The sequence below is a fragment of the Altererythrobacter lutimaris genome (assembly GCF_013371495.1).
Lineage (GTDB): Bacteria > Pseudomonadota > Alphaproteobacteria > Sphingomonadales > Sphingomonadaceae > Erythrobacter > Erythrobacter lutimaris_A.
The window spans coordinates 1720001-1777493 of sequence record NZ_JABWTA010000001.1; the positions used below are offsets into that span (position 1 = coordinate 1720001).

A 57493-nucleotide genomic window follows, 5' to 3' on the forward strand; every position below is an offset into this window, starting at 1 on the left:
CTGATCAGTTAGATGGTACAAGGCTTCAGTAATCCCTCAAATACAAGGCCGACATGAATAACCAGCTTGTCCCTCAGCCCTTCGGTCATTTCATGCTCGCTTCGACGCTGGCTCTCGTGTCGTCTAGCGTCGCGCAAACACCGGTCGCCGATCAAGCGATAGCGCCCAACCTCTCCGATCCGGAGACTGAGCTGCTGCAACTGGAGGAAGAGCGCAACAAGCGGCTTACCCTCCCCGTCAATATAGAAGGTGTCGGTCCGTTCGACTTCATGATCGACACTGGCAGCCAGGCGACGGTCGTAACGCACGAGATCAATGAACGCTTGGCATTGCCGGATGCTGGCACTGCTATTGTCGTTGGTATGGCGAGCAGGCGCGAAGTGAATCTCGTTGAACTCGATGGCCTTCAGTTCGGCAGTCGCACGATTGACGGACTTACTGCACCGGTGCTGGAGCGTGCGCATATCGGCGCTGACGGGATCATCGGCCTTGATAGCCTCCAAGACATGCGCGTCCTGTTTGACTTCCGCAAGAAAACCATTGCGGTGGCTGATGCGACGGAGAAGCTTTCGAGCCGCGGCTTTGAGATCATCGTGCGCGCTCGCCCGAGAGAAGGTCAGCTGCTTATCACGCAAGCAACTGTCGAAGGGGTGAAAGCCACCGTCATTATTGACACCGGCGCACAAGCGACGCTCGGGAACCTTGCTCTGCGCGAACGGATTCGCAAACGCCGTGAACAGCAGCAGGTTGTAACGACAGATGTGAATGGGGTCTCGATCACAACTCCGCTGACCTTCGCTCGCAGCCTGCGTATTCAAGGACTGGAGCTTAAGAACCTGCCGATCACCTATGCTGATGCACCCGCATTTGAAGCGTTGGGATTGAAGGATGAGCCGGTCCTGTCGCTTGGCATGCAACACTTGAAGGCGTTTGACCGCGTCGCGATTGACTTCAATAAGCGCCGGGTGCTGTTCGATCTGCCAAACAATGCGCGTTCTTCCAGAGGAAGCATCTGAAGCAAGGCTTTACCGGCTGCTACCAAGTCTAGCCTTGTTCTAAAGCAGGGGCAGGCCCACATGGTTGCGCACGATGCCACCTGATCCCGCCACACCTGCCCCGTCTGATGCTGAAAGCTGGGCGACGCTCAAGCGGTTTCTCCCTTATCTCTGGCCGAAGGATAATCCGGCGCTGCGGTGGCGGATCGTCATTGCCTTGGGGTTTGTGCTTGCCGCCAAAGGCGTCATCCTTGCCTTGCCCTATGCATACAAGAATGCCGTCGACGCCATGTCGGAAAGCAAGGCGGCGAGCGAGGCGGTTTCCGTCGCAATGGCGCTGGTCCTTGCATACGGGCTTGGGCGCTTTACCGGCGTGGCCTTCGACAATCTGCGCAATATCGCCTTCGAGCGCGTGGGCCAAGTCGCAACCCTGAACCTAGCGCAGGATGTGTTCCACAGGTTGCACAAGCTTTCGCTGAGGTTCCACTTGTCGCGCCGTACTGGCGAAGTCACGAAGATCATAGAACGCGGAACGAAGAGCATCGACACCATGCTCTATTTCCTGCTGTTCAACATTGCTCCAACTGCCATTGAGCTGATCGCAGTTGGCGTGATCTTCTATATCAATTTCGGGATCGAGCTGGTCATCGCGACAGCGATCACTGTTATCGCTTACATTCTGATCACGCGCTGGATCACGGAATGGCGCACCACGCTACGCCGCGAGATGAATGATCTGGATGGCAAGGCGCTCGATCGCGCGGTCGACTCGCTGCTCAATTATGAGACCGTCAAATATTTCGGAGCCGAAGCGCGCGAAGAGGAACGCTATGGCGATGCGGCGAGGAGCTACGCCAAAGCAGCGATGAAGTCCGAGAACTCGCTCGGGCTGCTCAACATCGCGCAAGCCGCTATCACCAATATGCTGATGGCTGGCGCCATGGCCTACAGCGTGTGGGGCTGGAGCCAGGGCCGCTTTACAGTCGGCGATCTCGTGTTCGTGAATACCTATCTGTTACAGCTGTTCCGTCCGCTTGACCTGCTTGGCTTTGTCTATCGCTCAATCAGGCAGGGTCTTGTCGACATGGGCGCGATGTTCACGCTGATCGACACGTCGGTCGAAGTCGAAGACAAGCCAGGCGCGCCAGCACTCAATGTAAAGCGCGCAGCCATCAGCTTCGAGAATGTCCGCTTCCAATATGAAGACGGTCGCGAAATCCTGCGCGGGCTTAGTTTTGAAGTGCCAGCCGGATCGCAAACCGCAATCGTTGGGCCTTCGGGCGCCGGCAAAAGCACAATCGCAAGGCTGCTGTTCCGCTTCTACGATCCACAGTCAGGTCGCATCCTGATTGACGGTCAGGACATTGCCGATGTCACGCAAGGCAGTCTGCGTGCAGCTATCGGCATCGTTCCGCAAGACAGCGTGCTGTTCAATGACACACTGCGCTATAACATTGCTTATGGCAGCGGCGATGCGAGTGAAGAAGACGTCCTGCGCGCGGCTCGCGATGCGGCGATCATGCCTTTCATCGAGGCGCAGCCGCAAGGCTTGGAGACTGAAGTTGGCGAGCGCGGCCTAAAGCTCTCAGGCGGCGAAAAGCAGCGCGTCGCGATTGCGCGGACGCTGGTAAAAAACCCGCCCATCCTCCTGCTTGATGAAGCAACCAGCGCTCTGGACAGCCGGACCGAGCAAGACATCCTGTCGACGCTTCACCGGATCGCCAAAGACCGCACGACCGTCGCTATCGCACACAGGCTTTCTACCATCGCCAATGCTGATCAGATTCTCGTTATGGAGCAAGGACAGCTTGCCGAGCGCGGGACGCATGCAGAATTGTTAAAGCGCGACGGTCTCTACGCAGACATGTGGGCGCGCCAGCAGGCGGAGAGTGAAGAGGCGGATATACCACAGAGCTGAGACGAAGCACTGAATAAGTACCCGCTGTCCTTGCATTGTGCAGCGCAGCAAGTATGGCGCGCGGCAACACGAACAGCGTGCATCCTCTCCCATTGTCGCGCGCATCAAGAAACGGACATAACAAAATGATCGATACAGCCGCGTTGAAGCGCGACTGGCTCGCGAACCCGCGTGCTGAAATCCTTGCCGGTATTGTTGTTGCCTTGGCGCTGATCCCGGAAGCAATCGGCTTCTCCATTATTGCAGGCGTAGACCCGCGCGTCGGGCTCTACGCGTCGATCACGATCGCAATGGTGATTGCCTTTACCGGCGGGCGTCCGGGCATGATCTCGGCTGCCACGGCTGCGGTCGCGGTGGTCGTAGTGCCTCTCGTACGCGACTATGGCGTCGAATACCTTTTCGCAGCGACGATTCTGATGGGCATCTTCCAGGCAATTGCCGCTGTGTTGCGGCTCGACCTGCTGATGCAATTCGTGAGCCGTTCCGTCATTACAGGTTTCGTCAACGCGCTCGCGATCCTTATCTTCATGGCGCAGTTGCCGCAGCTGATTGATGTGCCTTGGATCACCTATCCGCTGGTCGCAGGCGCGCTTGCAATCATCTATTTGTTGCCGCGCTTTACAACCGCGATCCCCTCGCCGCTTGTGGCAATCGTAGTGCTCGGTTCGATCACTATCGGGCTCGATATGAATGTGAACACAGTGAACGATATGGGCGAGCTGCCAGAGGGCCTGCCCTTTTTCGTGATCCCTGACGTTCCCCTTACATGGGAGACCTTCACAATCATCGCGCCATACTCTGCCACCATGGCCGCAGTCGGCTTGCTGGAGAGCCTGCTCACCGCGCAAATCGTCGACGACATGACGCACACGACCAGCAACAAGCGCCGCGAGAGCGCGGGCCAGGGCGCGGCCAATATCGTGACCGCATTCTTCGGCGGCATGGGCGGCTGCGCGATGATCGGTCAGTCTGTCATTAACGTGACGAGCGGTGGACGAGGAAGGCTCTCGACCTTTACCGCAGGTCTTACGCTGCTTGTCTTGTTGTGGCTTCTCGGTCCGTTGGTAGGTCAAATTCCAATGGCGGCCCTTGTTGCGATCATGATTATGGTGAGTATCGGGACGTTCAGCTGGAACTCGATCCCCAACCTGCAGAAGCACCCGTGGCAAAGCTCTGTCGTCATGCTCACCACTGTCGTGGTGGTGGTCGCGACCCACAATCTCGCGCTGGGCGTACTCGCGGGCGTGGTTCTGTCAGGCATCTTCTTCACGCAGAAGGTGATGGGAATGTTCGAAGTCGTCCGGGAACGCGACGGTGATACCGCGATCTACCGCGCGAAGGGGCAGATATTCTACGCCAGCGTTGATCGGTTCCAGGACGCACTCGGGCCGGAGAGCACACAGCCCGACCCGGCAGATCACGTCATCATTGATGTGTCCAAGGCACATTTCTGGGATATCTCAGGCATTGCCGCGCTCGACAAAGCGGTCGAACGCATGCGGCGCAATGGGCGCAGCGTTCAAGTCCGCGGCCTCAACCGCGCCAGCACGGATCTGTTCGACAAATATGCCCTGACTGACAAAACCGGCGTCGAGATCGGGCTAGCCCCGCACCCTTGATGTGGTGCTAGCCTAAAGGATGTATTTGCTGAGGTCAGTATCGCCTGCCAGATCGCTGAGCTTCTCGCGCACATAGGCTGCATCAATAGTTACGGTTTCGCCTGTGTGATCTTCCGCTTCGAAGCTGATCTCTTCGAGCAGCCGTTCCATCACAGTCTGCAAGCGCCGCGCACCGATATTCTCGACGCTCTCGTTTACTTGCGCTGCGATCTTCGCGACTTCGGCAATCGCGTCATCGCGGAAATCAAGCTCGACCTTTTCCGTGCCGATAAGTGCCTTGTATTGCTCGACAAGGTTCGCCCGCGTTTCGCTAAGAATGCGGACAAAGTCCTCTTCCGTCAGCGCGCGCAGCTCGACACGGATCGGCAGGCGGCCTTGCAATTCGGGCAGCATGTCTGAAGGCTTGGCCACATGAAATGCGCCCGAGGCGATAAACAGCACATGGTCGGTTTTCATCGCGCCATGCTTGGTCGAAACGGTCGTGCCTTCGATCAGTGGCAGCAAGTCCCGCTGTACGCCTTCGCGGCTGACTGATCCGCCACGCACATCGCTCACCGCGATCTTGTCGACTTCGTCAAGGAACACAATTCCGTTGTTTTCCGCATTGGCGAGCGCGACACGCGCGACATCGTCCTGATCCATGCGCTTTTCAGCTTCTTCATCGACCAGCTTGTCCCACGCGTCAGGAACCTTCAATTTGCGCCGCTTGGTCGGCTTCTTGCCCATAGCCTTGCCAAACATGTCACCAAGGTCGATCATCCCGACATTGCCGCCCATTCCGCCCATGTCGAACGGCATGGCGGGCGCTTCTTCAACGTCGATTTCGACTTCGGTATCATTCATCGCGTTCTGGACGATACGTTCACGGAACGCTTCGCGGGTTGCTTCAGAAGCATTATCGCCGACCAGCGCGTTAAGCAGCCGATCCATGGCCGCTTCGGAAGCCGCCTCGCGAACGGCCTCGCGGCGACGTTCTTTCTCAAGCCGGATCGCTTCTTCTACCAGATCGCGCGCGATCTGTTCCACGTCGCGGCCGACGTAGCCGACTTCAGTGAACTTGGTCGCTTCGACCTTCACAAACGGAGCTTCAGCGAGCTTTGCCAGCCGGCGGCTAATTTCTGTCTTACCGCAGCCCGTCGGGCCGATCATGAGGATGTTCTTCGGCGTGACTTCATCGCGCAACTCAGGTCCGAGCCGCTGACGGCGCCAGCGATTGCGAAGCGCAACTGCGACCGCGCGCTTGGCGTCTTTCTGGCCGATAATGTGTTCATCCAGCGCGGCGACAATCGCCTTTGGAGTAAGGTTGTCAGTCATATTATCTAGGGTCCGCCTGAAGTCCGGGCTTAAACAGTCTCAATCGTCAGATTGCCATTGGTGAAGACGCAGATATCCGCCGCAACGGCCATCGCCTTGGTCGCGATTGTTTCCGCATCCTCTTCATATTCAGCGAGCGCACGAGCAGCGGCGAGCGCATAATTGCCGCCAGAGCCGATTGCAGCAATCCCGCCTTCAGGCTCCAGCACATCGCCATTGCCTGTGAGCACCAGCAAGCTCTCTTCATCCGCGACGATCATCAGCGCTTCGAGATTGCGGAGATATTTGTCCGTGCGCCAATCCTTCGCAAGCTCCACCGCCGCGCGCAGCAGCTGCCCGCGATATTGCTCGAGCTTCTTTTCCAGCCGCTCGAACAGAGTGAAGGCATCGGCAGTTGCGCCAGCAAAGCCTGCGACCACCTTGCCGCCCTCGCCGATCCGGCGAACTTTCTTCGCATTGGGTTTCATCACGGTGTTGCCCATGGAGACTTGACCGTCCCCTGCAATAACCGTCTTATCGCCGCGCTTAACGCCGATGATGGTGGTGCCGTGCCATTGCGTGAGGCCGTGGGCGCTGTGTTTATCGTCCATGCCCCGCGATATGGGGAGCATGGCAAAACCGTCAAGCTTGAGAAGGGTTACGGACCGCCTGGTCCGCCGCCCGCACCAGGTGCGCCAACCGTACCGATATTGCCGAACAGGTCTTCAAGGAAGCCGCGCTCTCTGCCCAAGGTCGGTGTCTCATCACCATCGGGCGTAAGATAAACAACCTGATCCATACCTGACCGCTCGACAGATTTGACATTGCCTGCTTCGTCGAACTGGACCGCAAGCACCGAATGGGTGCTGATGCGCGGGCGTACGAATGGCTTCCGGCCGGTCACACTAGAAACATAATACCAGGTTGGTTCACCGAATTGGCTCTCGAATGTCGGACGGCCGAGCGTCCCTTCAACAGAGCGCTTGTTATCAATCTCCGGTTGGACCGAGCTTAGCAGCACATTGTCGACGACGTAGCCACGCGATTCGCGGATCGAGCTACATCCGGCGAGCGCTGCTCCACATGCCGCAATAACGGCGATTCTCGTCGCATTCTTCCAGATCGTCTGACCTGTCGCCATGAATTCGGTCAACCTTCTTTTAATTCGAGCCGCACTGGAACCTTTGCTCCGTCTGCAACGCTTACTATATCAACTGTCCAACGCCTTAAGGCGATGAAGCGCAGCATGCAATGTCGCGCGTTCCTGTCGCTGGGGCAAAAGATTTGAATTCTGGCTGAACACGCGCAAACTGGCGCGATGAGACGCGACTTAGGAGCGAATTTGCATGTCATTCCTGTCCAAGCTTCTTGGTACTGAGCCTGATCCACGTGAAGCATTGCGTCCCTTGTGGCACCGCGCGGTGACGCTCGCGCGTACGCCGGACTTTTATTCCGAATGCCATGTCGCTGATAGCGTTGCTGGCCGCTTTGATATGATCACCGCTGTAAGCGCTTGCATGATGGTCCGCCTCGAAGCCAGCAACATGCACAGCGAAAGCGCGCTGTTTGCAGAATTGTTCGTTGAAGACATGGAAGGCCAGATGCGCGAATTTGGCGTCAATGATGTCGTAGTTGGCAAGCGTATGGGCAAAGTGATGAGCTCATTGGGCGGAAGACTGGGGGCTTACCGCCCTGCCCTCAACAACCGCGACCTTGCGGCATTGAGTAGCGCAATGGAGCGCAACGTCACATTCAATGAAGGTGGATCGCCAGAATGTGCCGCGACCATGCTGCTAGCGCTAATGGATGAATTGTCCGCGCTGTCGGACGAAGAATTGCTCGCGGCGAAAGCCGACGCATGAACGCAAGCGCTGCGCCCGAATTCTCCCGGCCGATCAAAGTGAAACCGCTGCCTGGCGAGACTTTGAAACTGGAAGCAAGGGCGGAAGAACGCGAAGCGCTCGCCCTGCGTTTTAGCCTCACAAGCATTGAAAGCCTGCGCGCACAGGTCGATGTCGCGGAAGACGGAAGGGCTATCCGCGCGAGCGGCACGCTGAGCGCAGAGATCACGCAAAGCTGTGCGATTTCCGGCGAGGACTTCGCCGTTACTATCGACGAGCCGCTGGCTCTTAGCTTTCTGGAAGAAAGCCTGATCGACCGCGATCCGGCGACCGAGCTTGATGGAGAGATCGAGATAGAATTGGATGCGGAAGATCTCGACGAGATCGCTTATTCCGGAGACAGCTTTGACCTTGGCGAGGCCGTTGCGCAAACACTGGGACTGGCGATTGATCCCTACGCCGAAGGACCCAATGCTGATGCTGCACGAAAACAGGCCGGCATTGTGAGCGATGACGCGCCGTCCGGACCGCTAGCTGAAGCCTTGGCGGCGTTGAAGAAAGAATAGGATGCAAGCGGGGGGCAATCACGGCAAACTGATTTCAACGGCGCTTGCCGCGATTGTGGTTGGTGTCAGCGCCACCTTGGTCCTCATCACTTATTACATCACTGCAAACCCGGAGACCGTACCTCTCGAATGGCAATGGAATTTGCGCTGGGAGCACAATTTCGCAGCTTGGTGGGGCGGAAGTCTGCTTTTGCTGACCGCATTGCTGACTTTCGACAACGCGCTTGGTGCTCCTAATGTCAAGCTGAAGCGCGCATGGCTCACATTAGCCTGCATCATCCTGTTTCTGTCGCTCGATGAAGTTGGGTCATTGCATGAGCGGATGGGCTCAATCAGCAAATCTCTCGATGCGGGGCGCTGGGCTTTGGCCATCCCGCTCGCGCTGGTGATCGCTTATTTATCAATCCGCTCCGGCCTGACCTTGCTGTGGCATGGTGGCCGAGAACGCTTGCAGATACTTATCATCGGGATCGGTTTTGCTGTCCTGCTCTCCGTCGCTTTTCAGGAATATGTCGAGAATGCGATGGATTGGCGCGGGTCCGAATGGAGACCTTTGCGCGCAGCAATCGAAGAGGGAAGCGAGCTTCTCGGCATTTCGATTGTGCTGTTCGCTGTCAGCCTGCCGTTCTGGCAGCGGCCTGGGGCAACGCTGGACTCAGTGAAGGCCCATGCGACACCCGCCATGATCGCCGCGATCATCTTGGTCCTGCCATTCCTTGCGATCTCGATGGATACTGATCCGCAAAAAGGTGAGCCAAGCGACTGGCTCGCCAGCGCCTTATTGCTTGGCACGGCATTTTTGTGGGCAAAGCGGGCGTGGACTCACGGGCCAGTGATAGGATCGCTCGCTCTCGCGGGGATTGCAGGGATTGCTTCAATTGCAGCAGTTGCCATGGGCCCAGTAGAGACTTTCGAGCTCGCAGGATTGGAGCTCAATCGCCGGGGGCTGATCTACGCCATCTTAGCGCTGGGACTGGCCGCATTTGTTCGAACGCAACTGGCTGCGCTCGTGCTCATAGCGCCTGCGGCGCTGCTTATCGCGCAAGCCGTAATCGGCTTTAGCTCGCCGTTCTGGCCGTTTCTCCTAGGGCCAGTTTGCGCGCTCGGAATTTTTGCAGTGAGCGCAAAAGCATAGCTGCACTTATCCGCGCAATCAGTGAGCAATTTGCAATGCTTGCAGCCACACCCTAATTCTCTTCTCGGGTCGGTATCGCTGGGGGGCAACTGAATGGCGGGCAATCCACGCGCAGAGCGCTTTTTCTTGATTATGACCTTAGTGATGATTGCAATCATCACCGCGGGTTTCAGCGCCTCAGCCTTGTATCTGCCTGAGTTTCCCTTCCCGCCAACACCGCTTCTCGTAGTTCACGGGATCGTGACGTTCAGTTGGTATGGACTGACAGCTTCGCAGGCGTGGCTGATTGGCAATTCGAACTACGCGCTACACCGAAAGATGGGTCAAGCCAGCCTGATTTTGGCCGCTCTAATACTGGCGACAGGATATGTCGTCGTGAGCGGCGCCATTGCGAAACCGACCAATTCGATCGGTGGTCTGACTCCCGCAGGGTCGACCATTTTTCCAAGCATGGATTTGCTCGGCTTCGTGCTGTTTTACGGATTAGCGCTCATTAGACGAAACGACGGCGCCGCACATAAACGGCTTATTGTGCTTGCTGGCCTCATGATGTTGCCACCGGCTACCGCGCGGCTGGGTCTGGCGATTGGTCTTGAACCTTTGCCCGCCGTGGCAGCGCTCGCAATCGCTGGCGCATTCCTGATCTATGACTGGAGGACACGCAAGCGACCCCATTGGGCAAGCGTGCTCGGCTTGGTCGTTGCTGCAGGCGGCGCACCGCTGCGCTTCATCGTTGGCTCATCAGACGAATGGGAACGGTTCGCGCAGGCATTTTACGGGGCGTAGACTCTCGGCGGGTCCGCGATCTCGCAGTGATCAAAACGGAATGTCGTCATCCAGATCGTCATAATTGGAGCCGCCGCCGCTCTGGCCACCGCCGCCGGCACCTTGGCCGCCCCCTGAACCGCCAGCGCCCTGGTTCCAGCCGCCCCCGCCGCCTGAACCGCCGCCATAGCCGCCTCCACCACCGCCGCCGCCTGAGCGACCGTCGAGCATGGTCAGCGTGCCATCATAGCCGCGCAGCACCACTTCGGTTGAATAGCGATCATTGCCGGACTGGTCCTGCCACTTGCGGGTCTGCAGCTTGCCTTCGATAAAGACCTTGGAGCCTTTCTTGAGGTAGTTCTCACAGACATTGATCAGGCCTTCGGAAAAGATCGCAACGGTATGCCACTCGGTCCGCTCCTGACGCTCGCCCGTACTTCGATCTTTCCAGGTTTCACTGGTCGCGATCCGCAAATTGCAGACCTTGCCGCCATTCTGGAAGCTGCGCACTTCCGGGTCTGCGCCCAGATTGCCGATCAGCATGACCTTGTTGAGTGAACCCGCCATTTCAAGAATCCTTCCGTGTCTTGGACATGGGCTTATCGAATGGCTCACTGAGTCGCCACCCGCGTTTCGCACTTTTCACAAGAGGTTTGTGGGAAGCCTGATTGTGAGGCTCGCTAAAGCCCCGCTGCGGTTGCGATCCAGTAGGTCAGGCCCGCAAAGACGTAGGCAAGCGCAAACAGATAGCCGAGCATGAACAAGGGCCATTTCCACCCGTTTGTCTCGCGCCGAGTGACCGCGATGGTGGAGAGGCACTGCGGAGCGAATACGAACCAGGCGAGGAAGGCAAGCGCAGTCGGCAAGCTCCAGCGCGCGGCGATCTGATCGCGCAAGGCGAGCTCCGTTGCTTCATCATCTTCCGCTTCGACAGCGTAAGTGGTCGCAAGGCTTGCGACTGCCACCTCGCGCGCCGCCATGGCCGGCACGATCGCGAGCGTCATTTCGCGGTTAAAGCCAACCGGCTCGAACACCGGATGCATGGCGGTCGCGATCTGTCCGGCAAAGCTTGCGTCCAGCTGGCTTTCGCCCTCGCCCGCTTTGGGGAAAGTCAGCAGCAGCCACAGGATTACCGTGGCTGCGAAGATGATCGTACCCGCGCGGCGCAGGAACACCCATGCGCGCTGCCACAACCCGATCAGCAAATCCTTGACGCGCGGCCACTGATAGCGTGGCAGCTCCATGATGAAGCCGCTCGCCGCGCCTTTTGTGACGGAACGCCGCAGAACCAGTGCGACAATCATCGCACCGAGTATTCCAGCGATGTAGAGGCCGAATAGGACCAGGCCTTGCAAGCCAATCCCCGGGCCAACGCTGGTGGCAGGGATGACTGCTGCGATGATAACAGCATAGACCGGAAGCCGCGCTGAGCACGTCATCAGCGGCGCGATCAGGATCGTCGTCAGCCTGTCCTTGGGGTCAGAAATCGACCGCGTCGCCATGATACCGGGGATCGCGCAAGCGAAGCTCGAGAGCAGCGGGATGAAGCTGCGCCCGGAAAGGCCCACGCGCGCCATCAGACGGTCCATCAGGAAGGCGGCGCGTGCCATATATCCGCTCGCTTCCATCACCAGAATGAAGGCAAACAGGATCACAATCTGCGGCAGGAAGACGACGACAGAACCGACGCCTGCAATCAGACCCTCGGTCAGAAAATCGCGGATGAAGCTCTCGCCCATATTCGCGGTGACGAAGCCTGCTGCAGCCTCGGTTGCGCTTTCGATCAAGCCAATAAACGGATCAGCCCACGCGAACACCGCCTGAAACATCACGAACAAAAGTCCGAACAGGATCACAGGGCCCGCCCATGGGTGCATCAGCACTTTGTCCATGCCGGAGTTCAAGCGATGCGTGCCGCTCTCCGACAGGATTGCGGCCTTGGCGATATTCTGCGCGGCCAAACGGCGTTCGGGTAAAGACAGCTGGCCTGTACGGCGCTGCTCAGCCAGCGCGTCATCGAGCCGCTTGGCATCCGCCACTGCTGCTGACAGATCATCAAGACCTTTGCGCCGCACTGCGACTGTCTCAACCACCGGCACACCCAGAGCGTTACTCAAAGCGCCAGCATCCAGCGTCAGGCCATCGCGCGTCGCGAGATCCACCATGTTAAGCGCAACCACCGTCGGGCGCCCAAGCGCGATAACTTCCTGCGCGAAGACCAGATGCTGCTCTAGGTTTGCGGCATCCAGCACAACGATAAGCACATCTGGCTGGGCTTCGCCTTCAAACTCGCCCACGACCAATTGCCGCGTAACTTCTTCATCCGGACTGGTCGTGTCATGCAGCGAATAGCTGCCCGGCAAATCGACCAGTTCCATCGGCTCGCCATTGCCTAGCGTGATGCGCCCAACTTTGCGCTCAACGGTCACACCGGGATAGTTCGCGATCTTCTGCCGAGCGCCGGTCAGCGCATTGAACAGCGCGCTCTTGCCTGCATTGGGATTGCCCACAAGGGCTGCTCGGCGGATGCTGCTCATTGCGCTGCTACCGTCATAGCGGCGGCATGCGAGCGGCGGAGGGCCACTGTCATACGGCCAATGGTCACAGCGAGTGGGTCTTTGCCGCCGAAAACCCCGCGATGCGCGATGCCGACTTCTGCGCCTTCATCGAGACCCAGCGCACGTAAACGCTGCGCGTCTTCATCAGGGATCTGTTCCCAGGAGACAGACGTGATCGTGGCAGATGTGCCATGAGGCAAGAGGTCTAATGTCATCGCGAGATGCGCTGCCAGAGCGCGCCGCTAATTGCAACCGATTCTCAATAAAGCATCGGAATTGCTTCAGCTCACGTGCTGCAATCCTGCTCCAATTGCGTTGCGGCCCGCGCAAAAGCCTCGCCAAGTTTGACATAATCCTGCGACCGATAGTGCCAGCCATCGGGCAGGAAACCGAAGTCCTCTGTCTCCGTCACCAGATGCGCGCACGCATCGTTCTCCACGAAGCGTTTCTGGGCGGCTTGCACATCTTTCGAATAGCGCATGACCTGTGTTTCAAGTGTTTTGCCGGAATCCTTGATCTGTCCGACAACGATGGGAAGCTCGTCATCGTGCAAAGCCGCGCGAAACAGCGACATTAGGCGCGCAAGGTTCGCATCATAGGCATCTGCGATATCAGGATCATCAATCGCATCCGCTTCGCCTTGCATCCAGATTATACCTGCCGAAATCAGCCTGTCCGGCGCACCGTCACCGTCAATGTCGCGAGTGCTCATCGCCAAGCTGATTGTATTAAGCGCATTGTCATACTGATTGCGGCGATTGCCTTCTGCAAAGTCCGGATCCCAATTGCCGAACTGCGATTCCGCTTCGACGAGGCCGGTCCCGCCGCGCGAGTATTTTATGATCGCGATGCGCTCGGTTGGCTGGATTGCCGCCATTGTTATGCCAAAAGTCAGTTCGGGCCCGAAGCGGGCGGATGGCTGGTTGGAGAACCCGTCGGTGACAAAGCCCGTGCCATGGCCCGCGGTCAGCGGGACCCAGACACCGACGCCCCCGTCTTGCCCGCCGTCCGCCACATTGCGTCCGTGGAAAATGCGGACATTATGATCGCCATTTACGAGCTCCTGCGGAAGCTCCTTCACAAAGCCGAAGCCTTCCATGTTGGATTGTCCGCCTAGGAAATAGACTTTGTAAGTCGTGCCGTTAGCCTCAGGTGCGGAAGGCGCACACGATGCGGTCAGCCCAAGCGCAACCAGACCAATCAGGTGCTTGAGATACCAATTCACCGTGCCGGGTAACGCAACCGTCCAAGGAAGCGCGTCACGTTAAAGCTCTCGCGATCAGGGCGCAGTAGCCGCGCTTTCACTTTCTCGAATTTCATCACGCCTTCAATGCGGCGCTCGAGAAACGCGCGGGTCTGTTCCTTGCCTTCGCTGTCATCCTCGACAAACACAGCCAGCGTTGCTGCATAGATCGAGCCGAGGATCGTGCGTTTGGTATAGTGATTGTAGTCCGTCGCGGTATCGCCAGCGAGCCGCCACATCAGGTCTGCACTTCGCCAGCCGATCTGCAGAGAGCGCGAGGCGTTTTGCGGCAAAGCCATGATTGCAATTGCGCGGCGCAAAGCTTCTTCCAGGCCTTCGACCGCCATCAGGCGGAACCAGACCAGTTCGAAAATCCGCTCGCGGATCTTCATTTCGTTCAATTTCTCTGCCGGGAGAGCTTCCGCCATTTGTGCATCGACGCTTTCGATCCACGCATCGATCATGTCCATGGCGCGGCCGCCGATGGGCTTATCGGCATAAGCGAGCTTTGCGACATCAAAGTCAGCGCCCGCCATTTCAGCGGCAGCTTCCAGAGCCGTATCATTCCAACCATCAAAGATCGCAGCGGCCGCCACTTCCGGCGCGAGCGCCACACGCAGCTCTTCCAAGGTCATGTCGGCAAAATCAGTCATTTGAGCACTCGTCAGTTTGCAGCGGCAGGTTGATTATCAAAGCCGGTTAGAAGCTAGGCCCGTAATCCTTGGCTGGTCCTGCTTCCGCGCGTTTTTCATCTGCCTTTGCAAACTCGTCGGCGAGCCGTGCGTTCCCTTGCATCAGCGCGACATAATCGCGCGCGGAGCGGCCGGAATTGTCGGTTGCGTCTGTGTTCGCGCCTTTCTCAAGCAGCAAGCGCACCAATGGCACATCGCGGCGATGCACCGCTGCGATCAGAGGCGTTTCGCCGGTCGCATTCTTTACGTTAATGTCCGCGCCCGCCTTGATGAGTGCTTCGACACCGTCGACAAAACCCAACGTCACAGCAATCTGGATAGGGGCGACACCGTTCTTGTCGCGAATGTTGGGATTGGCGCCGCGCTGAGATAGAAACTTGATCCATGCAAGATCGCGCCGCTGGGTAACGATGTGCAGCGCAGTCTCACCGGTAGTGATATCGCGCGTGTTGACGATGGTTGTGCCCGGCTCATTGAGCTTGTCCGTCACAGCATCGCCATCACGGTCTTTGACCGCTTTCAGGAATTCATAGCCTTCAGAAAACAATTGGGCTGTCGCAGGCACCGCAGCAAAGGCAGCCAGAGCCGCCAGCATCATCCCAATTGTGCGCATAACGGCGCGCGCCATCCTGTTATCCTTTCACAAATCCTGTCAGAAAGCCCCTAAGAGACTGTGTGTGCCTCTTACAAATGCTTTGAACGATGACCAATTAGCAGACCATGAACCGACACGCTACGCCTCAAAATCTCCGTGCCGCCCTTACGGCGACAATTGCCTCTGCCTTCCTTGCGGCTTGCAGTGCCGCTCCTCAAGCCGAAGAGCCGGTTATCCCGCCACTGCAAGGCGCCGATATTGGCGGCGATTTCGAGCTCGTCGGCAGCGATGGAGAGACTGTCCGCTGGACCGATTTCGAAGGCCAGTACCGGATCGTCTATTTTGGCTTCACCTTTTGCCCCGACATCTGCCCGACCGATACGCAGAGGATGGCACAGGGGCTTGAGATTTTCGCAGAAAAGCGCCCTCAGCAGGCTGCAAAAATCCAGCCGATGTTTATCAGCATCGATCCGGCCCGCGATACGCCTGAGAAGGTCGGCGAATATGCAGCCGCGTTCTCTGATCGCCTCATCGGCCTCACCGGCAGCGAGGAGCAAGTCAAAGCCGCAGCCGATACCTTCCGCGTGTTCTATTCGCGCGGCGAGGATACGCCTGGCGGCGGCTATCTGATGGACCATTCCAACATAGTCTATCTTTTCGGCCCTGATGGAGAGCCATTGGCAACACTGCCCACAGATGAAGGCGCGGAAAGCGTCGCGGCTGAACTTAACAAATGGGTGAGCTGAGGGATCAGTTCTGGACCCTTCCGCTGAAGGACTTGTCGCGCGCAGAATGGGAAGCGCTATGCGATGGCTGCGGACGATGCTGCCTGCACAAGGTCGAAGAAGAAGACACAGGCGAAATCTTCGACACTAATGTCGCGTGCAAATTGCTTGATACCAAAACCGCGCGTTGCACTGATTACAAGAACCGCAAAGCCTTTGTGCCGGATTGCCTGCGCTTGACGCTCAAGATCGTCGAGGATGTCCCATGGTTGCCGCAAACCTGTGCTTATCGCAGGCGCGCGCAAGGCGAGCCATTGCCTGAATGGCATTATCTTTTGAGCGGCGACCGCGAGGCCGTCGAGCACGCAGGCGTATCCGTAGTTGGCCGCGTGATCAGCGAAACCCATGCGGGCCCGCCTGAGCATCATATCGTCGATTGGGACACTTATGTGCGCGAGAGCGAGCGATGATCGACTGGCTTCGCAAGGAGCAGCTTGAGCCGGAGATCGAGCTGGCGGGGCGCGTCCTGCCCATCGAATTGAAGCGCCACCCGCGCGCGCGCAGGCTCACCTTGCGGATAGCGCCCGATGGCAGTGCAGTCCGCCTCACTCTGCCGCAATGGGCCCGAAGCGCGGAAGCGATCGCCTTTGCCCATGCGAAAACGGAGTGGTTGGCAATACAGCTCGACAAGCTGCCACAACGCACCTCCCCTGAACCAGGCGGAACGCTGCAATTGCATGGGGAGCCTCACGCGATCGAGTGGGATCAGACGCACCCACGCACACCGCGGCTTGAGCATGATACGATCATGCTCGGCGGACCGCTCTCCTCGCTTGAAGCACGGCTGAGGCGATGGTGTGAAACCCGTGCGCTAGCGACCTTTGAAGACGATGTGACGCATTATTGCGAAACTGCCGGACTGGAACCGGTGCCGGTCGCGCTATCGCGCGCACAGAAACGTTGGGGCAGCTGTTCGGATCGCAAGCGCATCCGTTTGAATTGGCGCCTCATTCAAGCGCCGGATTTGGTGCGCCGTTCCGTCGTCGCGCATGAAGTAACGCATCTGGTCCATTTTGACCATTCACCCGCCTTCCACGCCATGCTGGGCGAACTATTCGAGGGCAATGTGCGCGAAGCGGATCGCTGGCTCAAACAGCATGGCCGCGGCCTTTATGCGAGTTTCGGATAAGACAAACCGGACTTCGAAACACTGGCGCTCGCAAGAAGCGATCCCTATGTTGCCAACATGCTCACGGAGAAACTTGCCAAGTCGCGGTTCAATCCCGCGCCGGGAATCGCTGATTTCTGGAATGAATTCAAAAAGCCCCAGCCCTATCGCTGGGCCATCCTGCTCGCCTCTGCAATTCCTGTGATCATCATCATGCTGTGGGCGACAGCGCAAAGTGTGACTGCACCGCCTGCAAGACCGGAAGTAACCTGGATCACCAGCTTCGCTCCCGATCGCACGGATGAGGAAATCATGGCATCCAATATAGCCAATCAGGAACGCAAGGATGCGATCGCCGCCGAGCAAGAGCGTATCGCGGAAGAGAAACGCAATATGTACCGCGAGCTAGGCCGCGCAACAGGCATTGATGTCGATGCAATGGAAGCGGAGATCGAAGCCGAGCGCGCCGCTGAGGAAGCGGCAGCAGCGCAGCAAGAGCCGTCAACCGGCAGCAGCGCAAGCGAGGCTGAGCTTGCCGAATAATGGGGCGGATGATGCGCGCTGGATGGATGCCGCTGCGCGACTTGCGCTGAGAGGCCGCCCGGCAAGTTCTCCAAACCCGAGTGTCGGAACAATCCTAGTTAGAGATGGCCGTGTGATCGCGCGCGGCTGGACGCAAGGTGGCGGTCGCCCGCATGCAGAAGCGCACGCATTGAGCAATCTCTCAAGCGGCGAAGCAGCAGGCGCGACAGCCTATGTGACGCTGGAGCCATGTGCGCACCGGTCCGAGAGAGGTCCTGCCTGTGCGGAATTGCTCGCCCAAGCAAAGCCTACGGGCGTTGTGATCGGCATTCTCGATCCGGACTCGCGGACAGCTGGGCAAGGGGTCAGCCTGCTTGAGGATGCTGGGATCGAAGTGACTGTCCTGGAGAGTGCTTCCGCTCGCGAAAGCCTGGCCGGCTATCTTACTCGTGCTGAGCGAGGCCGTCCGCATGTTACGCTGAAGATCGCCATGTCCCTTGATGGCTGTATCGCGCTGGCGGACGGCACTAGCCAATGGATCACCGGCGATGAAGCGCGCGCGCATGTCCATTCGCGCCGCGCGCTCTCGGATGCGATCCTCGTAGGCGGCGGAACCTGGCGAGCGGACAAGCCGCGGCTCGATGTCCGCTTGCAAGGTCTGGAACACCGCTCGCCGCGGCGGGTTCTGCTCACTCGAGGCGTGGCTCCGGACGGTGTAAAGGTGATCAACGCGCCGGAGCAGATCAGCACGCTGGATGGCGTGCAGTATCTCTACATCGAAGGGGGTGCGGAAGTGTCTGCAAGCTTCCTTAAAGCTGACTTGGTTGACCGGCTGGAGATCTACCGCGCGCCCATCATCATCGGCGATGGCCTGCGCGCGATTGGCGATCTTGGCCTCACCGATTTGCCAGCCGCACATGGCCGCTGGGCGATTGCGGAAAAGCGCCAGCTTGGCAGCGACACATTCACCGCCTATCAGCGCACCCGATAAGGAGCTCAAGCGCAAACCATGTTCACAGGTATCGTCACCGCCATCGGAACCATCAGCAAAGTCGAACAGCGCGGCGATTTGCGTCTGCGCATTGCGGCACCGCTTGATCCGTCGAAGATTGCGATCGGCGCTTCAATTGCGTGTTCGGGCGTTTGCCTGACAGTGGTTGAGCGCGGCGGAACCGCAGGCGATGCATGGTTCGACGTCGATGTCTCTGCCGAAACAACCAGCCGCACTGTGCCAGCGATGTGGGCTGAAGGCGCGAAGCTGAATATCGAGCCGAGCTTGCGTGTCGGCGATGAGATTGGCGGCCACATCGTGACAGGCCATGTCGATGCTGTGGGCGAAGTCATCGCGGCTGTCCCTGAAGGCGACAGCTGGCGGATCGTCATTCGCGCGCCTAGAGAAATCGCGCCTTTCATTGCCGCCAAAGGCTCGATTACAGTCAACGGTGTTTCGCTGACAGTAAACTCGGTTGAAGATCAGGCGGATGGCGCATGCGATTTCGGCCTCAATATCATCCCGCATACCGGCGAAGTGACGACCCTTGGTGAGCTCAAGGCTGGCGATCATGTCAATCTGGAGATCGATGTGCTTGCGCGTTACCTGAAGCGGATGCAGTCACTGGCGAGTTGATTGCTCACAAGGTGCGCTTGGTTAACCCGCCGACTTGCCGCTGAACCCACATTACAGTAGCCTCGTCTATTAATTGAGGTCGCAAGTCCATCTTGCGCGCTTGAGTTCCGTCGAGAGAGCCGCGCGCAAACCTTGGGAGGGGTTTGATGTTGCGACGTTTTCTTTTCACAGGTGTGGTCTGTTCCAGCGCGCTAGCCAGCTATGCCGCCGCGCAAGAGCTGCGGATGCAGCCGGTTCAAGCGCAGCGCATGGAAGTCCAGCGCCCCGCAGAGCTGCAAATCGAAGCTCCAGCCAATTCTGTGGTGCTGCGAGCGCAAAGCACTGATGCCCTGCTTGAGCAGCGCCAGGTGCAACGGCGTATGAGCGTACAGCAGGTACGCGCTCAGCCGGTCATTCAGCTGGAACAAGGCGAGGCTGACCTGCGGCCTGTGCTCAATAACCCTGCGGCACCAATCAACGTCGCCCAGCGCCTGCGCGCGCGCCCGCAAATCGCGACAGTGCGCGCCGATACGCTGGAAGTGGCGGAGATCCCTGAAGGTCTCGTCGTGCGGCAGTTCATCGCTTACCAGTTGGAACCCGGCGCGTGCTCGACACCGAGCGGTCGCCGCGCAGTTGCCGCTCAGGGTGCGGAGTGCTGGACCCGCCAGAGCAATACGCGCCGTGCGAGCAGCTTTGCCAATCCGCAAGCGAGCGCTCGCTATATCGCCAACCCTTCGGAGCGCAGCAGAGCGATTGCGGAAGCCAATACGATCGCTGCGGAACAACAGGCGGAAATCGACGCCGATATAGCGCAGCTACGCCAATATCTCGCCGATCCTTCAAGGCGTGCGGACATCGGTGAAGCGGAAGCGACCCGCCTGTCGGCGCTGAGCGATGAAGCCTTGCAGGAAGAGCTCATCAACCGTGCAGAGATCGAAGTCGAAGAGGTGATGTTCGTGCCTAACCTGGAAGCGCAAGACCTGCGCATCCGTGCGCGGCCGGCTTTCGGCACCAGCGAACGTCCCCGTCGTCAAAGCTTTGAGCTGGCGGATGTCTCGGTCGAACGTGAAGAAGCCGATGCGCGCATTCTCGCCGCTGGCGGAACCGCGCCGGAAAGCTCGCTTCCTCCGGCCCATCGGCAGGGCCCCACAGATTTGCGCACGTCCCCGACCCGCCCGCAAGGTATGACCGATTTCCAAGCCGCACCTCAGCTAGACATTAGCGAGAATATCGCGGTTGATCGTGAATTCTACCTCACTGGCTTCACGCTGGGCCGTCAGCATGAATGGCGCAAACGCGTCTCGATTACTGTGGCGTGGTGCATCTGGGGCTGCAAAAAGACCTATTATGTCGAGCCCTATGCAGGCTTTGGCTACGGCTTTGGCCTGCGCTTCCCGGTACGCATGGATGGAACGTACGAGTACCGCCACAAGAACGGGCAAGAGCGCGCTTTTTTTCGTCCTGTGTTCCAGCCAGTGAATGCAAACACCAACCAATACTCACGCACTGGGCTTGCCAACCATCAACTCTTCAGCGGACAGGAACTCGTTGCGGAGGCCAATGCCTATGCAGGGGTGCTGTACAAGCTGACGCATAACCGCTCAGGCAATTTCGGTGTCGAAGTCGGAACCGATCTCACGGACAGACTCCCTTCGCCATTCACCAATGGCCAGTTCAAGCCGCCAAGCCCGGGTCAGACAACGCCGCCTGTCATTCGCACCATCGAGCAAGTCGACTTTCTGGCTAACCGCGCGAGCTTTGGCATAGTTGGCGCAAAGATCCATCCGGCCGTGAAGATGGAGTTGTTCTCAAACGGGCTCAGCTTCAGGCTTCGCGATCATGTTGCGAACAACACGATAACTATGTCGGAAAGCGGCAAGCGCTATCCGCTGGAAGTGAACAACAATCGCTTCAGCCGCTTCAGAGTGAGCGATCCGGTTTACAATCTCGGTTTCCAGATGACACCGGGTTTGGTTGGCCGTGCTTATGTCGATATCGCCGTGTGGTCGCGCAATTGGGACTGGCCGGTATGGTTTCCTCAGTTGAAAGTGCAACTGCCGCCCAACGGCGTGAACTTCACGTGCCATGCAGGCACGGTATGCGGGCACGAATATAAGCTCAAAGCCGATTACTGGAGGCCCAAGCCTCGCCGGACATCAATCACGCGTCCAGTCCGGACGAACCCTCCGCCTGCGCGTACGAGCCCGTCAAGCGATCCGCAGCGCGCCAACCCGCCGCGCCAGACAACGCCGGAAAAGACGAGCCCTTCGCGCGATCTGGCACCATCATAGTCAAAGCAGGATTGGTTCTAAAACGCTTAATCCGTCGCCCAAAGGTCGCAAAAAGAAAGGACCGCCCCAAGCGAATGGAGCGGTCCTTTTCCATGTACATGCCCCTTTGAAAGGGGCACTTCGAGTACTGCTTATGCAGCTTTCTCCTTGGTTTTCCTTGCAACCGATTTCGCGGCCTTTTGCTGCGGCACGGTCTTGGCGTCGGCTGCGGGAGCGCGCTCGTCCTGATCATTAGCGATCTTTCCGTTAGCGACTGCTTCCGTCAGCGCGGGCTTGGGGTCTTTCTTCTGCGCATCCTTAGCGCGCTTGTACGACCATCCGCCAAGAGCCAATCCACCGCCAAGGGTTACGAGGGCAAGTGTAGCGATTGGTGCGGGCATGAATAAATCTCCTTTGTTTTCAATCTATTCAATGGGTGAGCCAAGCATTGGTTCCGAAATTCATCGCTCGTGCTTTCCTACTCGTCGCATCATGCGGCAGCTACCTCCCTATGCAACCGCTCCCACTTCGCAGCGCTCGTATTCCCCCTTTCCACGCAGTACCTGTCCGTCAACGCAGCGATGACTGGACACCACTGCGGCAAGCCGAATTCATCGGTCACCTGGCAGAAACTGGCTGCGTCCGCGAAGCCGCAAGGCGCGTCGGAATGCAGCGCGAAACCGCTTATCGGCTGCGCACGCGTCGGGGTGCAGAAAGCTTTGCGGCAGCCTGGGATGCTGCGGTCGCACGTGGCCGAAATCGTGCTGCGCCTTTAACAGCCTCAAGCTCCATCGCGCGCGATCGCGCGCGGCCTCACCGGAAGGTCACACTTTGCGAGCTTGCATGGCGGGTGGAGACCGGTATCTGGCGCGTCAGGTTGCGCGCAGGCCGCTATAGCGGCGTAAGCCGGAAAGCTGACAATTCTGCGCTTCTCACGCTGCTCGCGCGATGTTCGCGCGGGGCATCACGACTTGCGAATCCGCCGCGATGACGCGTTTTGAAAAAACACGCTTAGCGTATCGTGCGAACCGTTCGGGAGCGGACGGTCCTGACCGTCACTCAGCCGGTGACTTTAGCAAGCGCGTCAATGAACTTCTCGATATTGCTCATCGTGAGGCCTGCAACGTTGATCCGGCCCGAACCGGCCATGTAGATCGCATGATCCTCGCGCAGTGCCTTCACATGCTCAGGCGTCACAGGAAGGATCGCGAACAATCCATTTTGTCGGCCAAGCGGCGTCAGATCGACACTGCCCGCAGTGCCCGCATCAGCCAGCGTCTTGCGAACCAGACGAAGACGCTCGCGCATGGTTTCAAGCTCGTCGAGCCAGACCCGCGTCATCTCCGGATCGCGCAGGATTATACGGATCGCAGCAGCGGGGTGGTCAGGCGGCATCGACCAGCTCGCCCGCGCCAGTGCGTTGGCGTTGGAAAAGGTCGTCTCAAGCTGGTCGGCGGTCGCAGCCTTGGCATAGAACGCGCCGACGCGGTCGCGATACATGCCGAAATTCTTGTCGCAGCTGTAGCAGATGAAAGCTTCCTCGACTTTGGCGAGCACTGTGCGCAGGCCTACCGCGTCTTCTTCCATGCCGTAGCCGAGGCCCTGATACGCGACATCGATGATCGGGAACGTGCCGGCGCTTACAATCGCATCCGCAATCGCGTCCCAATCGTCTGCTGTGTAGTCGATCCCTGTCGGGTTGTGGCAGCTGCCGTGGAGAAGCACTGCTTCTTTCGGGCCAGCAGCGTCGATAACGCTCAGCACTGTTTCAAGGTCTGCGGTACCGTCTTCGCGCGCATGCGAGAACGTCACTGTCTCGATCCCGACATCATTGAGAATTTGCGCGTGGTTAGGCCAGCTGGGAACACCCAGATGAAGCCGCTCTGCACCGGCATTCTTGGCAAGCGCAACAGCCAGACGAACCGCACCGGTACCACCTGGCGTCTGCATGCCAGTGACGCGTCCGCCATGGGTCGGGTTGGCACCGAAGATATAGGGCATCAGCGCTTCAACAAAGCCCATATCGCCTTCAGGCCCAAGATAGGCTTTCGAATCCTGTGTATCGACCAAGCGCTGTTCAGCCTGTTTGATCGCTTCGAACACAGGTGTGTCCCCTTGCCCCGTTCGGTACACACCGACGCCCAAGTCGATCTTGTCCGTCCGCGTGTCAGCGGCGTGCATTTTGATGAGCGCGAGCAGCGCGTCAGGCGGTTGGGTTGCGAGGTTCTCAAGCATAGCGAAGCTCCTTTGCCGCGCTGCGTCATTCCTCGCAACAGGCAAATGCACTTATCGCGTCGGGTTGTTCGCTATCCGGTAATGTCCGACTGCTTGGAGCGAGAATTAGAACGGCAGCCAGCGCTGCTTCTTGGAGAACTTCATATAGCCGGCATTGACGCCAAGACGCAGGCCAGCACCCATGCGGATCGGGATCAGCACGACATCGCCTTTGCGCAGATAGCTCGCATGCATGCCGCCGACCACGTAGGCTTGGCCCTCACCAGCCGGATAGCGCTCGTAAAGCTCTTCTGTGTCGAACAGGTTGTAGACGAGGACAAAAGTCTTGCCTGCATTCGCGCCAGCATCAAAGCCGATCGAAGGGCCGGTCCAATAGACCGGGCGCTCGCCTTCGACCTTGTGATAGAGCGTGCCCGAGCCATAACGCGCGCCGACGACAAAAGCGCCGCCTGCTTCGCGGCCTACGATGTAGCCGTTAGGGCGGCCTTGTTCAGCCAGCATCTTTTCGATCATCTTGGCAATGCCTTTAGCGCCATCGCCGAATACACCTTCAGCAGCGCCGATAAGATCGTCCTCGCCATAAGTGGTCTCAGCCGCTGCGAGCTCTTCATCCGTCATCGCAGGCGCTTCTGCAGGCTCCGGATCAGCCCATGTTGGCGCAGGCGTTCCTGGGAGCGGCTCGGAACTGTACACAACCTCGTCAGAAGGAGCAGCCTGAGTGGCGGTTGTTTGCTGCTCTTGCGGGACAGGGCTCACATAATCAGGAAGCGGCGCAAGATCGCCTTGCTCGGCGGGGCCATAGGCAGCGTCAGGATCGATGCTTTCAAGCTCTTGTGCGGCGACGGGCACGGCGCCCACGATCGCCAGAGCCAAGCCCCAGCTTTTGATGAATGCGGAAAAGCGCTTCATGGTATGCTCCTCGAAAGGGCTCGCAATGACCCTCAATGTTCGAACCAGAATCGCTTGGTGAAGCTACGACAATGACGCGGCGGTGAACCGAATCGAAAACACGGTGAACCGAGTCGTGGAGGCGGCAATTGGCTTAAAGGGACGCAACGCATCGTAAGCGCGCGAAAATTCCCGCATTCTCTCCCTTGCAGGCTGTGAAGCGCGCCATTATAGCGCGGCTCTCGCTTGCCGTCAGACAGCCTTGGCATGCGTGCTTGCGGAGACGTGGGTGAGTGGCTGAAACCAGTTCCCTGCTAAGGAACCATACCCATATCGGGTATCGAGGGTTCGAATCCCTCCGTCTCCGCCACTTTCCTTTGATTTTATTTATGATTTAATCTTGGAGTAGAGTTGTTCCCATAACCGCTCCCCGATAGGCGGCTTACTAGAGCGATCAGATATTCGCTTCCAGCAGGGCGATCTCGTCGGGCGTGAGGTCAAACAGAGCATAAACTTTCGCGTTGATCTCGGCGCGGGTCTTGGTGATCCAGTTTTCCCATTCATTGCGTTCCTGAAGCGGGATGGTGGCCTTCAGCGCCTTTTTTACTTCCTTCTGGAAGGCGGCGAAGTCGGGCAGTTCCCACCATTGCTTGAGCTTGTTGGAGAGCTCGGCGTTGCCCGGCTCTGCGGCAAGGTCGGGAATACGGCGGGTGATCGACTGCTGCAGTTCGCAGCGCTTTTCGGCTGCAGAATGACATCGTTCGGAGTACTCATTTAGTATCGGGTCGACTTCTATGTCGTCCAAGATTGGCAACTGCTCAACGTATTGCGTTTGAAAGCGAGCATATCCGCCCCGCGCTTTGGCTGTTAGAGCCTTAATTATGAACCACGCTACGCTTGAGTTCAGGTATGCGACGAGGGCGTTCGATGCGCTCTTCAGAAAGTAGCCGGTGTTTTCACAAAAATTGGCCGATTCATCCAAATGACATCGCGCTTCTGAAGCAATATCGCTCCACATGATCTTTGGAGATTCCAGAATTGGAACGTAAGCTTCCTGAGCCTGTTGAAGTTCAAACCACTCCTGCTTTGTAGCTCGGCGTTCTAACCGCTCCTTGAACGGCATGAGCCATTTTCGGATCGCCGGGTAATCAGCAATGTTCACCCGGTTTTTTGGGGTGTAGATTAGCCAGTCGTCCCCCGAGCTAGCTCCCCAGCGATGAAGGCCTTTGCCTTCAATTAGTGGCTTTAGAAGGTCGATCGATTTCGGATCATCTTGGCATATTCCTATTTTCGTTGGGGTATCGATCACAAACGCGGCCTTGAGGCCAGTTTTCACTCCCATCATCGGTGATCCGTAGCGCTCCTCCAATGTCTTTCGGTCACCCAAGAGTTTGTCACGCAATGCGGCGACCACTTGGTCCTCAAGCTGCCAAGAGCCCTCGCTGAGATCGAATTGCCGATATGGTTTCCGGACGTCCTCATAGAAGTCTTGGAAGCTGCCCTCGGGGATGGAATCTACGTTCCAAAACTCAAGCGAATGAGTGCTTTGGGGAGGGGTCGCGACCAAGGTCAAAATTGCTGGGTATGTTGTTACCCCTTCGAAGATTTGTACTTCACCGAAGTCTACAATATTCTCGATAGTCACGGAGCTCTTCAGAAATCTGCGCAAGGCCGAGCCGGAGCCGCTGCTGAAGAATGTTCGTGAACTGATGAACCCCAGCCGCCCTCCGGGTTTCAGAAGTTTTACCCCTCGCTCGAAGAAATAAACATAGAGGTCCGCGCGGTCCGAAACGACTTCATAGCGCTTCTCAAGCCACGGTTTCATCGGCTTGATTAGTTCCATCCGCACGTAGGGCGGATTGCCCAGCACGACGTCAAAACCGCCTTCAGCGAAGATTTCCGGAAACGCGGATTTCCATTCGAAGCCATGGCTTCGATAGGCAAAGCTGCTGTCTTCGATCAGGCTGTCGCCGACGCGCAGATTGGCGTCCAGACTGTCGAGCACCTTGCCGCGCTTTGCGGTCTTGATCCACAGGCTCAGCTTGGCGATTTCCACGCTCTCGCTGTTCACATCGACGCCAAAAAGGTTGTTGGTGAGGATTTCGCTGTCCGGGTCCAGTAGGTTGCCCGCCATGCCCTTGCCCTCAAGCTCGGCCAGCTTGGCGTTGACCTGTTGCAATTCGGTCTTCATGTAGTCGAAGGCCATAATCAGGAATACGCCAGAGCCGCAGGCAGGATCGACAATGCGCAAGTGTGTCAGCCGGTCACGATAGGCGGCCCATGCTTCGCGCTCTGCCTTGGCCGACTTCCACGCAATCGGGTCATCATCGGCCTTCGCGCCTTTCTTTGCGTATTGATCCAGCAACCCGGCAAAGATTTCCCGGCAATGCGCGCCAAGCGTCTGATCGACAATGAAGCGCGCCACATAGTCTGGCGTATAGACCACGCCATCGCGCTTGCGCCGTCCACTAGTGCCGCTGGCCTTCTTCTCGACTGGCGCTTCGCTAAGCGCTTCAGCCTGTAGCTGTTCCACATCGGCAATCGATTGCTCGAATATATGGCCCAGCACGGTGACGGAAATCTCGCTGGCAAAATCGTATTCAGCCAGCCGCTTGAATCCCTCGCAAATGTGGTCGGGAATATTGAGGGCGCGGATTGCCTCATTCGGCTGGAACAGTCCGCCATTGTAGCGCGGAATGTCAAGTTGACTGTTGCCCTGATCAATGGCGTTGAACAGGCCCAGGAACGTCTGCCAGACCGGTTTGGGATTGTAGGGGTCATTGTGCTGGAAGGCGCTCAACAGGCTGTCATCGGGCAACAGGCCATTGTCTTCTGCAAAGGCGATGAACAGCACGCGGTCCAGAATGGTCTGGCCCAGCCGGATCGATTCAAGCGGGTCGTCATTGGGCCGCTCAGCATTAACTGCGCCAATCAGGTCGCTGCGCAAGGTGCGATAGTCAGCATAGAGCCGCGCGGTAATGTCACGGTCCTCTTTGCGGCTTTCGTCGAGAATTGCCAAGGTCCGCCCAGACAGCAGGTTCTCGGCTGACAGCAGCAGCATGAAGCGCTGATACTCGGCTGGCTCATGGAGCTTCGCCAGATCGAAGCTGTCAAAGAATTGTCGCCCGTCCGCATAGCTGTAGATGCGGATTTCAAGGTAGTTCGAAACCAGCACCCATTTGGTGCCCACGTTGTCGCTGGCGTAATCCCATGCCTGCTTGACCGGGGATTTGGCGCGCCCCGGCATGATCGCGTCAAGGTCTTTGGTTCTCGCGCCCTTCAGTTCGAACGGGGCGATAATCCGGCTTTCATTCTTGGTGAAACGTCCAAATGCGAGATCGACCGAACCGCTGCCAATCGCCGCTTCAACATCGACTGTCCATTCGCCGCTGTCGTTGAAATCGCTATAGCCTAGCACCTCGCAAATGATGCGCTGCTTGAAGTTGCCGTGAAGTGCGGTTTCCTTTTGGGACTCGATAGAGCCGTCGCGGATAGTTTCGCCCCATTGGCGCAGAACTTCGAGCTTCGCCGGGTCCGGGGCCGGTGCGCTGGCAACATGCCGGTCGATTGTCTTGGTGTTGAAAAGTTGCAAGCCCGATTCCCCAATGTTGGGAATGATCTAGCGGCCTTTGTCGGCTGGCGGCAAGCGCCACTAGACAGCCTTGCCCAGCCGCCTTTGCAAAGCCCTCATAAGCGCCCTGTCGTCCATTTCGTCGCGGTCGCTGTTGCCCGCCGCCCGGATCAATTCGCCCTGCTCATAGGTAGAAACGCGACCATAGCTGGTGAAGGTAGTCATCAAGTCCGAATGGCCTAGGTTTTGGCTCCAGGCCTTCATTTCCATGACGGACAGGTCCATCGCCATCGCGTGCCGGACCAGCATATCGCGGAAGGTGTGCGGGTTGTAATAGGGTAGGCCAGCCGCTTCGAATGCCTTGCGGAACACTTCGCGCACCGGGCCGGTTGACGCCCAGCCGTCGCGGGCAAGCCCGGTCGGCTGGAATGCGCCGTCATCGCCAAGGCCCATGGCGGTTGCCGGGAACAACGGGTCAGCTGGTCCCCAAAGTTCGACTTCGCGCAGTTCCCGAATCCAGCCCACGACGATCTCCAGTGCGCCCTCGCATACCGGCATAAAATAGGTGCGGAAGGTCTTTGCGAATTTGGTCCGCACCGTCCGCGCGTCCTGTTCGACAAAGCCGCCCTCAATATCGATGTGCTCGAGCCGGAAGCTGGCTAGTGCATTGACCCGCGCGCCAGTGATCGCGGCGAAGGCCAGCAGCGCCCTGTCGCGCCGCTCGAGAACCGTGGCGGCTGGCATAGTGTCCAGCACCTTGCGCACCTGTTCCAGCGACGGAACGCGCTTCTCGCGCCGTGCGCGGGCGATGGCGGTGTCTTTCTCGCTCAGGTTAAAATAGTCAGCATCGGAATAGGACATGTGCGAGCGGAAACCCGGTTCGCGGCTAAGCCATTCGAAAAAAGATTTCAGGTCGCGCAGCGTCGATTGCACCGTCGCCTTGCTCAGCCGTTCGCCTGACTTGGCATTGATCGCTTCGCCCAGCCGCTTCTTAAAGGCAACGGCCTGTTCCTTGTGGAAGCGCTTAAAGTCCTTGTGTCGGTTCGATGCTTCGAACTTGGCCAGCGATTGCGCCACCCTGTCGATGGTTGTCGTATCGCGGCCCTTGGCCTCTCGCAGGAACGCGAAGTAGTCGCGCTTCACCCGCTCGTTTGCAGCGTTGTGTTTTGCCATGGTCTAGCCTTCCTTTTCGAAGTCACAATTCAGGGAGGAGGACAACTGCCCATTTAGGCTTGAAGGGCCTTGCGTGATCTGGACCTCACAACCGGGCATTTTCCGCTCCAGATCGGAAAAGCGAATGCGGCGATGCATGACCGTCTCACAGACCTCGCAGATAGCGCGCATGTTGCCGCTGTCAGTGCGCATTGGCTGGTAATCTACCATGCCCAGCGCTGGGCGGCGTGGTTCGCGGCATGACAGGCAATAGAGTGTGCCAGGAGCGCAAGGCTGCTTGCGGCTGGTGCGTTGCGATTTCAGGAATGCGCGAACGGTTGCGCCTTGGAACAGGACGGGGCGCTGGCCATCTATCGGTTTCAGCCCCTTACGCTGCCAGTTGCGCACCGTGTTCTTGTGGATGCCCAGACAGGCGGCAAGCTCGCCAGCCGTATAGCTGTAGTGCGACTTGACGCGGTTAGGATTGGCCCGACGCGCGGGCATTTTGGCTAGGCCCCTCCTTCGATAAGTGCGTGAAGGCTGTCTGCCGGGATGACGGTTCGACCGCCAATACGCGTAGCGCGTAGACGGCCCGCCGCAATGTGCGAATAGATGGTGGTGCGCCCCAAGCTGGACGCCTTGCAAGCTTCCTGGATGGAATAGGCGATCTTGGGAGGATCTTGTTTTTCTGACTGCACTGGCTGTTCCCATTTGGCCCAAGCAGAATTGACTCGGACTTCATCGGACAACCAGTTAGATCACGGCCAACTGTTGCAGAAGACGACTTAATTCGGCTGCAATTTTGAACCCGCAAAACGGTGACAGAAATTTGCACCCACGAAATTATCGTTGAACTTCGTCCCTAGTCTTCGGCCTCACTATCTGTGCCCGCTTGGCTCGCAGCAAGTAGGCCCAATGTTTGGGGACGCGAGCCAAATAAACCGCGAGGCTGAGACTCTGTGGCGAGGGCATTAAGACTTCCCTGCTGCACCGTTGCTTCAATCTCTTTGAATGTCATCTCCCTAGGTGGCAGCTTGCCTTCGCGCGATTCATAATCTGCAATTGTCGAGCGAGCACGATCCAAGGAGAATTGCCATACATCGGGCCGCGCACTTTCCGGCAGTTCTGACAATGCCTCAAGCGCTCGTATATGCGCCTCATATGGACCAGAATCTCTGCTCTGATTTTCAGCCGAAACCAATGTGAACCAGCGACGATCATAGGGTCCGCGCGAAAGCTTCCGCTCGATACGCTTATGCGTCGAGACTACACTATGGCCTGGGTTTCGTTCGGAAAACTCTTTTGCAATCGCATAGTTTGAGCGTGCGGAAAATGGATCGTTGCCAGCCAACCAATCGCGAGCATCAGCCTCTATCACCTCGCGCAATTCCGGCCAATCAGGCTCGCGCTTTCGGCCTCGCTTGGCCTTGGTCGCTTCCTTTACGGCATCCTTGACGGCGTCCGCACCATAGCGCCAGATTGCCCGCTGAATATCATCATGCACGCTCGGACCAACCAAATCCAATTTGGGCAGCGCAAATTCCGCCAGTGCGTTTCTCGGCGGTTGGAGCGCGTTGTCCGGTTTCGTTTCGTTCTCAGCCATAACCGCTTCCCTCGCGGCACCCATGGGAAAAGCGGGGAAGCGCGTGGGATGCGCGCTTCTCGGCTGGCCTGCCTATCCCCGCCCGCAATCTATGGCCTCAGTTGGAAGCTTGCCAGCCGCTCTCAGAAACCATCCTCATATTCGTGAATATCGACGAAAACTGCCGTTCCGCTAACGACCCAAATGCCGCCGAAATTCGATTGACTAAGCATTGCCAAAGACCGGCCGGAACACCGTGGTGGGATTTTGGAACGGAGAAAACCGTTCGAAAAGGTCCGATCTGGATCATTTGCTTCATCGCTCGATGGGCTGTCTCTCCGATGAAGCTCATGCCCGAAACCAAATGTCAATATCTCCGACTGCGCCATATCGGTTCTATCAGGAAGCTAGTTCTGTGGAACTATATGGCAAAAGTAAGCCATGAAATCGATACTAAGCACATCAAACGCTTGGCGGCAGGGAAAGGGACTTTATTCAACGAAGGTTCTTGGTGGATCACGATACTCGCAAGACAAAAATAGAAAGCAGTTCGTCGTTTTTTGCGGTCATGTTTCGATCATTTTCGCCCTCTTCAACTCAACACAAATAGCAAGAGCCGACGTGCTCGAGATTGATGCGAGCGGTGCGCGCTGGATAGCAGGTGGGCCAAAGATCGCGGATAGGCCATTCGGTCCAATAACTGTAAGTGTCGAAGCCGGTAGATTAGCGAACGGCGCTTCAATCCCTGCTGAATACATCGAGACGGTCGCAACGCTTTCGGAGCGCTATGATATCAGTCCGGCACTAATTGAAGCGCTGGTTTGGCAGGAGAGCCGCTGGCGCGAGAATGCGGTGTCCCCAAAAGGTGCCAGAGGCCTCGCTCAGCTGATGCCCGCGACCGCACGCTACCTTGGCGTCGATCCAGACGATCCCATCCAAAACCTTGAAGGCGGGGCCCGCTACTTGCGCGAGCAGCTCGACAGGTTTGACGGGAATCTGGAATGGGCTCTGGCGGCCTACAACGCCGGACCCGGCCGGGTCGAGCGCGCGCAAGGCATTCCGCGCATCCGCGAAACTCGGATCTATGTCGCATCAATCATGGCGCGGCTTGCGCTGACTCGAAATCAAGGCACCGCAAAAGAGCGGGCCCTTGCAGTCTACGATTATTCAGGAAACGGAGAAATATGACGCCGTTTATCTCTCGGTTTAGCAAGACCACTTGTGTGCTTTCATTGATGTTTATGCCAGGCGTCGCATACGCACAGCAGGCCGGTGACCCGCAAGGTTCCGGCCCCATCGTGTCAGCGCTCGGCTGGCTGCAAGGCACTTTGCTGGGCAATGTTGCAACAGCAGTCGCTGTGATGGCAGTTGCAGCGATCGGCTTCATGATGCTGACCGGGCGGATGAACTGGCGCTTCGGCGCAACTGTCATCATTGGCGTGTTCATCCTGTTCGGCGCAGCGACCATCGTCGCTGGCATTCAAAGCACGGTTGCTTGACGCTGTGAGCGCTCTCGTTCGTCATCCCGTTCACCGCGCGCTGACAAGACCGCAAATGTTTGCCGGCGTTACGATGAATTTCTTCATCATCAATCTTATGGTGACCACTATTGCGTTCCTGATGATCAAGAGCTTCTGGATCATTCCCGTTCCAATCATCACGCATATCATCGGCTACTTTGTCAGCCTGCGGGAGCCTCGCATCTTGGACCTGTGGATCACGAAGGTTTCGATGTGCCCGCGCGTTCCAAATTACCAACACTGGGGATGCAACAGCTATGCGCCCTGAGCTGGAAGGTAAGCCCGCATGACTAAATGGATCGGACCCGCTGCCTGGAGTGCAAAGGAAGCCCATGCCGCAGATCGCCTGCCTTATCTCCGCTTAGTGGACGAGAACACCGTCTTGCTGCGCGATGGCAGCGTGATGAGTTCAATCCAGGTTCCAGGATTGCTGTTCGAGACAGAAGACAGCGACGCTCTTAACGCACATTCGGCAGCACGCGAAGTCATGCTCCGTTCAACGCTCGACTCACGCTTCGTACTCTATCATCATGTCATCCGCCGCCGTGTCGAAGTGGAACTGCAATCAGATTTTGAAGAGCCGCTAAGCCGGCATATCGACCAGCGCTGGAAAGAGCGACTTGCAGGCGGTTCGCTGTTCGTGAATGACCAGTTCATAACTGTTATCCGAAGGCCCGCGCGTGGCAAGGCTGGCCTCGCCGAGCGGGCTGCAAAGCTCTGGAATCGAACCTCCTCGCGTGACATTGAACCTGATCCCAAAGATGTGCGGACGCTGAAATCCACGATCACCGGGATCGTTGCATCATTGCAGAGCTATGGTGCTGCAACTCTGAGCGAATACACCTCGCCGCAGACCGGCAAGGCGAACTCAGAACTACTTGAGCTCTTGTCCGCTCTGTACAATGGCGAGATGCGCCCAGTTCGGCGACCGTATAACGAAACTGAAATCGGGCATATGCTGCCTTACAGACGCACCAGTTTTGGACTGGACGCAATGGAGACCCGCGGATCGGGTGCGCCGGACTTTTCAGCTATCCTTGGCTTGAAGGAATATCCCGAAGCAACATCCCCGGGCTTGCTCGACAACCTGCTGCGGCTTCCGTTTGAGATGATCCTAACCGAAAGCTACGCGCCTGCTGAACGAACTACAGCCAAAGAGCGGATCGATCTTGCCCTGCGGCGCTTGCGTTCAGTCGATGAAGAGGCCGCGGCTGAACGCACGGACATGCTGTCTGCTCGTGATGCTCTTGGCAATGGAGCTGTGGGCTTTGGGGACCACCACCTCACTATCCAAGTGCGCGAGCAAACGCTTGCCCGGCTCGACGACGCGGCAGCATCCTGTGCTGCAGCGATAGCCGATACCGGTGCGATTGCAGTGCGCGAAGACACCAATCTTGAGCCTGCCTTCTGGGCCCAGTTTCCTGGCAATGAGAAATACGCAGTGCGGCGCGCGCTGATTTCGAGCGCCAATATGGCAAGTTTTGGCAGCCTGCATGGCTTCGCGCTGGGCCAAGCAGACGGCAACCAATGGGGTGATGCCGTCACGCTGCTGCAAACGACCAGTGCAACGCCGTTCTTCTTTAACTTCCACCACGGCGACCTCGGCAATTTCTCTGTCATCGGTCCCTCGGGTTCCGGTAAGACCGTGGTGATGAACTTCCTCGCTGCACAAGCGCAGAAGTTTTCGCCTCGCACGATCCTGTTCGACAAGGATCGCGGTGCAGAACTCTTCATTCGTGGCATAGGCGGCCGGTATGATCGGATCGCGCCTGGCGAGCCAACCGGTTTCAATCCGCTCGCTCTCAGCGATACACCTGCCAATCGGGCTTTCCTGCGTGATTGGTTTGGTGTTCTGCTGTGTGCTGAAGGGCCCGAGGAAGTCGCAACGATCAGCGCTGCCGTTGACGCAGCCTATGCAAACGACGCCTCGCTTCGGCGCCTGCGCCACTTCAAGGAACTTCTTTCCGGCGCTCGCCGCCCAAAGGCTGGAGATCTGGCTGATCGGCTGTCAGCCTGGATCGGCGGTGGCAAGGAACAGCGCGGCCAACATGGTTGGCTGTTCGACAATGAACACGACCTGCTGGACCTCGAAAGCCGGGTCCTTGGATTTGACATGACCGCGCTTCTGGAAAATCCCAAGCTGCGCACACCGGTGATGATGTATCTCTTCCACCGCATTGATGAGCGATTGGATGGCGATCCAACTATGATCCTGATCGACGAAGGCTGGAAGGCGCTCGACGATGAGGTTTTCGCAAGCCGTATTCGCGACTGGCTGAAGACTTTGCGCAAGCGCAACGCGCTCGTTGGATTTGCAACTCAGAGCGCACGTGATGCGCTCGACAGCCGCATTTCGACCGCTCTGGTCGAGCAGACCGCGACCATGATTTTCATGCCTAATAGCCGCGCTAAGGCCGAAGATTATTGCGATGGTTTTGGCCTCACTGAGCACGAATTCGACCTCATCAAGTCGCTTCCAACCCATAGCCGATGCTTTCTTGTGAGGCAGCCAGATGCAAGCGTGGTGGTTCGTTTGGATCTGTCTGGCGCGCCTGAAGTGCTGACGATCCTGTCTGGTCGCGAAAGTGCGGTCCGGCGGCTCGACCTTCTGCGTGAAGCGGTCGGCGATCATCCATCTGACTGGTATCCAGCACTGACCGGTAGAGCCTGGCCAGATGTTGGTCATCAGGACGAACTGGATGATTATCCTTACGGGCATGCAGCTGAATGACAACGGCTTGCGATCTTGCGATGGACAATTTGAGCGGCGGCGTAGCAGGTGCGCTGACCGCGATCGACTGCATGGCGAACGACGTTACGTCCGAGACCTTCGGGCGGTTGTTTGCACCAGGAGGATCACTCGGCACAGTCCTTACGATCCTGCTTACACTCTATGTGGCTTTCTTTGCGATTGCGCTGCTGCTCGGCCGATCCAGCCTCGACATCCGCGCGCTCATGCCGCGCATGATCACTTTGGGGCTCGTGCTGACATTTGCGACCAGTTGGGTCGCTTATCAGAGCGTTGTGTGGAACCTCGCAATCGGTACACCTGATTGGCTGGCCGGATTACTCCTTGGCTCAGAAGGCTCAGCGACTCGCAATTTTGGCGCAAAGCTCGACGTCGTCTTTGCCGCCGTTCAAGAGACCTCGTCGAGCAATCAGAACTTCTCGGCATTCTCTCCTCCGGGCATGATGTGGCTAGGCGCACTATTGCTCTTGCTCGGTACCGTTGGCCTCCTGGTCACTGCGAAGATTGGGCTGGCGTTACTCGTCGCCCTGGGACCAATTTTCGTCGTGATGGCATTGTTCAGCGCCACGCGCGGCCTGTTCACCGGCTGGCTCAAAGGCGTGATCATGCTTGCGCTGGTGCCGCTCTTTGCAGTGCTAGGTGGCTCGATCATGCTGGAGCTGGCAGTCCCCGTTCTCGCAGCCCTCATCGCAGTACCCAACCAAATTGATCCGGAAGCGGCGATGGCATTCTTCCTCATTGGAGCGGTTCACTGCGCGCTCATGGCCATGGTCCTGAAAGTCGCTAGCACCATGGTGTCGGGTTGGCAGGTGTTTGGCTTCGCACCTACTGCACAACAAGCAATTGCGGGCGATACAGACACAAGCCGCCTGGTCGAGGCTCGCGTCGCGCAGCAGCGGCAAGCGGCTCCTTCCCAAGCCGAGACGCGTTCGAGGCAGATCCATCTGTCTGCTAGCGCGACCAGTGCGCCCGCGAATGATTCCGGCAACTCTAACCCATCTTCCCAGACCACGCGGGTTTTGGCGATTCGCTCTGGTGAAACGGCATCAAAATCTGATGCTCCGTCTCAATCGCGCACCCGTGGCATCGGAAGCCAGTTCCGAAGCGCCCGCAAATCAGGTGCACTCAAATCGGAGATTGCTTAATGATCCGCGCAAGCATTTCTGCGCTTCTACTCGGGGTCTTAGCTGCGCCAGCCTTTGCTAGCGATCCGCGGCTTGTTGAGCATGAATATGATCCGGCTGAGATTGTGCGGATCGATGGCAAGGCTCGAGTCCAAGCGACAATCAGATTTTCTGAAAGCGAGAAGATCGAAAACGTCGCAATCGGCGACAGCCGGTCTTGGCAAGTGACCCCCAATAAGCGTGCAAATTTGCTGTTCGTGAAGCCGCTACAGGCCAATGCCGCGACAAACATGACCGTTGTTACCAGCCGCAGAACCTATCTCTTCGACTTGGTCGCCAGCCCTCGAAGCAAACCGGTCTACGTCGTCAGCTTCACGTACCCGGAAGGCGAAACCGCAGCGGCTGAGGCTGCCCGCCTTGCGGAGCAGGAAACGGCTTCATCGGCGGAAATCGCCGCTGCGACCGACCCTTATGCCGTCGTTGATCCCGCGACGCTCAATTTTGCCTGGGCCTCGCGCGGAGACAAAGAGCTGCTTCCCGAGCGGGCATACGATGATGGCGACGCAACATTTCTGATGTGGCCATCAGGAGCAGCTGTTCCTGCCATTCTCATCGTCGATGAGGACGGCACAGAAGGACCGGTCAATTTCACTGTGCGAGGTGACACGGTGATCGTGGATGGTGTTCCGTCAGAGATCATCTTGAAGTCCGGCAAAGATCGGGCGGTCTTAACCCATGACGGTCCTGCAAGACCAAAACGTGCAGCCACTGATGACGCTTCCCTGGCTCAGATTGCGCCTAGCGCACGGGAGAAGAACTGATGCGCCTTGCCATGAGACTGCCATCCAAAGGCTCAGGTGGCGCTACAGCCAATGATGCTGATCCCCGCGAGACTGCGAGCGCGGAAGTCATCGATCTGGCCAGCCGGACGGCTTATCCAGCAGTCACACAAAACCGCGGCAAGAAAGATGGGTTTGGTCTTGCCGCTGGAATCAGCATAGTAGCCCTCTTAGGCGCGCTGACCTTGTCGAGCATGAATTCTGCACGCCTTGACGAACCTGAAGGCAATGGCAATCCAGACCTCGCGCAAGCAGGTGCTGCTGCAGTGCCAGCGAGAGTGCCTCAACCTCAAATCGAGCCACAGGTTTCGCCGCAAACGGAGAATTCCCCTGTCCCGATGCCCGCACCGGCTCCCGCTGGTGTCGTGAACAGCGCGCCTGCTGCCAATCCCTATGCCAGTCCGACAATGGTGTTCGATGCGAGCGCCGCTCCTGTACCATTGAGCCAACCTGCCGGTGAAGCTGTTACAGCACCGGGCGGGTCAGTTGTCGAAGGCGCGGGAAGCGCAGCCGCTCAATTTGCAAGTCGGATCGGCGGCGTTGGCGGAGCACCCGCTCAAGCAAGCGCGATGGCCAATCCATCAACAACCGTCACTCAAGGCACACTCATTCCTGCTATTCTGGAAACTGCGATCGACACTGACGTGCCCGGCTATGTCCGCGCGGTTGTTAGTCAGGACGTGCGCAGTTTTGATGGAACGAGTGTCCTTGTTCCTCGCTCCAGCCGCCTGATCGGTCAGTATCAGAGCGGCCTGCAAGGAGGCCAGAAGCGGGCCTATGTCATCTGGACCCGGCTCATTCGCCCTGATGGAGCATCTGTAAACCTCGCCTCGCCTGCGGTCGGCTTTGATGGAACGACAGGTTTGGAAGGCAAAGTGAAGTCCAATTTCTTCAAGAGGTTTGGATCTTCATTATTGCTCTCGGTTGTCGGCGGACTTGGTGCGGTTGCATCTGGCGGAGCATCGGTTGTCATAGGAGGCGCCGGACAATCAGCAGCCGCAGCAGCCGTACAGCAGGATGGGCAAATTGGCCCTACAGTACGTGTACCGATGGGCGAACCGATCCGTGTATTCACTGCGCGTGACTTGGATTTCTCCGCGGTGAGCGGCGGGTAATTGATTGGCTTCTCGTATGACAGCAGAAATTCAACCGTTGCGTGAAAACTTGGCAAATAAGCCTGCTGGCAGCGCGTATCTTGATGCCTATCTCGCCCCATTCATGCAATGGCTTGAGCGCGATACCGTTACCGAGATCCTTGTGAACCGCCCCGGCGAGGTCTGGATCGAGGATGCGCAATCCTTTGGCATGAAGCGCGTTGAAGCCGAACAGATCGATGATCTCCTGATCCAGCGACTTGCAGAGCAGGTCGCACGGCTCAACCACCAGGGCATCAACCGGGAGCACCCCCTGCTCGGCGCAACCCTGCCAGATGGTGCGCGCGTGCAGTTTTGCGGACCACCAGCGACACGGGGTCATTGGGCGATGGCTATAAGGCGACACAGACGCCTTGACGTGTCGCTCGATGCGTATGATGTGGGTGCACTCAGCAACGCTTCAGAGCCGGCAACGCCAGACGCTCATAAAGAACCCGTTGCTTTCTTGCGAGAAGCGATCCGGCAGCGCAAGACGATCCTGATCTCAGGCGGGACCAGCAGCGGTAAAACAACCTTCCTCAACGCGATGTTGGGCGAGATTCCAAAGGACCAACGCGTCGTTTTGGTCGAGGACACACCTGAACTGAAGCTTCCCGGCGCGAACGGCGTGGGTCTCGTCGCTGTCAAAGGCGAGATGGGCGAGGCGAAGGTATTAGCTGATACCCTGCTTCAAGCCGCTTTGCGATTGCGGCCCGATCGCATCGTATTGGGCGAATTGCGCGGGTCTGAAAGCGTAAGCTTCCTTCGCGCCATCAACACTGGTCATCCGGGAAGCTTCTCGACGATCCATGCGAACACTCCGCAAGGAGCTCTGGAACAGCTGGCGCTCATGGTCATGCAGACAGGGATAGGCCTGACCCGGCAGGACACAATCGCGTATGCTGCAGGCGTGATTGATGTGGTGGTGCAGTTAGGCCGCAGCAAAGATGGCAAACGTGAGATCACTTCGATTGTTGAGACCATCTCGGCATTCAACGAAACTGAAGAACATGGGCCAAATTGACGTGTCCAGATTCCAGACCGCAACTCGCAGATCATAGCTCGGCAACTTAAGCTAAGCGACCTAGATATTCAGCCGAATATGCAGCGTTACCATATGGGCGGGGTTGTCCCAGCCACAAACTTCCCTCGCATCCCAGGAACCCCCAGCTCATCGCCCTACTCTAAGCCGCCTTTTCTCGATCGCTGAAGTAAGCTTCCAACTTTGAGCTGCTGCTTTCGGTCAGTTTAATGAACGTCCGGCGCTGATCCGTCGGATCAGGAGATCGTGACACTAGCCCCCATTTCTCGAGCAATTTGAGCCATCGCAACGCTGTTGTGGCAGGTGCATTAGAAGCAATACAAAGACTTGTGACTGAAATGTCAATTCCCGCTTCATTGGCGACATAGAGGTCTAGAAGCATGTCCCACGCCGGTTCCGCAAACATCTCGGAAGGGAAATACTCTTCTCGTTGTGTCCGACTTACGATGTCGCGCTTAACTTGATCGACAACTGGCCGATTGGATCGATCGATTGTTGTGTCAGCCTGAACTGAAACATTGGCGAGTAGGTCATTCAACCTACCCACCGCATCAATTAGCTCATGTTCAGAAATGTCAGATATGTATGCCATTCAGCGCCCCCGCTACTTAATTCATGAGCACCTCGACCAATTGCTCAGTCCAAATACTACACGAGAAGAACGATTCTGCGGCACCGAAGAGTGGACATTTCGATTTGTTAATCAGGTGTATCGAGTAAGGATCTCCCGATCTCCTCAATCGCCTGATTCAGGTGTATTGAAGCGACATCAAGACCCTGTTTATCAAGGATTTTCAGCGCATCGATCAGAGATGCAACTGTTTGATGCAGCACCTCTTTATCCCCGATATCCGGTGCATTGTTTGTGGGTTGATTTATCACTGCATGTTACTCGCCTTGTAAATGAACACGCTCAGTCCGAGACTGCAGCGTTTGACAGTGAGAATGATTAGCAACTTTGTCTTTCAAGGCCAAGTTTTTGAGATTGCTGATCGCTCAATCGTCGAAGCGACATTGGAAGCGCGAGTGATCTGAATTGGGGGCGAGAAAAAACCTTATGGCTCGCAACCGACATTCAAGAACTTTGCATGAACCCCAGATCAGGACTCCGGAATCGGCCAATATTGGGAGCAATGCTCGTTAGCTCAGATTCGGGCACTCCAAACCATTTCGCTAAGGTAGTGGAAAGTTCATCAACCGATATCGTCGGAAGCAGCCTTCCGCGCCCGACCTGATCATCCGACTCAATTGAGGTTCGAGGCGCAGTCCCGAAAAAGCGCCCGCCATTTACCGCGCCTCCCAGGACGAAGTGATGCCCACCCCATCCATGATCACTTCCATCGCCGTTAACAGAAAGAGTGCGACCGAAGTCTGAGGCGGTGAACAGCGTAACGTTATCCGACAATCCAAGTCCAAGCATGGCGGCAAAGAAATTATCCAATGCATTGTCGAGCTGCCCGAGCAGAGCATCATGACTACCTCTCAAACCGCCATGATGGTCGAAACCGCCAATCGAAACCATGAAGACTTGGCGCTTGACCCCCACTTGCTGCCGCGCATCTATCATTTTTGCGACGACTTCGAGCTGCTGAGCGAGCGCCGTACCGCCAATGCTCGGCTCATACTGAGACTTTTCGAGGATTTCGTTCAAGAACAAGCCATAGTCTACCGATCTACTGTTGATCCTGACGATATCTTGCTGAAACGCAGTGCCGCCACTCTGGCGTAGAATCTGATTGAGTGCATCACTGGCGCTCGGCATACCGAACGCTGAATACTTCAGAGCGGCCGGGGTAAGCGCCCCCTTCGTACTCAGGCGAAAAGGCATCGAGTCCTGGCCTCGAAGGAAAACTCCGTTTCCGGAGATGCTTAGGGCCGTGAACATGCTGTTCGAATTACGCGACTGCGCGAGGTCTGCCATTCTGCCACCCCAGCCGGTTCGCAGGTCAGCACTTGTAGAGGTCTGCCATGCCGATTGCTGATCATTGTGGGAGAAGAGCTTTTTGGGGACCGGGTAAGAAGCACGGTTGTCGCTCAGAAACTGTGCTTTCGTAAGCGGAGTTTCCAAAGGCCCTGTGTTCAGCAATATTGCTAGATTACACTGATGAAAACGGGAGGTGAGCTTTGGCATTGTCGGTGCCAACGCATACTGTATCCCATCGGTAAGTTGCTGCTCATCATTGGGGAACAACACGGAGGATTGAAGTGCCTCTTTAGTTAGCGCAACCCCCATTTCACCGTTTGCGCCACCACCCCGCAACTGCTGATAGAGTAGGTAATTATCTTGATCATACGGGATGAGCGTATTCGCATGATCGTTGCCACCATCAAGAAATACGCAAACAATTGCTTTGTAATCCTCGACTACGCCTGCGGCGGCTAGCTCATTGATAGCAGCCAAATCCATTGCGTAAGCACTTGCCCCACCCAGTAGTGACAATTGCCCGCTGCGCTGGAGAAAAGCTCGCCGGGAAATCGCTGTTTGTTTTGAGATCACGACAACGTATCCTAGCCTTGGATTTGGAATTCTGGAGCTGCCATTACGAGAAAAATCGCCGCGCGGATGACCTGCAATTTCTTATCTTGAGGATCGCTTTGCGCGACAGGCGAACTAGATAGTCCATTGACTATTTGGTCTCTGGTTTGCCCAGATAGTTGATTAGCAGTGAGCAAGAGATTGAGATGGTCGACCAGCCTGTCTGGCTGATGAGCTATCTCAAGTTCTGCCAGATAGGTCGCGGCTACATCTGTCGGCCCGTCGGTGGTAAAAGCCAGCACTCTTTGCATCGTGTTCAAATAGCCCACGATCGATGTCTCGTTTATGAGTTGAGATTCTGGTGCAACCAATCCCGCCGCATCTGCGCTCGAATTCGTGGCCACGTAATTCTGCCCAAAGAAGCCGAAAACCGAAGGTGCGCGTAGCGGAGACTGCCCCAAATGAGTGGTCTCAGTCTCAAAGCTGCCAAAGTCCCACCAACCGCTTTGTGATCGCGCACCGAACGTACGTCCCCATTGGATCAGCCGAAACATCGGCTCCTTTATTCTGCCGAAATTCGCACTCGAATTGCTTGCTGGTTGCAGTGCTTCATCATCCAACAGGATGGCTCTAAAGACAGCCTTCAAGTCCCCGCGAACTCCACTGCCATTGTCATTGAAGATTGAAGCAACTCTGGACACATAGGTCGTTGAAGGGTTGCTCGTGACTAGTCGCTGGATCATGCGCTTACAGAAAAATGGTGCAACATTTGGATGTTGGAACAGCGTGTCTAGCGCGATCTTCAGAGTTTCGGACGCTCCCGTATTCTCTGGTATCCTTGTACCTAAGAAGGATTTTTCTGCATTGGAATGAAGTGACTCAGTCTTGGGGAAAGCCCACTTAGTCGGGTCCGCTGTCAGCGGCTTCCGCGCGTAACTCGCGTCTTGCACTCTCCATGCGGGATTGCCGGGATCGGGGAAATACGGAACATCCTGATAATCAAAGTCATATCCGGTGAAGCACTTCGCCAGCCCTTCGACATCTTGGTTGGTGTAGGTCTCAGTCGCTTCGCCACCCTCTAGCTTGACCGAGCCGTCCAAGTTGAGTTCTTCAAGACCTATGGTGAAAAGTTGCATGACCTCTCGAGCAAAATTCTCATCGGGTTTGCGGCCTGTTTCAGGATTGGATTTTTGGTTCCCAACAGTATCGAGGAAGACCCCCATGGCCGGTGTCAGGGTGATTTCTTCCAGTAGTTGGCGAAAATTTCCAAATGCATTACGGTTGAGAATGTCCCAGTACTCGCCAACTGAGATGCCCGACCACCGGTATTTGATGCGGCTGGCCGATACGACGAAGAAGTCAGCGAGAGCCAGAGAGACCCGTTTACGGACCGGATTGTCGCCTGAAAGTAACTGAGACCAAACCATCCGATCAGTTAAATGCGGCCTGTCAAAGTGCCTTTCGTTATCGACCACATCGAGCTTCTGTACCGCAAAAAACTCTTCGGCAGTTTGCGAGTTCGGTTGCTCCAGCTTACGATTTAGCCAAGCCTCGTACCCTTCAGAACGAAGCTCAGTGATGTGCGCTTTGTCCACCCAAAGCGATGCTTGTAATAGGAAGCGAGCAGCTTCCTTGTCCGAAACTGGTTTACGCGCGGTGTCAACCGGCTGATCGGGTAGAGTAAAGCCCGCACCAGATTGACCATCATTGCCACCGCACGCAGTAAGCGCAAACGCCGCGCCAATCAGCGACCCCCGAGACACTCTTGTTGATACGTCGTTGCTGGGAGAAACGAACGGTGACTGTTTTACTGACTCTTGCTCAAGCTGATCTTCTTGCTCGGTACGGCAAACTTGTCCGCGCGCATGATATCCCTGAATCTCCATGCATGAATAGTTGCACAAGCCGGTTCAAGTTCATTGTGAGAATAGATCCATATTGGACATAAGTTCTGGTCTGCCTTTCTCAACAGGGTGGAAGCCGACTGAGAAACGAAATGCGTTGGGTCATTTAGGAGCACGCGGATTAGAGCCAGTTTGGAGGTTTCCCCACAAATAAAGTGGATCAAGCAAATGAGCGCGTAGCTAGAACCAGACTTGATGCTAAAACAATCGAGCCTAGCGTTTCATTAACCGAAATGGTTGCAGGCCGTTCGGTTAGGTCAGCCTTAATCACCGATACAAACGGTCCGCTTTCCACCTCAATGGCAGACATTCATTGCCCGAATCTTCGCGCCTAACTCCAGACAGTCCGCTTTCAGGCAAATCCAAGCGCCGAGGGAACGTCTCAAATTGAGGTGGAAAGCGGACGGTCTGGATTTCGTCGAATATGCAGCTAATGCCGACCGAAGCTTTGGTTTGGAGTAAGCGCAGTGTCAGGAACCGTCATCGCAGTAGCCAAAGATGAAGGACACAATTTCTCGAAGACGATCGTTCCAGAAATCGAGATCATCACAGGTTTGGGTGTCGATGGTGACGCTCATCTCGGCGAAAGAGTGAAGCACCGTTCACGTGTCAAAGTCGACCCAACACAACCCAATCTTCGCCAAGTGCATCTGATCCACTCGGAACTTTTCGATGAAGTTGGCGAAAAAGGCTTCAGGGTGCAGCCAGCAGACCTCGGCGAGAACATCACCACGAAGGGCCTAGACCTTCTTGGCCTTCCTCGTCATGCAGTCCTCGAGATTGGTGAGCAAGTGCGTTTGGAAGTAACCGGTCTCCGAAACCCGTGCGCGCAAATAGACAATTTCCAGAAAGGCCTGCTGTCAGCCGTGCTCGACAAAGGTCCAAATGGCGAATTGATACGCAAATCTGGGATTATGACGGTGGTGCTTGTAGGAGGTCTCGTTCGCGCGGGCGACCGCATTAACGTGAAGCTGCCTGCTCAACCTTTTCTGCCGCTTGAGCGTGTGTAGAAGCTAAGTCCGCTTTCGGGTCATTTGAGTGCGGCATTCTACGTCCGCAATTGGGTCGTCAGCGGACAGGCGGCTTTTGGAAAGACAACTTCGCTAATAGCTGTTGGCTAGCCAGCCGAGCGCAGCGGGGTCACGTTTCCACCAGCCGACGGGATCGTTGCGCAATAGGTGGCCCAATCGTCCATGAGCCGCCGCCGCTTGTCGAACAGATCGCCGCGTCGATAGGCCCGCTCCACCTTGTTTTCGATAGCGTGGGCCAGCGCCATTTCGGCAACCTCATGGGCATAGCCAGTGCATTCGGCTGCCCAATCGCGGAAGCCAGAACGGAAGCCGTGCACGGTCGCGTCGACGCTCATGCGGCGCATGAGCATTGCCATGGCCATGCCGGACAGCTTGCCGCCTTTCGCGCCGGGAAACAGATAATCGCTACCAAGCGGCTGTAAGCTTTCGAGGATGGCAACCGCACGCGGGGACAACGGCACGCGATGCTCTTTCGCTGCCTTCATGCGCTCGGCTGGTATCGTCCAAATTCCCTTGTCCAAATCGACTTCTGCCCAATTTGCGCCGATCACTTCGCCAGATCGCGCAGCGGTGAGGATCGTAAATTCCAGCGCCAGCGCAGCCACAGCCTCCCGCTTATGCAGTGCGCGGACGAATGCCGGAATTTCTTCATAAGGGAGCGCCTTGTGATGCCCACGAGATAAGCGGGTTCGAGCCGGAAGAATTTGCGCAAGGTGCCCGCGCCAGCGCGCTGGGTTTTCCCCTTGGCGATAGCCGCGCGCCTTGGCGTTATCGAGCACGGTCTCAATCCGTCCGCGAATGCGGCTAGCAGTCTCGGCCTTTTCTTTCCAAATCGGCTCAAGGATTTTCAGCACTTGCGCGGTTTCGACCTCGGCAACCGGCAAATCCCCAATTACCGGATACACATATGTGGAGAGCGTGTTGCGCCATTGCTGGCGATGTTTGGGGTTACGCCAGCTTACCTCGTTCGCAGCAATATACGCCGATGCTACGTCCTTGAACGTGGTTCCGGCCACCTTGGCAGCCTGAGCCGCCGCAAGGGCCTGTGCGGCCTCCCTGTCCCTTTCCTCCAGCGGATCAATGCCCGCCTTGACCTTGAAGCGCAGCGCCGCCGCTTCGTCGCGCGCATCGGCAAGAGACATGCCGCCTTGGCCAGCCGCACCCAAGCCAACGTCCCGCGACTTGCCGTTTAGCATGAAACGATAAACCCATGAGCGAGCGCCGGTCGGCTTCACCAGCAAATGCAGCCCGCCCCCATCGGCATGGCGTCCCGGCTTGGCATTCTTGACCGCTAGAGGTGTGAGAGCGTTGTGCAATTTTCGCGGCATTTCGGTTCCCTGTCCGGTAGTCGAACCTGCCAGCGCCTTGCCAGAGTGGCGGAATTAGCTGTCGTTCCCATAACCGTTCCCCGATAATAGTGCGGTTTTATGGGAACGCAATGGGGCACATACGGACAGTCAGACTGACACTCAGACCCAAAACTCTAGTATTCTTAGGGTTTAAGAGGATCGGTGCGGACTTGTGCGGCCTATAGTTAGGCGGACTCCGTCTCCGCCATTTTATTCTCAGACATGCTTACACGGCGATAAAGAAGACCAAGCGCATGCGCGCCCGGTCAGTCCTATCAATCCAAAAAAGCGTTTTGGGTCAGGGGCTTGGTTAGGGGCCGGACTATCCCCTGACCTCAACCGATTGGATCGTGCCAGCGATGATCAATATCCACGCCCGGCGTGGGTGAAGTCCCGACCCACAGGTTAGAACTTCACCTTCACGCCGGCTTTGGCACCGAAGCTGTTGTAATCGCCCAGCACATCGCTTTCGACTTGGAAGAAACCTGACAGCGGTCCATTGCTGTCCAGCGTAATCCCGGCCTTCACATCGACATATGTGCCGATCGGGTTGTTCTGGAAATCGACTTCGGCGTCGAGAGCACGGAACACAATGTCGCTCTCTCCATCGAATTCATGAACGACAACGGTATCGAGAAAATACCCGATCCTGGTGCTGCCGGACTTGTCATAGCCGCCAAGCCGCACTCCTGCAGCCCCGCGCAGCCCCTCGAGATTGTCGAATTCAAAGGTCTGATCCGAAATATTGAGGTCATCGAGATCGGTCTTCTGGAAGTCGAGGCTGACCCGTGGCTCCACATAAAGACTGTCGCCACCGACCCGGTAGCCCGCTTTGATACGCGCACCGAAGGCGGAACCATCCAAATCCCCGGCAAAAGCATCGCGAGTAATATCGACAAATTCGCCATTGATGCGGTCGTATTTGACCAAGGTATCAGCAAAGAAGCCGCCTGATGCGAAAGAGAGCGAAACACCGATATTCAGGACATCGAAGTTTGCCCGCGTGCCGCTAGCATCCTGCGCGAACTCCGAGCTGAGATAACCACCAGTCACGCCTACAACCAAGTTCTCTCCAAGGCTGTAATCAGCGCCACCCTGTAAGCCGAAATAATCTTGCTCATAGTCAAGATTGCTATCAGCCAAACCAAGCCCGGTAGTGTCGCTAAACACCTCGTCACGCGATGCAGAAACTGCGTAAGCGACGACCCAGGCAGGAGATGCGCTTGCACCCGCGCCGCGCGAGGTTGCACGGTAATCTGCCCATGCGTCGGCACTCTGATACCACAAGGATTGCGCGGCCTCGGCTATCTTCGTGCCTTCGAAGACTCGTTCGCTCAGATCGAGCGTAACCGAAAAGTCATTGGCCAGTGCATCGAAACCGAGATCAACAGACAAGAACGTCGAACTGATCGTATCGGCGAGGACGAACGCATCAGCCGCCGTTCCCTCACCTGCATCGACAAGCAGCACTTGACCATCGAACGAGAAATCTGCGCTGACGTTGCTCAGCACCAGCTGTGTCGTGCCTGTTGCAGCGCCGTCGATAACGATCAAATCGCTCGATCCATCAACAAAGCTGACATCAAGGGCGATACTGCCCCCGTCGCCAACGAAGTTGCCAGAGGTTGCGAATATGGTGCCTGTCTGGCCGTTAACGAGGTCGATCAAGCCTGAATTCTGCAGCAGTTCCAGGCCATCAATCTGCGCGCTTGCCGCAACCTGCAAAGTGCCAGAGTTTGCCAGCTGATCTTCGCCGTCGCCAAAATCGCTTACGCCTTCAGCGGCAAACATGCCGGTGTTGATCAATTGGTCGTCCGCTGCTGCAAACTGGATCGCACTGGCCAGCATGCCTGAGTTGGCAAGCGTGATGGGCCCTGTCGCGGGATCGTTTGCAAGCACGGCGAAGTCTCCGCCGCTCAACGTACCGTTGTTTGTGATCGAAACCGCCGCGCCTTCAGTGGACACTGCAATGCCGTTGGTTCCGCCACTTGTCTGACCAACCACTTCGATCGCAATTGTGCCGTCGCCATATGTCGCGGCATAGATGCCATTACCGGTGTCCGCTGTGACATCTCCCGCATTGATGGTGACACTGCCTGCCGACGACCTAACGCCAATTCCGGCGTTGTTAGCAGACACTGCGCCAGCAGTAGTATCGATCACAACATCGGTGCCATAGGCGAAGACAAGGATCCCTGCCTCTGGGAATTCACCTGCGTTGCTTGTCGCAGTGACATCGGCGGTCGTGATTGCAAGCACGCCTCCTGCCTCTCCATATGAGACCACTCCGATACCGAGAGACCCGGCCGTAACGCTGCCTGCGGTTGTATCGACAGTCACGTTGCCGCCAGCGCTAAATGAGTAACCGTAGACAACCACGCCGAAGCTTTCATCATCGGTCGCCACAACGTCTGCCGTCGTGATGGTTGTGTCACCAGAGCCAGAATTACTTGCGGAGATACCCCTGAGACTACCCGTGACTGTGCCCGCAGTGCTGTCGATATCGAGATCGCCCGCATCTCCAGAGTTGTATGCGGTGATCCCGGCGTCGCCGCCTGTCACATTTGCGACAGTTATTTCGGTCGATCCGGTGCCATCATTGAATACCGCGACACCAGCCGCGGTGTATGCTCCGCCAACAACTTCGCCCGCGCTGCTGTCGACGACAATGCCCGCGCCGCTTCCGGCGACATAAATGCCGCCGCCGCCTTCACCGCCACCAGAAACGTCAGCTGTCGTGACTGTTGTCGTGCCAGTCCCGTAATTGAAGACCCGGATACCGGCGAAATTGGCTGAAACGGCCCCGGCTGTGCTGTCGATAGAGACATTGCCGCCATTGCTTGCGACATCGATGCCATTGCCGAGCGTGGATTCTACGTCAGCAGTCGCAATGGTCGTGTCGCCTTCGCCATCCTGAGACGTGCGTATGCCGTCCGTTAGGCCGGCGACCGTGCCCGCTGTCGTATCAACCGCAATGCTTCCACCATCTGCAAAGGCATTGATACCGTCACCGCCAGTGCCGGTGACATTAGCGGTGGTAACACTGACATTGCCGGAGCCGAGGCTGACTGCGCGGATGCCGATTGCCCCTGTCACATCATAGTTTGTAGTGTCGATCGTGACACCGCCTTCACCATTGTTGGTGGAGCCCTGAACGCCATAGGCATCTCCGGAAACAGCGCCTGAAGTACCGATCGTCACTGTACCGCCATTGTCGGCATAGGCTGCAATGCCGATGCCTCCGGTCGCAGTGATACCTCCGTCAAATCCGACATTATCGATGACAATATCGCCGCTATCCGCATTGGCGAAGATACCATTGCCGCCAAAGCCTGTGATCGTTCCGATATCGCTGACGGATATATCCCCGCCGTTTGAGACGAGGTTGAGACCGTCTCCTGCCTGACTGGTCACACTGTCGAGATCGGAGACTGTGATATCCGCACCTTGCGTTTCGAGACGGATTCCGTCCGTTGCGCCGATAACGTTGCTGTCAACGTCATCGCCGCCTCGAACAGAGATGTCCGCATCAGCCTGATTAGTGATCGCGAGGATGCCTTCAGCACTCTGCCCTGTCACATTGCCAACTGTGATTGTGAGGGCGTCCGAACCGCCGTGATTGGCGTAGATACCCCGATTGCCGCCGATTGCAGCGCCCGCGCTCGTATCGATGTCCAACGTCGTCGAGTCAGCGCCAGTGACCATACTGACACCGTCAGCGGTCGTGCCCGTCACATTGGCTGTAGTGATGCTCGTCGCTCCAGTGCCCTCATTGATCGCGTAGATTCCGTTTCTGTCGCCAGTGACTGCGCCTGCACTAGAATCGACAGTAAGAGCACCGGTCTCGCCAATATTCTCGGCTGCAATCCCGTCCCCGGTCTCACCGGTGACATCAGCGGTCGTAATTACAAGATCGCCAGTTGCGCGGTTCTGCGCCTCGATGCCGTTCGTTGCTCCGTTCACAGAGCCAGCCACGCTGCTGATCAATATGCTACCAGCGCCATAGCCACCTTCGCCATAATCATTGACGCTGATGCCTGCTCCTGACTGCCCGGTAACATCGCCAGTCACGACGTCGGTCGTTGAATCATAGCCACGCGCGTAAACATCGATGCCGTCATCGCCGCCAGTCACAGCCCCGGCCGTGCTGTCGATAGTGATGGCGAATGAATCGTATGAGTTTTCGACGTTTATGCCATCGCCACTTGTGCCAGTGACATCAGCGGTCGTCACCTCAACGCCGCTACCTTCGCCACTATACTGATAGACACTGATACCGTCATTCGCGCCCGTGACGCTGCCTTGTGTGCTGTCGATTGTGGCAGAGCCATAGGAGTAGGCCCGAATGCCATCATCGCCTTGGCCAATCACATCGGCAGTGGTGATGGAAAGCTCGCCATAGCCGCTGTGATAAACCTCGATACCATCATCACCGCCGGTCACTGTGCCGGCGCTCGTATCGATCGTCACAGAACCGGTGTCGAAACCGGTATAGGTGTACACACCGTCAACAGATCCTGCCGTCACGTCCGCGGTTGTCACTGTGAGATCGCCGAAGCTGTATTGGCGCACATCGATACCAAAGTCGCTACCCGAGACACCCCCGGCGGTCGTATCCACACTCACATTGGCGGCATTATAGCTGCTATAAACGTAGACCCCGGTATCGCTCGCGCCAGTCACGCCAGCTGTCGTGATGGTGGTGTCGCCTGTGCCATTGTTACGAGCGTAGATACCCTCGTCTTCGCCCGAGACTGTGCCAGCAGTGCTGTCGATGGAAAGATCGCCGGCATCAGATTCATTATAGACATAGATGCCGTCACCATTGCCATCGCTTGTGGTCCCACCTGTAACGTCGGCCGTAGTGATGGTTGTGTTGCCTGTACCGGAATTGGTGACACGAATGCCCGATCCGTTAGCTCCTCCCTGGAAGACTGCACCGGCCGTAGTATCAACGCTCACATCAGTGCCTGAATGGTTGACACTGATGGCATTGCCACCCGTTTGAACAGTGACATCGGCAGTTGTGATACTTGTTACGCCGGACCCGTAATTGGCAGCATAAATACCTCCAGCATCAACAGTAGAGATCGTGCCGGCCGCCGTATCGATAAAAAGGTCTGTGCCTGCATGAATAGCCTCGATCCCTGTTCCTGCTTCGCCGGTTGTGCTGACGTCGGCAGTGGAGATCAGAGTCTCCCCAGTGCCTGTGTTTTCCGCTCTGATACCTCCAGTCGCGCCGCCAATGCTGCCAAGCGTAGCATCAATTAAGAGGTCACCAGTATCTGCGCCTTGGTTTTCTGCGCGTATGCCAATGCCAGTCGTGCCAGTGACGTCGGCTGTAACAATCGACAAGTCGCCCGTATCGAAGTTGAAAGCATCAATACCGTCCTGCCTGCCGGTCACGCTGCCGACAGAACTATCGATGGACATATCCACTCCGTTGCCGATTTCGCCATCATCACGCGCGTTGATACCGTCACCAGAATTGCCCGCGACATCCGCGGTTACGATCGATGTATTGCCGGTGCCATAATTGCGCGCACGAATGCCAATCGAATCGCCATCGACTGTGCCTGCGCTGGTATCGATTTCGAGTCCGGTCGTGTCGAAAGAGCTAATGACATCGATGCCGTTGCCGCCTTCGCCCGAGCCATCGCCTGCGGTGACGTCAGCTGTGGTGATCCGCGTTACACCCGTGCCGTTATTCCTGACGCGAATGCCGTCATCGTAGGAGTATTCGCCAGCGGTGACCGAACCGGCGGAACTGTCTATTATCAGATCGGTCGCGATGGCCGCGTTCGTGGCATTAATGCCAAAGCCTTGCGCGCTTGTGACTTCCGCTGTGGTAATGGTAGTAGCGCCGTCGCCATTGTTTTGAACCACGATTCCATTGTCTTCGCCGGTTACAGCGCCAAGAGTGGTATCAATAGCGATATTGCCAGAACCGGGGCCGCGGTTGACTTCAATACCTACGCCGCTAGCGCCGTCCACCTGCGCGGTAGTGATTGAAACATCGCCATCACCGCCCTGTTGGACGCGAATGCCGTAATTGCCCCCGGTGACCGTGCCGGCAGTCGTGTCCAAAACGACATCGCCGCCCTCATTATCGACATCTACGCCCCCTCCATAATCGCCAGTGACATTTGCAGTAGTGATGGAGACGCTGCCGGTTCCGCTGCTCCCAACGTAAATCCCGTAATAGCCACCGAATACGTCACCAGCGGTTGTATCAATTGTTGTGCTGCCATCGGATAACTGCCTGACATTTACGCCACCATCATTTTCCCCGGTGACATCGGCTGTCGTGACAACAATATCGCCCCCATTTGTGGCATCTTGAGAGACGAAAACTGCGTCACTGTAGCCAGCGACCGCGCCTGCCGTTGTATCGATAGTGATTGACGAACCATCAGCTGCGCCACCGCTCGTGTCTGCAAAGATGCCATCGTTTCCGAAACCGGTTACGTCGCCGCCAGTTGTGATCACGATGCTGCCATAAGCATTGAAGACATCGATCCCATATTGATCGCCGGTAATCGTGCTCGAACCGCTGGCCTGTTCGATTGTGACCGAGCCATTCGAATATTCGATATCAATCGCATCGCCGCCAGTGCCCGACGTGTCGATCTCGAAGCCGTCTTCGATGCTGACAGTAACATCGCCATCACTTGACAGATCCTGCGTATCTGTCGCGGCATCGCCGTTGTCCTGACAGACAAATTCGCCCGGATCACCTTCAACACACGCATCCTGATCCTGCGCAAAGGCTGGCGATGCACCAGCCAGCAATGCCACAGGTGCGACAGACCAATGCAACAGACGGCGGGCCAGCCCAAGGGTCAGTGTGGTCGACCCACCGCCTGCTGCGGCGCTCTGCTCTGATGGCACAGCGACCACCGCAAGCTCAGGCGAGTAGTTTGCAGCTTCCCCCTTGAACTTGGTCACGCGGCCGCCGCGCAGCATTGCAGAGGTGCTCCAACGCAAGAAGTTTGCCGCTCCGTGAAGTGAGTTGCCCAGCTTGGAAACGGACGTCTGCGCTTGGTTTTGATCTGTCATTTTCTAGACCCTTGAATGTCGTTGGTTCGACTTGAAGAAATCGGCTTTGAGAATGTCCGGTACCGCTGATGGAGGTCTCGGGGTGCCGGACTGTGGTGAAGCGCTGCGCTGAAACGCAGCGCCGATGTTATGGGTTGGGCTGCCTTGATGCCTGGTCGAACGTGACCAGCGTGGCTGCATCGGGAGATGTGGGTGAAACCGTCATCGGACAGCGGAAACCAGGGATCAGCTCGACGTCATAAAGCTCGCCGATCTTGCCATCGATGCGGAACCAGTCGACGCACGCGCCGGTGTCCGTGTCGATGACCTGCACGCCGCACCACGGTTCGCTATCGGCATCCTTGAGGCGCTTATCGAGAGCGAGACCTTCGAACCGCTTGTAGCGCGGCTTTGAGAGGCCGACGAAGGCATACTTGCCATTGAAAGCCAGCCCACGCAGGAAGCCTGGACAAAACGTCACAGGCTTGAACTTGCCTAGCTTTGCTTTGCCCTTCGGCATTTCGACATAACCGAAATCCCCTGTCCCGGCATCGAGCACCCACAACTTGCCATTATGCCAGCGAGGCGAATGCGGCATCGAAAGGCCTTCGCAAATGACTTTGTTCTTCTCGACATCGATGACAACACCGCCATCAGCGCGGCGATCGCGCCAACCGTCGATCGTGTCCGATTTGGAAACCGAAGTGACGAACGCAGGCTTCCCATCGCGCATCGCAAGCCCGTTCAAGTGACAGCGGTCTTCATCAACGATGTCGCTGATGAAACTTGGCCGCCAGATCGGTTCGAATGAGTGACGCGGTGAAGGTTTCGCGAGACAGTTATAGCGCGTGTTGACGAATACGATCTCGCCTTGTGCATCCACTCCAACATCATGCGCATCCAGCTGACCGGTCACATAGTTCATGCGCGGCATGAAGCATGCATCATATATCTGGTTGATCCGCTGATCAGGTTCGAGAACATTTGCAAAGCGCATGATTTGCGCGCCAGCCGACAGAACAAACCCGCCATCCTGATCGACGCTGAGGCCCATCGGCTTTGGCATGCCCGATTGATGGAGTTGAGCTGATCCTTGTGCGTTGCTGCCCAGCATATAGAGCAGTCCAGACTGGTAAGACGTGAATGCCAGTGATGCATTCATTTCAGCCAGCCGGCGAATGAGGCCGCCGGAGAGCGAGTATTCCGCCACGCCGCCACCGGGCGAAGCTTGGCTCGCTGCGACGTTTTGACGCTGTTCAGCCACGCCTTGTGCTGGAACTTTCGTGGATTTCGCCTTTTGCGGACCGCTATCCAAAGCCGTCTTGCCGGCAGGCGCAATTGCAGTATCTTGTGAAGTGCTCATAGTCTGACCCTCTATGGTGAGGGCACAACAAGCACCCCCCTCTCAGCAGGTCACGACATCACACTAAGGCATAGTACGGAGCGTTGTAGCTAGCGTTGTAAAAGCGTTGTATTTTGCAGAAAAGCGTTGGAATCCCGAGTTTATTTAGCCTGATGTTAGGAAGTCGTTTACTAATTCGACAAATCGGAGGGATGCACTCTCGCGTCCCAGAAGCAAATGGTTCTGACTGTCGAGGCCGGCCAATTGCGCACCGGGAATCCGGGAAGCAAGCGAACGGCCCGTTGCAAAAGGAATCCGCATGTCGCCCCGGCTGTGCACCACCAATGTGGGACATTGGATCTTGTCCAGATCATCACTCACATTGATGCTGGAAAATGCTTCGAGAAAACGCACTGCATTCTCTGAGCTCGTGGTGAGCCGCTGAAACTCGTCGAACCAGTCCAGCTCTTCAGCACTCGCTTCCGGCATAAAGGTACGCGAAAACACATGCCGATAGGCTGGATTATCCATTCCCCAGCCGGTTTCTGTCAGCACCATGACGGCTTCACGCTCACGCACCTGCTCAGGGGTCGCATCAAATCGCCAACCCTGGTCGTATGCGCCAAACAATACGAGTTTTGAAACACGCTCGGGATACAGTGCGGCAAATCTGATTGAGACGGCCGCTCCTTGGCTGATCCCAAGCAGCGGAAAGCGGTCTAGTCCGGCGGCATCAACAACCTGCTCAAGGTCTTCAACGAACTTGTCAAAGCTGATCTCATCGACGCTCCAATCGGACAGGCCGCATCCGCGTTCGTCGTAGCGGATCAAGTGATGGGATCTGGACAATTCCTTGAACAGTGGACTCCAGATCGGCGCATCCCAATCGAGTTCCAGATGATTGAGCCAGTTCGCAGCCTTTACCAACGGTGGATTGCTGGTGTCCCCCACGCTTGCCCAAGCGATGCTGACACCATCATGTCCTTCGACAAAACGGATCTGCTGTTCCACCGGAACAAGTTCGTCTCTCGGATTTCTACGCGTGTCATTTGCCTGATCGATCGCAAATTCAGGAGGCTCGATTCCCGCTTCACGAAATGATCTTTCAAGGTAGGTTGCAAGAGCCTCCGCAGCCGGGCGCCCTGCGGCAAAGTGCTTGCATTCAAACGCTGTGTAAGCCGCGCCGCGAGAGTAAGGGATGGCATTGACCCAGCGCTCTGCCCATTTGTCTCGGATTTGCCAGGGAAGAGTGGTGTCTCTCGCCATCCGTTTAGCCACGCTTCCACGCAGCCGCCGATAATCCTGTCGATAGCTTTCAACCCAAATCGAATATGAGGCCAAGCTGGGTATCTCGCAGCCTTCTAAAGGCTGACCACTTGTTGCTCTCCACACCTCGTCGGCATGTTTCTCTTTAAAGCCTGTGCGATTAGCCAGCTCGTTCAGCTGATCCTTGTCTAAAGCGACCAAGCCAAGATCAACCCAGACCGCCTCGCGATCCGACTTGATGACCTCCGAGCCTTCGTCATTCAACAGACCGCGCAGCTTGGAAAGCGACCAGCGCAGCCCTGCCAGAGGATCATCCGTGCTATCCCAGAACAGCTCGCACAGAGACTGACGTGTATGTTTCCTTCCTGTGATGGCAAGATAAGACAGCAGCGCGCGCGTCTTGCGAGAAGTAGGCAGCGAAATAGAGTCTTCACCGCGGCGGAGTTCAAAGGCACCGATAGTCTGAATCTCGACCACAGTGTTGCTCATGGCTGAGCCCACATCCTCAATAGATTAGCCATAATCTTATCAAGTGCGAGGAGCTCTTCGGCTTCTGACGCCAGCTTCTCGCTCAAGGCCTTGCGCGTTTTTTGCAGTTCAAACACCATCTGCCGCTGCGTTGGATCAGCGATCATGCTTTCGATCCAGCCGACACACACCACGCGCTCACCAGCAGTAACGGGCTTCACTTCGTGAATGCTTGAAGATGGATAAAGCACCAGATTTCCAGCCGCTGCCTTTACCGTTTGCGTGAGCCCATCGGCATAGACAACCAACTCCCCTCCTTCATAGCTGTCAGGCGAGCTGAGAAAGAAAGTGAAAGAGATGTCGCTGCGCATCCGGGCATCGCCTTGCCCCATAATAGCGTTGTCGACATGCGGACCGTAGAAGCCCCCATCGTATGTTTTGCTCACCATTACTTGCGAGAAATGCCGAGGACGGGTTGCGGCACGGAGCGTCGGGTTTTCAACTATGCGAGGCAGAATAAGCTGGCGCAGCGCCTGCCCCGCCGGGTCGTCCATAACCGCTTGCTCGTTGCGCTTTACAGCCTGAGCCACTTTGCCTGCAGTCTGGCGGCCATCATTCCAGGAAAGCTGGCCAACTTTGCTTTGTATCTCAGCAAGTTGTTCCGGATCGGCAATCACAGGAATTGAAAGGATCAAAGTGTTGGCTCCGCTGGTTCAGGAGGAAGCTTGGAAGAAGCGAGTCTGGGTCGTTCGCACCGCCATTTGCCTCAGCGCTCTTGCATGCTTTGTGAGACAGTCTTCAGGATCGGTTTGGTGATGTAGGACCAGACCGTCGATTTGCCGGTGAGGATCTCAGCCGTCGCGGTCATTCCCGGTTGCAATACGATGGGCTCGCGATCGGCCGGTGCGCGCATCGTCGACGTGTCGACTTCCAGATTGACCCGGTAATAGGTCGCTGCCCCGCCATTTGTCGTCTGCTCGGTGAGGGTATCAGGGCTTACGAACACAACTTCGCCATTGGCTGAACCATAGATTGCATTGTCATAGGTCTCGAAATTGACGCGTGCAATTTGCCCTGTTTTCACAAACGCGATCTCGCGCGGAGAGACGCGAGTTTCAATGATCAGCTTTTCGCCCACAGGCACAATCTGCAGGACCTCTTCGCCCGGTCTTACGACCCCGCCAATCGTCGAGAACTGCACGTTCTTCACCACGCCTTCAGTGGGGGCGGTGAGCGAAGCGGCTTCGAAGCTGTCCTGCGCGCGGGCCAATTG

At 57.0% G+C, this 57493-nt stretch carries 52 protein-coding genes and 1 tRNA gene (1 of these 53 only partly in view); 26 read left to right on the plus strand and 27 right to left on the minus strand.

The window, feature by feature from the left end; translation table 11 throughout:
* Positions 1 to 53 precede the first annotated feature (53 nt).
* The 3 genes from HUO12_RS08295 (at position 54) to HUO12_RS08305 (ending at position 4532) form a co-directional block, all read left to right on the plus strand.
* Positions 54 to 1016 (plus strand): aspartyl protease family protein, encoded by a 963-nt coding sequence (locus HUO12_RS08295; RefSeq protein ID WP_232367344.1) that lies wholly within the window; start codon positions 54 to 56, stop codon positions 1014 to 1016.
* Positions 1017 to 1089: 73 nt separating this feature from the next.
* Complete coding sequence (locus HUO12_RS08300) at positions 1090 to 2913, plus strand: ABCB family ABC transporter ATP-binding protein/permease (RefSeq protein ID WP_176273117.1); 1824 nt, start codon at positions 1090 to 1092, stop codon at positions 2911 to 2913.
* 125 nt (positions 2914 to 3038) lie between these two features.
* Positions 3039 to 4532, plus strand: a complete 1494-nt coding sequence (locus HUO12_RS08305) for a SulP family inorganic anion transporter (protein ID WP_176273118.1) — start codon at positions 3039 to 3041, stop codon at positions 4530 to 4532.
* Positions 4533 to 4544: 12 nt separating this feature from the next.
* Here HUO12_RS08305 and hslU read toward each other — a convergent pair whose 3' ends face one another.
* From hslU to HUO12_RS08320, 3 genes are read right to left on the minus strand one after another with little or no spacing between them, the layout of a single operon-like run.
* On the minus strand, positions 4545 to 5846 hold the full coding sequence (gene hslU / locus HUO12_RS08310; RefSeq protein ID WP_176273119.1) for an ATP-dependent protease ATPase subunit HslU: 1302 nt from the start codon (positions 5844 to 5846) through the stop codon (positions 4545 to 4547).
* Positions 5847 to 5875: 29 nt separating this feature from the next.
* On the minus strand, positions 5876 to 6436 hold the full coding sequence (hslV, locus tag HUO12_RS08315; RefSeq protein WP_176273120.1) for an ATP-dependent protease subunit HslV: 561 nt from the start codon (positions 6434 to 6436) through the stop codon (positions 5876 to 5878).
* Positions 6437 to 6483: 47 nt separating this feature from the next.
* Positions 6484 to 6966: an outer membrane protein assembly factor BamE gene (locus HUO12_RS08320; RefSeq protein ID WP_176273121.1), complete on the minus strand. Its 483-nt coding sequence runs from the start codon at positions 6964 to 6966 to the stop codon at positions 6484 to 6486.
* A gap of 205 nt (positions 6967 to 7171) precedes the next feature.
* Here HUO12_RS08320 and HUO12_RS08325 point away from each other — a divergent pair, with 205 nt between their 5' ends.
* The 4 genes from HUO12_RS08325 (at position 7172) to HUO12_RS08340 (ending at position 10153) form a co-directional block, all read left to right on the plus strand.
* Positions 7172 to 7687 carry a ubiquinol-cytochrome C chaperone family protein gene (locus tag HUO12_RS08325; protein WP_176273122.1) on the plus strand — a complete coding sequence of 172 codons (516 nt, stop codon included), beginning with the start codon at positions 7172 to 7174 and terminating at the stop codon, positions 7685 to 7687.
* Complete coding sequence (locus HUO12_RS08330; protein ID WP_176273123.1) at positions 7684 to 8232, plus strand: YceD family protein; 549 nt, start codon at positions 7684 to 7686, stop codon at positions 8230 to 8232. The genes HUO12_RS08325 and HUO12_RS08330 overlap by 4 nt, the downstream gene beginning before the upstream one ends.
* 1 nt (position 8233) lies before the next feature.
* Complete coding sequence (locus tag HUO12_RS08335) at positions 8234 to 9367, plus strand: hypothetical protein (RefSeq protein ID WP_176273124.1); 1134 nt, start codon at positions 8234 to 8236, stop codon at positions 9365 to 9367.
* 132 nt (positions 9368 to 9499) lie between these two features.
* Positions 9500 to 10153: a hypothetical protein gene (locus HUO12_RS08340; protein WP_176273125.1), complete on the plus strand. Its 654-nt coding sequence runs from the start codon at positions 9500 to 9502 to the stop codon at positions 10151 to 10153.
* A gap of 30 nt (positions 10154 to 10183) precedes the next feature.
* Here the strand turns inward: HUO12_RS08340 and ssb are convergent, their stop codons facing one another.
* The 6 genes from ssb to HUO12_RS08370 all read right to left on the minus strand — a co-directional run bounded on the left by ssb (position 10184) and on the right by HUO12_RS08370 (position 15253).
* Positions 10184 to 10699, minus strand: a complete 516-nt coding sequence (ssb, locus tag HUO12_RS08345) for a single-stranded DNA-binding protein (RefSeq protein WP_176273126.1) — start codon at positions 10697 to 10699, stop codon at positions 10184 to 10186.
* A 113-nt stretch (positions 10700 to 10812) separates the two neighbouring features.
* The gene (feoB, locus tag HUO12_RS08350) at positions 10813 to 12669 is read right to left on the minus strand and encodes a ferrous iron transporter B (protein ID WP_176273127.1); all 1857 of its coding nucleotides are present in this window, start codon (positions 12667 to 12669) and stop codon (positions 10813 to 10815) included.
* Positions 12666 to 12905 carry a FeoA family protein gene (locus tag HUO12_RS08355; protein ID WP_176273128.1) on the minus strand — a complete coding sequence of 80 codons (240 nt, stop codon included), beginning with the start codon at positions 12903 to 12905 and terminating at the stop codon, positions 12666 to 12668. The genes feoB and HUO12_RS08355 overlap by 4 nt, the downstream gene beginning before the upstream one ends.
* Positions 12906 to 12976: 71 nt before the next feature.
* Positions 12977 to 13915 carry a sialate O-acetylesterase gene (locus HUO12_RS08360; RefSeq protein ID WP_176273129.1) on the minus strand — a complete coding sequence of 313 codons (939 nt, stop codon included), beginning with the start codon at positions 13913 to 13915 and terminating at the stop codon, positions 12977 to 12979.
* Complete coding sequence (locus HUO12_RS08365) at positions 13912 to 14586, minus strand: COQ9 family protein (RefSeq protein WP_176273130.1); 675 nt, start codon at positions 14584 to 14586, stop codon at positions 13912 to 13914. The genes HUO12_RS08360 and HUO12_RS08365 overlap by 4 nt, the downstream gene beginning before the upstream one ends.
* 46 nt (positions 14587 to 14632) lie before the next feature.
* Complete coding sequence (locus tag HUO12_RS08370) at positions 14633 to 15253, minus strand: ankyrin repeat domain-containing protein (RefSeq protein WP_232367345.1); 621 nt, start codon at positions 15251 to 15253, stop codon at positions 14633 to 14635.
* Between the two features lie 92 nt (positions 15254 to 15345).
* On the opposite strand from HUO12_RS08370, the gene HUO12_RS08375 reads away from it, so the two are divergent.
* The 7 genes from HUO12_RS08375 to HUO12_RS08405 all read left to right on the plus strand — a co-directional run bounded on the left by HUO12_RS08375 (position 15346) and on the right by HUO12_RS08405 (position 21532).
* Entirely contained in the window at positions 15346 to 15966 is a 621-nt protein-coding gene (locus HUO12_RS08375; RefSeq protein ID WP_176273131.1) for an SCO family protein, read from the plus strand.
* Positions 15954 to 16415: a YcgN family cysteine cluster protein gene (locus HUO12_RS08380; protein WP_176273132.1), complete on the plus strand. Its 462-nt coding sequence runs from the start codon at positions 15954 to 15956 to the stop codon at positions 16413 to 16415. The genes HUO12_RS08375 and HUO12_RS08380 overlap by 13 nt, the downstream gene beginning before the upstream one ends.
* The gene (locus tag HUO12_RS08385) at positions 16412 to 17134 is read left to right on the plus strand and encodes a M48 family metallopeptidase (protein ID WP_176273133.1); all 723 of its coding nucleotides are present in this window, start codon (positions 16412 to 16414) and stop codon (positions 17132 to 17134) included. Before HUO12_RS08380 ends, HUO12_RS08385 begins: the two co-directional genes overlap by 4 nt.
* A 57-nt stretch (positions 17135 to 17191) precedes the next feature.
* Positions 17192 to 17656, plus strand: coding sequence for a hypothetical protein (locus HUO12_RS08390; protein WP_176273134.1), 465 nt, complete (start codon positions 17192 to 17194; stop codon positions 17654 to 17656).
* Positions 17657 to 17678: 22 nt separating this feature from the next.
* Complete coding sequence (gene ribD, locus HUO12_RS08395; protein ID WP_176274365.1) at positions 17679 to 18626, plus strand: bifunctional diaminohydroxyphosphoribosylaminopyrimidine deaminase/5-amino-6-(5-phosphoribosylamino)uracil reductase RibD; 948 nt, start codon at positions 17679 to 17681, stop codon at positions 18624 to 18626.
* 18 nt (positions 18627 to 18644) lie between these two features.
* The gene (locus HUO12_RS08400) at positions 18645 to 19262 is read left to right on the plus strand and encodes a riboflavin synthase (RefSeq protein WP_176273135.1); all 618 of its coding nucleotides are present in this window, start codon (positions 18645 to 18647) and stop codon (positions 19260 to 19262) included.
* 146 nt (positions 19263 to 19408) lie between these two features.
* Entirely contained in the window at positions 19409 to 21532 is a 2124-nt protein-coding gene (locus HUO12_RS08405) for a hypothetical protein (RefSeq protein ID WP_176273136.1), read from the plus strand.
* Positions 21533 to 21663: 131 nt separating this feature from the next.
* On the opposite strand, the gene HUO12_RS08410 is transcribed toward HUO12_RS08405, so the two are convergent.
* Positions 21664 to 21912: a hypothetical protein gene (locus HUO12_RS08410; protein ID WP_176273137.1), complete on the minus strand. Its 249-nt coding sequence runs from the start codon at positions 21910 to 21912 to the stop codon at positions 21664 to 21666.
* A gap of 110 nt (positions 21913 to 22022) precedes the next feature.
* Here HUO12_RS08410 and HUO12_RS08415 point away from each other — a divergent pair, with 110 nt between their 5' ends.
* A complete protein-coding gene (locus tag HUO12_RS08415) occupies positions 22023 to 22502 on the plus strand; it encodes a hypothetical protein (RefSeq protein WP_176273138.1) in 480 nt (159 codons plus the stop codon).
* Between the two features lie 68 nt (positions 22503 to 22570).
* Here the strand turns inward: HUO12_RS08415 and HUO12_RS08420 are convergent, their stop codons facing one another.
* Positions 22571 to 23746, minus strand: a complete 1176-nt coding sequence (locus tag HUO12_RS08420; protein ID WP_176273139.1) for an amino acid aminotransferase — start codon at positions 23744 to 23746, stop codon at positions 22571 to 22573.
* 105 nt (positions 23747 to 23851) lie between these two features.
* A complete protein-coding gene (locus HUO12_RS08425) occupies positions 23852 to 24655 on the minus strand; it encodes a DUF1134 domain-containing protein (RefSeq protein ID WP_176273140.1) in 804 nt (267 codons plus the stop codon).
* A 258-nt stretch (positions 24656 to 24913) separates the two neighbouring features.
* On the opposite strand from HUO12_RS08425, the gene HUO12_RS08430 reads away from it, so the two are divergent.
* Positions 24914 to 25004, plus strand: a tRNA-Ser gene (locus tag HUO12_RS08430).
* Positions 25005 to 25088: 84 nt separating this feature from the next.
* Here the strand turns inward: HUO12_RS08430 and HUO12_RS08435 are convergent.
* The 5 genes from HUO12_RS08435 to HUO12_RS08455 all read right to left on the minus strand — a co-directional run bounded on the left by HUO12_RS08435 (position 25089) and on the right by HUO12_RS08455 (position 30960).
* A complete protein-coding gene (locus tag HUO12_RS08435; RefSeq protein WP_176273141.1) occupies positions 25089 to 28226 on the minus strand; it encodes an Eco57I restriction-modification methylase domain-containing protein in 3138 nt (1045 codons plus the stop codon).
* A gap of 60 nt (positions 28227 to 28286) precedes the next feature.
* The gene (locus tag HUO12_RS08440) at positions 28287 to 29378 is read right to left on the minus strand and encodes a tyrosine-type recombinase/integrase (protein ID WP_176273142.1); all 1092 of its coding nucleotides are present in this window, start codon (positions 29376 to 29378) and stop codon (positions 28287 to 28289) included.
* Between the two features lie 3 nt (positions 29379 to 29381).
* The gene (locus HUO12_RS08445) at positions 29382 to 29861 is read right to left on the minus strand and encodes a helix-turn-helix domain-containing protein (protein WP_176273143.1); all 480 of its coding nucleotides are present in this window, start codon (positions 29859 to 29861) and stop codon (positions 29382 to 29384) included.
* Between the two features lie 5 nt (positions 29862 to 29866).
* On the minus strand, positions 29867 to 30055 hold the full coding sequence (locus HUO12_RS14605; protein WP_176273144.1) for a helix-turn-helix domain-containing protein: 189 nt from the start codon (positions 30053 to 30055) through the stop codon (positions 29867 to 29869).
* A gap of 164 nt (positions 30056 to 30219) precedes the next feature.
* On the minus strand, positions 30220 to 30960 hold the full coding sequence (locus HUO12_RS08455; RefSeq protein WP_176273145.1) for a hypothetical protein: 741 nt from the start codon (positions 30958 to 30960) through the stop codon (positions 30220 to 30222).
* 143 nt (positions 30961 to 31103) lie between these two features.
* On the opposite strand from HUO12_RS08455, the gene HUO12_RS08460 reads away from it, so the two are divergent.
* The 9 genes from HUO12_RS08460 (at position 31104) to virB11 (ending at position 39328) form a co-directional block, all read left to right on the plus strand.
* Positions 31104 to 31481: a hypothetical protein gene (locus HUO12_RS08460; RefSeq protein ID WP_176271651.1), complete on the plus strand. Its 378-nt coding sequence runs from the start codon at positions 31104 to 31106 to the stop codon at positions 31479 to 31481.
* A 79-nt stretch (positions 31482 to 31560) separates the two neighbouring features.
* The gene (locus tag HUO12_RS08465; RefSeq protein ID WP_408609455.1) at positions 31561 to 32127 is read left to right on the plus strand and encodes a lytic transglycosylase domain-containing protein; all 567 of its coding nucleotides are present in this window, start codon (positions 31561 to 31563) and stop codon (positions 32125 to 32127) included.
* Positions 32124 to 32438 carry a TrbC/VirB2 family protein gene (locus HUO12_RS08470; RefSeq protein WP_176273147.1) on the plus strand — a complete coding sequence of 105 codons (315 nt, stop codon included), beginning with the start codon at positions 32124 to 32126 and terminating at the stop codon, positions 32436 to 32438. The genes HUO12_RS08465 and HUO12_RS08470 overlap by 4 nt, the downstream gene beginning before the upstream one ends.
* Before the next feature lie 4 nt (positions 32439 to 32442).
* Entirely contained in the window at positions 32443 to 32727 is a 285-nt protein-coding gene (locus HUO12_RS08475) for a type IV secretion system protein VirB3 (protein ID WP_176273148.1), read from the plus strand.
* A gap of 18 nt (positions 32728 to 32745) precedes the next feature.
* Positions 32746 to 35190: a VirB4 family type IV secretion/conjugal transfer ATPase gene (locus tag HUO12_RS08480; RefSeq protein ID WP_176273149.1), complete on the plus strand. Its 2445-nt coding sequence runs from the start codon at positions 32746 to 32748 to the stop codon at positions 35188 to 35190.
* Positions 35191 to 35210: 20 nt separating this feature from the next.
* Positions 35211 to 36353: a type IV secretion system protein gene (locus HUO12_RS08485; RefSeq protein WP_332310391.1), complete on the plus strand. Its 1143-nt coding sequence runs from the start codon at positions 35211 to 35213 to the stop codon at positions 36351 to 36353.
* Positions 36353 to 37153 (plus strand): TrbG/VirB9 family P-type conjugative transfer protein, encoded by an 801-nt coding sequence (locus HUO12_RS08490; RefSeq protein ID WP_176273151.1) that lies wholly within the window; start codon positions 36353 to 36355, stop codon positions 37151 to 37153. Before HUO12_RS08485 ends, HUO12_RS08490 begins: the two co-directional genes overlap by 1 nt.
* An 11-nt stretch (positions 37154 to 37164) precedes the next feature.
* Positions 37165 to 38286 carry a TrbI/VirB10 family protein gene (locus HUO12_RS08495; RefSeq protein ID WP_176273152.1) on the plus strand — a complete coding sequence of 374 codons (1122 nt, stop codon included), beginning with the start codon at positions 37165 to 37167 and terminating at the stop codon, positions 38284 to 38286.
* 16 nt (positions 38287 to 38302) lie between these two features.
* On the plus strand, positions 38303 to 39328 hold the full coding sequence (virB11, locus tag HUO12_RS08500; RefSeq protein ID WP_176273153.1) for a P-type DNA transfer ATPase VirB11: 1026 nt from the start codon (positions 38303 to 38305) through the stop codon (positions 39326 to 39328).
* 160 nt (positions 39329 to 39488) lie between these two features.
* On the opposite strand, the gene HUO12_RS08505 is transcribed toward virB11, so the two are convergent.
* From HUO12_RS08505 to HUO12_RS08520, 4 genes are all read right to left on the minus strand, one after another.
* On the minus strand, positions 39489 to 39938 hold the full coding sequence (locus HUO12_RS08505) for a winged helix DNA-binding protein (protein ID WP_176273154.1): 450 nt from the start codon (positions 39936 to 39938) through the stop codon (positions 39489 to 39491).
* Positions 39939 to 40045: 107 nt separating this feature from the next.
* Positions 40046 to 40228 (minus strand): hypothetical protein, encoded by a 183-nt coding sequence (locus HUO12_RS08510; RefSeq protein ID WP_176273155.1) that lies wholly within the window; start codon positions 40226 to 40228, stop codon positions 40046 to 40048.
* A gap of 193 nt (positions 40229 to 40421) precedes the next feature.
* Positions 40422 to 41843 carry a DUF1501 domain-containing protein gene (locus HUO12_RS08515; RefSeq protein ID WP_332310392.1) on the minus strand — a complete coding sequence of 474 codons (1422 nt, stop codon included), beginning with the start codon at positions 41841 to 41843 and terminating at the stop codon, positions 40422 to 40424.
* An 11-nt stretch (positions 41844 to 41854) separates the two neighbouring features.
* Entirely contained in the window at positions 41855 to 43708 is a 1854-nt protein-coding gene (locus tag HUO12_RS08520) for a DUF1800 domain-containing protein (protein WP_176273156.1), read from the minus strand.
* A gap of 485 nt (positions 43709 to 44193) precedes the next feature.
* On the opposite strand from HUO12_RS08520, the gene HUO12_RS08525 reads away from it, so the two are divergent.
* A complete protein-coding gene (locus tag HUO12_RS08525) occupies positions 44194 to 44736 on the plus strand; it encodes an MOSC domain-containing protein (protein WP_176273157.1) in 543 nt (180 codons plus the stop codon).
* A 107-nt stretch (positions 44737 to 44843) separates the two neighbouring features.
* On the opposite strand, the gene HUO12_RS08530 is transcribed toward HUO12_RS08525, so the two are convergent.
* The 6 genes from HUO12_RS08530 to HUO12_RS08555 form a co-directional block, all read right to left on the minus strand.
* Positions 44844 to 46085 carry a tyrosine-type recombinase/integrase gene (locus tag HUO12_RS08530; RefSeq protein ID WP_176273158.1) on the minus strand — a complete coding sequence of 414 codons (1242 nt, stop codon included), beginning with the start codon at positions 46083 to 46085 and terminating at the stop codon, positions 44844 to 44846.
* 426 nt (positions 46086 to 46511) lie between these two features.
* On the minus strand, positions 46512 to 53165 hold the full coding sequence (locus HUO12_RS08535; RefSeq protein WP_176273159.1) for a hypothetical protein: 6654 nt from the start codon (positions 53163 to 53165) through the stop codon (positions 46512 to 46514).
* A 127-nt stretch (positions 53166 to 53292) separates the two neighbouring features.
* The gene (locus HUO12_RS08540) at positions 53293 to 54507 is read right to left on the minus strand and encodes a TIGR03032 family protein (RefSeq protein ID WP_176273160.1); all 1215 of its coding nucleotides are present in this window, start codon (positions 54505 to 54507) and stop codon (positions 53293 to 53295) included.
* Between the two features lie 144 nt (positions 54508 to 54651).
* Positions 54652 to 56241 (minus strand): alpha/beta hydrolase, encoded by a 1590-nt coding sequence (locus tag HUO12_RS08545; RefSeq protein WP_176273161.1) that lies wholly within the window; start codon positions 56239 to 56241, stop codon positions 54652 to 54654.
* Positions 56238 to 56915 carry a Fe2+-dependent dioxygenase gene (locus HUO12_RS08550; RefSeq protein ID WP_176273162.1) on the minus strand — a complete coding sequence of 226 codons (678 nt, stop codon included), beginning with the start codon at positions 56913 to 56915 and terminating at the stop codon, positions 56238 to 56240. The genes HUO12_RS08545 and HUO12_RS08550 overlap by 4 nt, the downstream gene beginning before the upstream one ends.
* Positions 56916 to 56986: 71 nt before the next feature.
* Positions 56987 to 57493: the end of an HlyD family efflux transporter periplasmic adaptor subunit gene (locus HUO12_RS08555; RefSeq protein ID WP_176273163.1), read on the minus strand. Its footprint extends 648 nt past the window's final position; the window shows 507 of its 1155 coding nt (coding positions 649–1155); its start codon lies off the right edge, out of view; its stop codon occupies positions 56987 to 56989.

Bases quoted from the DNA above. Each gene is read 5' to 3' on its own strand.
- virB11 (WP_176273153.1), top strand. From the start codon at position 38,303: ATGACAGCAGAAATTCAACCGTTGCGTGAAAACTTGGCAAATAAGCCT.
- HUO12_RS08400 (WP_176273135.1), top strand. From the start codon at position 18,645: ATGTTCACAGGTATCGTCACCGCCATCGGAACCATCAGCAAAGTCGAA.
- HUO12_RS08325 (WP_176273122.1), top strand. From the start codon at position 7,172: ATGTCATTCCTGTCCAAGCTTCTTGGTACTGAGCCTGATCCACGTGAA.
- hslV (WP_176273120.1), bottom strand. From the start codon at position 6,436: ATGGACGATAAACACAGCGCCCACGGCCTCACGCAATGGCACGGCACC.
- HUO12_RS08495 (WP_176273152.1), top strand. From the start codon at position 37,165: ATGAGACTGCCATCCAAAGGCTCAGGTGGCGCTACAGCCAATGATGCT.
- HUO12_RS08295 (WP_232367344.1), top strand. From the start codon at position 54: ATGAATAACCAGCTTGTCCCTCAGCCCTTCGGTCATTTCATGCTCGCT.
- HUO12_RS08330 (WP_176273123.1), top strand. From the start codon at position 7,684: ATGAACGCAAGCGCTGCGCCCGAATTCTCCCGGCCGATCAAAGTGAAA.
- HUO12_RS08490 (WP_176273151.1), top strand. From the start codon at position 36,353: ATGATCCGCGCAAGCATTTCTGCGCTTCTACTCGGGGTCTTAGCTGCG.
- feoB (WP_176273127.1), bottom strand. From the start codon at position 12,669: ATGAGCAGCATCCGCCGAGCAGCCCTTGTGGGCAATCCCAATGCAGGC.
- HUO12_RS08535 (WP_176273159.1), bottom strand. From the start codon at position 53,165: ATGACAGATCAAAACCAAGCGCAGACGTCCGTTTCCAAGCTGGGCAAC.
- ribD (WP_176274365.1), top strand. From the start codon at position 17,679: ATGGATGCCGCTGCGCGACTTGCGCTGAGAGGCCGCCCGGCAAGTTCT.
- HUO12_RS08485 (WP_332310391.1), top strand. From the start codon at position 35,211: ATGGACAATTTGAGCGGCGGCGTAGCAGGTGCGCTGACCGCGATCGAC.
- HUO12_RS08455 (WP_176273145.1), bottom strand. From the start codon at position 30,960: ATGGCTGAGAACGAAACGAAACCGGACAACGCGCTCCAACCGCCGAGA.
- HUO12_RS08425 (WP_176273140.1), bottom strand. From the start codon at position 24,655: ATGAAGCGCTTTTCCGCATTCATCAAAAGCTGGGGCTTGGCTCTGGCG.
- HUO12_RS08340 (WP_176273125.1), top strand. From the start codon at position 9,500: ATGACCTTAGTGATGATTGCAATCATCACCGCGGGTTTCAGCGCCTCA.
- HUO12_RS08470 (WP_176273147.1), top strand. From the start codon at position 32,124: ATGACGCCGTTTATCTCTCGGTTTAGCAAGACCACTTGTGTGCTTTCA.
- HUO12_RS08415 (WP_176273138.1), top strand. From the start codon at position 22,023: ATGCAACCGCTCCCACTTCGCAGCGCTCGTATTCCCCCTTTCCACGCA.
- ssb (WP_176273126.1), bottom strand. From the start codon at position 10,699: ATGGCGGGTTCACTCAACAAGGTCATGCTGATCGGCAATCTGGGCGCA.
- HUO12_RS08300 (WP_176273117.1), top strand. From the start codon at position 1,090: ATGCCACCTGATCCCGCCACACCTGCCCCGTCTGATGCTGAAAGCTGG.
- HUO12_RS08385 (WP_176273133.1), top strand. From the start codon at position 16,412: ATGATCGACTGGCTTCGCAAGGAGCAGCTTGAGCCGGAGATCGAGCTG.
- HUO12_RS08335 (WP_176273124.1), top strand. From the start codon at position 8,234: ATGCAAGCGGGGGGCAATCACGGCAAACTGATTTCAACGGCGCTTGCC.
- HUO12_RS08540 (WP_176273160.1), bottom strand. From the start codon at position 54,507: ATGAGCACTTCACAAGATACTGCAATTGCGCCTGCCGGCAAGACGGCT.
- HUO12_RS08305 (WP_176273118.1), top strand. From the start codon at position 3,039: ATGATCGATACAGCCGCGTTGAAGCGCGACTGGCTCGCGAACCCGCGT.
- HUO12_RS08545 (WP_176273161.1), bottom strand. From the start codon at position 56,241: ATGAGCAACACTGTGGTCGAGATTCAGACTATCGGTGCCTTTGAACTC.
- HUO12_RS08320 (WP_176273121.1), bottom strand. From the start codon at position 6,966: ATGGCGACAGGTCAGACGATCTGGAAGAATGCGACGAGAATCGCCGTT.
- hslU (WP_176273119.1), bottom strand. From the start codon at position 5,846: ATGACTGACAACCTTACTCCAAAGGCGATTGTCGCCGCGCTGGATGAA.
- HUO12_RS08440 (WP_176273142.1), bottom strand. From the start codon at position 29,378: ATGGCAAAACACAACGCTGCAAACGAGCGGGTGAAGCGCGACTACTTC.
- HUO12_RS08390 (WP_176273134.1), top strand. From the start codon at position 17,192: ATGCTCACGGAGAAACTTGCCAAGTCGCGGTTCAATCCCGCGCCGGGA.
- HUO12_RS08375 (WP_176273131.1), top strand. From the start codon at position 15,346: ATGAACCGACACGCTACGCCTCAAAATCTCCGTGCCGCCCTTACGGCG.
- HUO12_RS08530 (WP_176273158.1), bottom strand. From the start codon at position 46,085: ATGCCGCGAAAATTGCACAACGCTCTCACACCTCTAGCGGTCAAGAAT.
- HUO12_RS08370 (WP_232367345.1), bottom strand. From the start codon at position 15,253: ATGGCGCGCGCCGTTATGCGCACAATTGGGATGATGCTGGCGGCTCTG.
- HUO12_RS08365 (WP_176273130.1), bottom strand. From the start codon at position 14,586: ATGACTGATTTTGCCGACATGACCTTGGAAGAGCTGCGTGTGGCGCTC.
- HUO12_RS08480 (WP_176273149.1), top strand. From the start codon at position 32,746: ATGACTAAATGGATCGGACCCGCTGCCTGGAGTGCAAAGGAAGCCCAT.
- HUO12_RS08410 (WP_176273137.1), bottom strand. From the start codon at position 21,912: ATGCCCGCACCAATCGCTACACTTGCCCTCGTAACCCTTGGCGGTGGA.
- HUO12_RS08505 (WP_176273154.1), bottom strand. From the start codon at position 39,938: ATGGCATACATATCTGACATTTCTGAACATGAGCTAATTGATGCGGTG.
- HUO12_RS08405 (WP_176273136.1), top strand. From the start codon at position 19,409: ATGTTGCGACGTTTTCTTTTCACAGGTGTGGTCTGTTCCAGCGCGCTA.
- HUO12_RS08420 (WP_176273139.1), bottom strand. From the start codon at position 23,746: ATGCTTGAGAACCTCGCAACCCAACCGCCTGACGCGCTGCTCGCGCTC.
- HUO12_RS08445 (WP_176273143.1), bottom strand. From the start codon at position 29,861: ATGCCCGCGCGTCGGGCCAATCCTAACCGCGTCAAGTCGCACTACAGC.
- HUO12_RS08520 (WP_176273156.1), bottom strand. From the start codon at position 43,708: ATGGAGATTCAGGGATATCATGCGCGCGGACAAGTTTGCCGTACCGAG.
- HUO12_RS08355 (WP_176273128.1), bottom strand. From the start codon at position 12,905: ATGACATTAGACCTCTTGCCTCATGGCACATCTGCCACGATCACGTCT.
- HUO12_RS08380 (WP_176273132.1), top strand. From the start codon at position 15,954: ATGGGTGAGCTGAGGGATCAGTTCTGGACCCTTCCGCTGAAGGACTTG.